The 57,671-nt window shown below is 38.4% G+C and carries 54 protein-coding genes, 3 tRNA genes and 1 pseudogene (1 of these 58 cut by a window edge); 27 read left to right on the top strand and 31 right to left on the bottom strand.

Annotated elements, in window-relative coordinates:
* The 7 genes and pseudogenes from tatC to BMW42_RS07985 form a co-directional block, all read right to left on the bottom strand.
* On the bottom strand, nt 1–187 hold the 5' portion of the coding sequence (gene tatC / locus BMW42_RS08015; protein ID WP_051586588.1) for a twin-arginine translocase subunit TatC. The gene continues 560 nt to the left of window position 1, outside the view; only the first 187 of its 747 coding nucleotides appear in the window; the start codon lies at nt 185–187; its stop codon lies beyond the left edge, outside the window.
* Nucleotides 180–578 (bottom strand): Sec-independent protein translocase protein TatB, encoded by a 399-nt coding sequence (tatB, locus tag BMW42_RS08010; RefSeq protein WP_051586589.1) that lies wholly within the window; start codon nt 576–578, stop codon nt 180–182. Before tatB ends, tatC begins: the two co-directional genes overlap by 8 nt.
* Nucleotides 579–632: 54 nt before the next feature.
* Nucleotides 633–782 (bottom strand): annotated as a pseudogene (gene tatA / locus BMW42_RS08005) (twin-arginine translocase TatA/TatE family subunit); the annotation flags it as partial.
* A 245-nt stretch (nt 783–1,027) separates the two neighbouring features.
* Nucleotides 1,028–1,540, bottom strand: a complete 513-nt coding sequence (locus tag BMW42_RS08000; protein ID WP_092767014.1) for a hypothetical protein — start codon at nt 1,538–1,540, stop codon at nt 1,028–1,030.
* A gap of 125 nt (nt 1,541–1,665) precedes the next feature.
* The gene (locus tag BMW42_RS07995) at nt 1,666–2,574 is read right to left on the bottom strand and encodes an AEC family transporter (RefSeq protein ID WP_092767013.1); all 909 of its coding nucleotides are present in this window, start codon (nt 2,572–2,574) and stop codon (nt 1,666–1,668) included.
* Between the two features lie 140 nt (nt 2,575–2,714).
* Nucleotides 2,715–3,434, bottom strand: a complete 720-nt coding sequence (locus BMW42_RS07990) for an HAD family hydrolase (RefSeq protein ID WP_092767031.1) — start codon at nt 3,432–3,434, stop codon at nt 2,715–2,717.
* A 110-nt stretch (nt 3,435–3,544) separates the two neighbouring features.
* A complete protein-coding gene (locus BMW42_RS07985) occupies nt 3,545–4,831 on the bottom strand; it encodes an MFS transporter (protein ID WP_092767012.1) in 1,287 nt (428 codons plus the stop codon).
* Between the two features lie 136 nt (nt 4,832–4,967).
* Between BMW42_RS07985 and BMW42_RS07980 the strand changes: the two genes are divergently transcribed.
* From BMW42_RS07980 to putP, 5 genes are all read left to right on the top strand, one after another.
* Nucleotides 4,968–5,585, top strand: coding sequence for a lysophospholipid acyltransferase family protein (locus tag BMW42_RS07980; RefSeq protein WP_092767011.1), 618 nt, complete (start codon nt 4,968–4,970; stop codon nt 5,583–5,585).
* A gap of 74 nt (nt 5,586–5,659) precedes the next feature.
* Nucleotides 5,660–6,589 carry a patatin-like phospholipase family protein gene (locus BMW42_RS07975; RefSeq protein ID WP_092767010.1) on the top strand — a complete coding sequence of 310 codons (930 nt, stop codon included), beginning with the start codon at nt 5,660–5,662 and terminating at the stop codon, nt 6,587–6,589.
* 86 nt (nt 6,590–6,675) lie between these two features.
* Nucleotides 6,676–7,149 carry an NfeD family protein gene (locus BMW42_RS07970; protein ID WP_092767009.1) on the top strand — a complete coding sequence of 158 codons (474 nt, stop codon included), beginning with the start codon at nt 6,676–6,678 and terminating at the stop codon, nt 7,147–7,149.
* A gap of 24 nt (nt 7,150–7,173) precedes the next feature.
* A complete protein-coding gene (locus BMW42_RS07965; protein WP_035268029.1) occupies nt 7,174–8,028 on the top strand; it encodes an SPFH domain-containing protein in 855 nt (284 codons plus the stop codon).
* 168 nt (nt 8,029–8,196) lie between these two features.
* Nucleotides 8,197–9,687, top strand: a complete 1,491-nt coding sequence (gene putP, locus BMW42_RS07960; RefSeq protein WP_092767008.1) for a sodium/proline symporter PutP — start codon at nt 8,197–8,199, stop codon at nt 9,685–9,687.
* A 33-nt stretch (nt 9,688–9,720) separates the two neighbouring features.
* On the opposite strand, the gene BMW42_RS07955 is transcribed toward putP, so the two are convergent.
* The 3 genes from BMW42_RS07955 to prpF all read right to left on the bottom strand — a co-directional run bounded on the left by BMW42_RS07955 (nt 9,721) and on the right by prpF (nt 13,153).
* Nucleotides 9,721–10,632, bottom strand: coding sequence for a polyprenyl synthetase family protein (locus BMW42_RS07955; RefSeq protein WP_092767007.1), 912 nt, complete (start codon nt 10,630–10,632; stop codon nt 9,721–9,723).
* A gap of 136 nt (nt 10,633–10,768) precedes the next feature.
* Nucleotides 10,769–11,731, bottom strand: a complete 963-nt coding sequence (locus BMW42_RS07950) for a GGDEF domain-containing protein (RefSeq protein ID WP_092767006.1) — start codon at nt 11,729–11,731, stop codon at nt 10,769–10,771.
* A 234-nt stretch (nt 11,732–11,965) separates the two neighbouring features.
* Nucleotides 11,966–13,153: a 2-methylaconitate cis-trans isomerase PrpF gene (prpF, locus tag BMW42_RS07945; RefSeq protein ID WP_092767005.1), complete on the bottom strand. Its 1,188-nt coding sequence runs from the start codon at nt 13,151–13,153 to the stop codon at nt 11,966–11,968.
* A gap of 322 nt (nt 13,154–13,475) precedes the next feature.
* Between prpF and BMW42_RS07940 the strand changes: the two genes are divergently transcribed.
* From BMW42_RS07940 to BMW42_RS07920, 5 genes are all read left to right on the top strand, one after another.
* Nucleotides 13,476–14,825 (top strand): amino acid permease, encoded by a 1,350-nt coding sequence (locus BMW42_RS07940; protein ID WP_092767004.1) that lies wholly within the window; start codon nt 13,476–13,478, stop codon nt 14,823–14,825.
* A gap of 68 nt (nt 14,826–14,893) precedes the next feature.
* A tRNA-Arg gene (locus BMW42_RS07935) sits at nt 14,894–14,969 on the top strand.
* A gap of 219 nt (nt 14,970–15,188) precedes the next feature.
* Nucleotides 15,189–16,439 carry an OmpP1/FadL family transporter gene (locus tag BMW42_RS07930; protein WP_092767003.1) on the top strand — a complete coding sequence of 417 codons (1,251 nt, stop codon included), beginning with the start codon at nt 15,189–15,191 and terminating at the stop codon, nt 16,437–16,439.
* A 337-nt stretch (nt 16,440–16,776) separates the two neighbouring features.
* A complete protein-coding gene (locus tag BMW42_RS07925; protein WP_092767002.1) occupies nt 16,777–18,141 on the top strand; it encodes an OmpP1/FadL family transporter in 1,365 nt (454 codons plus the stop codon).
* Nucleotides 18,142–18,436: 295 nt separating this feature from the next.
* Nucleotides 18,437–19,624, top strand: a complete 1,188-nt coding sequence (locus tag BMW42_RS07920; protein WP_092767001.1) for an OmpP1/FadL family transporter — start codon at nt 18,437–18,439, stop codon at nt 19,622–19,624.
* Between the two features lie 51 nt (nt 19,625–19,675).
* On the opposite strand, the gene thrH is transcribed toward BMW42_RS07920, so the two are convergent.
* A complete protein-coding gene (gene thrH / locus BMW42_RS07915) occupies nt 19,676–20,293 on the bottom strand; it encodes a bifunctional phosphoserine phosphatase/homoserine phosphotransferase ThrH (protein WP_035269809.1) in 618 nt (205 codons plus the stop codon).
* A 204-nt stretch (nt 20,294–20,497) separates the two neighbouring features.
* On the opposite strand from thrH, the gene BMW42_RS07910 reads away from it, so the two are divergent.
* Together BMW42_RS07910 and BMW42_RS07905 are read left to right on the top strand one after the other, a co-directional pair.
* Nucleotides 20,498–21,232 (top strand): phosphoadenylyl-sulfate reductase, encoded by a 735-nt coding sequence (locus tag BMW42_RS07910; RefSeq protein WP_035269807.1) that lies wholly within the window; start codon nt 20,498–20,500, stop codon nt 21,230–21,232.
* Between the two features lie 166 nt (nt 21,233–21,398).
* Nucleotides 21,399–22,853: a WS/DGAT/MGAT family O-acyltransferase gene (locus tag BMW42_RS07905; protein ID WP_092767000.1), complete on the top strand. Its 1,455-nt coding sequence runs from the start codon at nt 21,399–21,401 to the stop codon at nt 22,851–22,853.
* 52 nt (nt 22,854–22,905) lie between these two features.
* Here BMW42_RS07905 and BMW42_RS14735 read toward each other — a convergent pair whose 3' ends face one another.
* The 6 genes from BMW42_RS14735 to BMW42_RS07880 all read right to left on the bottom strand — a co-directional run bounded on the left by BMW42_RS14735 (nt 22,906) and on the right by BMW42_RS07880 (nt 27,685).
* The gene (locus tag BMW42_RS14735) at nt 22,906–23,073 is read right to left on the bottom strand and encodes a PA1571 family protein (RefSeq protein WP_171260695.1); all 168 of its coding nucleotides are present in this window, start codon (nt 23,071–23,073) and stop codon (nt 22,906–22,908) included.
* 136 nt (nt 23,074–23,209) lie between these two features.
* Nucleotides 23,210–24,664 carry a ribonuclease G gene (gene rng / locus BMW42_RS07900; RefSeq protein WP_035269804.1) on the bottom strand — a complete coding sequence of 485 codons (1,455 nt, stop codon included), beginning with the start codon at nt 24,662–24,664 and terminating at the stop codon, nt 23,210–23,212.
* A 51-nt stretch (nt 24,665–24,715) separates the two neighbouring features.
* Entirely contained in the window at nt 24,716–25,282 is a 567-nt protein-coding gene (locus tag BMW42_RS07895; RefSeq protein WP_092766999.1) for a Maf family nucleotide pyrophosphatase, read from the bottom strand.
* Nucleotides 25,270–25,764 (bottom strand): rod shape-determining protein MreD, encoded by a 495-nt coding sequence (gene mreD, locus BMW42_RS07890; protein ID WP_092766998.1) that lies wholly within the window; start codon nt 25,762–25,764, stop codon nt 25,270–25,272. Before mreD ends, BMW42_RS07895 begins: the two co-directional genes overlap by 13 nt.
* Nucleotides 25,751–26,608: a rod shape-determining protein MreC gene (gene mreC, locus BMW42_RS07885; RefSeq protein ID WP_035269796.1), complete on the bottom strand. Its 858-nt coding sequence runs from the start codon at nt 26,606–26,608 to the stop codon at nt 25,751–25,753. Before mreC ends, mreD begins: the two co-directional genes overlap by 14 nt.
* A 30-nt stretch (nt 26,609–26,638) precedes the next feature.
* A complete protein-coding gene (locus BMW42_RS07880) occupies nt 26,639–27,685 on the bottom strand; it encodes a rod shape-determining protein (RefSeq protein ID WP_035269793.1) in 1,047 nt (348 codons plus the stop codon).
* Nucleotides 27,686–27,818: 133 nt separating this feature from the next.
* On the opposite strand from BMW42_RS07880, the gene gatC reads away from it, so the two are divergent.
* The 4 genes from gatC (at nt 27,819) to BMW42_RS07860 (ending at nt 31,725) form a co-directional block, all read left to right on the top strand.
* Nucleotides 27,819–28,133 carry an Asp-tRNA(Asn)/Glu-tRNA(Gln) amidotransferase subunit GatC gene (gatC, locus tag BMW42_RS07875; RefSeq protein WP_035269791.1) on the top strand — a complete coding sequence of 105 codons (315 nt, stop codon included), beginning with the start codon at nt 27,819–27,821 and terminating at the stop codon, nt 28,131–28,133.
* A 45-nt stretch (nt 28,134–28,178) separates the two neighbouring features.
* Nucleotides 28,179–29,657 (top strand): Asp-tRNA(Asn)/Glu-tRNA(Gln) amidotransferase subunit GatA, encoded by a 1,479-nt coding sequence (gene gatA, locus BMW42_RS07870; RefSeq protein ID WP_092766997.1) that lies wholly within the window; start codon nt 28,179–28,181, stop codon nt 29,655–29,657.
* Nucleotides 29,657–31,132: an Asp-tRNA(Asn)/Glu-tRNA(Gln) amidotransferase subunit GatB gene (gene gatB, locus BMW42_RS07865; RefSeq protein ID WP_035269785.1), complete on the top strand. Its 1,476-nt coding sequence runs from the start codon at nt 29,657–29,659 to the stop codon at nt 31,130–31,132. The genes gatA and gatB overlap by 1 nt, the downstream gene beginning before the upstream one ends.
* Nucleotides 31,133–31,290: 158 nt before the next feature.
* Nucleotides 31,291–31,725, top strand: coding sequence for a hypothetical protein (locus BMW42_RS07860; RefSeq protein WP_035269782.1), 435 nt, complete (start codon nt 31,291–31,293; stop codon nt 31,723–31,725).
* 194 nt (nt 31,726–31,919) lie between these two features.
* On the opposite strand, the gene BMW42_RS07855 is transcribed toward BMW42_RS07860, so the two are convergent.
* Nucleotides 31,920–33,146: an SEC-C metal-binding domain-containing protein gene (locus BMW42_RS07855; protein WP_092766996.1), complete on the bottom strand. Its 1,227-nt coding sequence runs from the start codon at nt 33,144–33,146 to the stop codon at nt 31,920–31,922.
* A 412-nt stretch (nt 33,147–33,558) separates the two neighbouring features.
* Between BMW42_RS07855 and BMW42_RS07850 the strand changes: the two genes are divergently transcribed.
* Nucleotides 33,559–34,458, top strand: coding sequence for an NADP-dependent oxidoreductase (locus BMW42_RS07850; RefSeq protein WP_171260694.1), 900 nt, complete (start codon nt 33,559–33,561; stop codon nt 34,456–34,458).
* Between the two features lie 137 nt (nt 34,459–34,595).
* On the opposite strand, the gene BMW42_RS07845 is transcribed toward BMW42_RS07850, so the two are convergent.
* Nucleotides 34,596–35,096, bottom strand: coding sequence for a hypothetical protein (locus BMW42_RS07845; RefSeq protein ID WP_416224320.1), 501 nt, complete (start codon nt 35,094–35,096; stop codon nt 34,596–34,598).
* Between the two features lie 292 nt (nt 35,097–35,388).
* Here BMW42_RS07845 and salA point away from each other — a divergent pair, with 292 nt between their 5' ends.
* The 3 genes from salA (at nt 35,389) to BMW42_RS07830 (ending at nt 39,133) form a co-directional block, all read left to right on the top strand.
* On the top strand, nt 35,389–36,696 hold the full coding sequence (salA, locus tag BMW42_RS07840) for a salicylate 1-monooxygenase (RefSeq protein ID WP_092766993.1): 1,308 nt from the start codon (nt 35,389–35,391) through the stop codon (nt 36,694–36,696).
* 58 nt (nt 36,697–36,754) lie between these two features.
* Entirely contained in the window at nt 36,755–38,119 is a 1,365-nt protein-coding gene (locus tag BMW42_RS07835; protein ID WP_051586596.1) for an MFS transporter, read from the top strand.
* Nucleotides 38,120–38,242: 123 nt separating this feature from the next.
* Nucleotides 38,243–39,133 (top strand): LysR family transcriptional regulator, encoded by an 891-nt coding sequence (locus BMW42_RS07830; protein ID WP_228143106.1) that lies wholly within the window; start codon nt 38,243–38,245, stop codon nt 39,131–39,133.
* A gap of 71 nt (nt 39,134–39,204) precedes the next feature.
* On the opposite strand, the gene sbmA is transcribed toward BMW42_RS07830, so the two are convergent.
* The 4 genes from sbmA to BMW42_RS07810 all read right to left on the bottom strand — a co-directional run bounded on the left by sbmA (nt 39,205) and on the right by BMW42_RS07810 (nt 42,581).
* On the bottom strand, nt 39,205–40,404 hold the full coding sequence (gene sbmA / locus BMW42_RS07825) for a peptide antibiotic transporter SbmA (RefSeq protein WP_092766991.1): 1,200 nt from the start codon (nt 40,402–40,404) through the stop codon (nt 39,205–39,207).
* 165 nt (nt 40,405–40,569) lie between these two features.
* Nucleotides 40,570–40,908 (bottom strand): FKBP-type peptidyl-prolyl cis-trans isomerase, encoded by a 339-nt coding sequence (locus BMW42_RS07820; RefSeq protein ID WP_092766990.1) that lies wholly within the window; start codon nt 40,906–40,908, stop codon nt 40,570–40,572.
* A 38-nt stretch (nt 40,909–40,946) separates the two neighbouring features.
* A complete protein-coding gene (locus BMW42_RS07815; protein ID WP_092766989.1) occupies nt 40,947–41,477 on the bottom strand; it encodes a YaeQ family protein in 531 nt (176 codons plus the stop codon).
* Nucleotides 41,478–41,579: 102 nt separating this feature from the next.
* Complete coding sequence (locus BMW42_RS07810; protein WP_092766988.1) at nt 41,580–42,581, bottom strand: CobW family GTP-binding protein; 1,002 nt, start codon at nt 42,579–42,581, stop codon at nt 41,580–41,582.
* A 581-nt stretch (nt 42,582–43,162) separates the two neighbouring features.
* Here BMW42_RS07810 and BMW42_RS07805 point away from each other — a divergent pair.
* Together BMW42_RS07805 and BMW42_RS07800 are read left to right on the top strand one after the other, a co-directional pair.
* Nucleotides 43,163–43,393, top strand: a complete 231-nt coding sequence (locus BMW42_RS07805) for a hypothetical protein (protein WP_035268355.1) — start codon at nt 43,163–43,165, stop codon at nt 43,391–43,393.
* A gap of 226 nt (nt 43,394–43,619) precedes the next feature.
* Complete coding sequence (locus BMW42_RS07800; RefSeq protein WP_228143104.1) at nt 43,620–43,970, top strand: hypothetical protein; 351 nt, start codon at nt 43,620–43,622, stop codon at nt 43,968–43,970.
* Nucleotides 43,971–44,001: 31 nt separating this feature from the next.
* On the opposite strand, the gene BMW42_RS07795 is transcribed toward BMW42_RS07800, so the two are convergent.
* The 5 genes from BMW42_RS07795 to BMW42_RS07775 form a co-directional block, all read right to left on the bottom strand.
* Nucleotides 44,002–44,517 carry an acyl-CoA thioesterase gene (locus BMW42_RS07795; RefSeq protein ID WP_035268353.1) on the bottom strand — a complete coding sequence of 172 codons (516 nt, stop codon included), beginning with the start codon at nt 44,515–44,517 and terminating at the stop codon, nt 44,002–44,004.
* Between the two features lie 170 nt (nt 44,518–44,687).
* The gene (locus BMW42_RS07790; protein ID WP_035268348.1) at nt 44,688–44,867 is read right to left on the bottom strand and encodes a hypothetical protein; all 180 of its coding nucleotides are present in this window, start codon (nt 44,865–44,867) and stop codon (nt 44,688–44,690) included.
* 153 nt (nt 44,868–45,020) lie between these two features.
* Entirely contained in the window at nt 45,021–46,016 is a 996-nt protein-coding gene (locus tag BMW42_RS07785; protein WP_092766986.1) for a patatin-like phospholipase family protein, read from the bottom strand.
* A 131-nt stretch (nt 46,017–46,147) separates the two neighbouring features.
* Nucleotides 46,148–47,395 carry a sodium/glutamate symporter gene (gene gltS, locus BMW42_RS07780; protein WP_092766985.1) on the bottom strand — a complete coding sequence of 416 codons (1,248 nt, stop codon included), beginning with the start codon at nt 47,393–47,395 and terminating at the stop codon, nt 46,148–46,150.
* Nucleotides 47,396–47,907: 512 nt separating this feature from the next.
* On the bottom strand, nt 47,908–49,161 hold the full coding sequence (locus tag BMW42_RS07775) for a DcaP family trimeric outer membrane transporter (protein ID WP_092766984.1): 1,254 nt from the start codon (nt 49,159–49,161) through the stop codon (nt 47,908–47,910).
* A 376-nt stretch (nt 49,162–49,537) separates the two neighbouring features.
* Here BMW42_RS07775 and BMW42_RS07770 point away from each other — a divergent pair, with 376 nt between their 5' ends.
* From BMW42_RS07770 to BMW42_RS07750, 5 genes are all read left to right on the top strand, one after another.
* A complete protein-coding gene (locus BMW42_RS07770; RefSeq protein ID WP_092766983.1) occupies nt 49,538–50,245 on the top strand; it encodes a nitroreductase in 708 nt (235 codons plus the stop codon).
* Nucleotides 50,246–50,391: 146 nt separating this feature from the next.
* A complete protein-coding gene (yccS, locus tag BMW42_RS07765; RefSeq protein ID WP_092766982.1) occupies nt 50,392–52,566 on the top strand; it encodes a YccS family putative transporter in 2,175 nt (724 codons plus the stop codon).
* Nucleotides 52,567–52,667: 101 nt separating this feature from the next.
* The gene (locus tag BMW42_RS07760; RefSeq protein WP_092766981.1) at nt 52,668–53,228 is read left to right on the top strand and encodes a YcxB family protein; all 561 of its coding nucleotides are present in this window, start codon (nt 52,668–52,670) and stop codon (nt 53,226–53,228) included.
* A gap of 155 nt (nt 53,229–53,383) precedes the next feature.
* On the top strand, nt 53,384–55,990 hold the full coding sequence (locus BMW42_RS07755) for a PepSY domain-containing protein (RefSeq protein ID WP_092766980.1): 2,607 nt from the start codon (nt 53,384–53,386) through the stop codon (nt 55,988–55,990).
* Nucleotides 55,991–56,162: 172 nt separating this feature from the next.
* Nucleotides 56,163–56,873 carry a YdcF family protein gene (locus BMW42_RS07750; protein ID WP_228143103.1) on the top strand — a complete coding sequence of 237 codons (711 nt, stop codon included), beginning with the start codon at nt 56,163–56,165 and terminating at the stop codon, nt 56,871–56,873.
* 5 nt (nt 56,874–56,878) lie between these two features.
* Here the strand turns inward: BMW42_RS07750 and BMW42_RS07745 are convergent, their stop codons facing one another.
* From BMW42_RS07745 to BMW42_RS07735, 3 genes are all read right to left on the bottom strand, one after another.
* Nucleotides 56,879–57,349, bottom strand: coding sequence for a DUF2750 domain-containing protein (locus tag BMW42_RS07745; RefSeq protein ID WP_035268330.1), 471 nt, complete (start codon nt 57,347–57,349; stop codon nt 56,879–56,881).
* A 76-nt stretch (nt 57,350–57,425) separates the two neighbouring features.
* Nucleotides 57,426–57,501, bottom strand: a tRNA-Val gene (locus BMW42_RS07740).
* Nucleotides 57,502–57,593: 92 nt separating this feature from the next.
* Nucleotides 57,594–57,670 (bottom strand) — tRNA-Asp (locus BMW42_RS07735).
* Nucleotide 57,671: the final 1 nt, after the last annotated feature.

The following is a 57,671-nucleotide window of genomic DNA, read 5'->3' as shown; positions in this document are numbered from 1 at the left end:
GCGCATTTGCAGGTAATTTAGCTTGTAGAGGCAGTGCGATCGCGTTATAAATTTTGTTCGCGAATGGCACTAATCCAACAAAAATAACTAAAAAGCCGATAACGACATGAATTAAATTTCGCCTAAATTCTTCAAAATAATCAGAAAAATGACTCAGTGTTTTTTTGAGGTCGGAAGTTTCAGACATATCTCACTCCCATTACATGTATATCAACACACGACCAATGCGCTAAATGAGTCATTAGAAAATCTGTTTTATAAGGTGCTGGAACATAAAACTTTTGTATTGGGAAATATTGTTTTTGTTTCTGATCAATTTGATCATCTAGATGCGCGAAATATTCCTGCATTTGAGTTTCAAGCTGTTTAACATTCTGAATTTCGTCTTTTAATTCTTCACGAAGTTGATGAAGCTCAAGTTCTAGATCTACTTTCTGTTTAATATCGGATTTTATTTCACTTATTTTTTTCAAGCTTCGAAGCGCAAAACGAATCGCATCGGGTAAACGATCAGGACCCAAGACCACAATTACAATCAGTCCAAGAAAGAGTAGTTCTCCAAACCCAACATCAAACATAGGTTAAAACACCACAATATTGCTTTGAATATTGTTTAAAAAAGATTATTGATGAGTGTCTTTTTTATCTTCGCGAACAGCATCTTTAAAATCTTTTACAGCGCCGCCGACATCTTTGCCAAAATTCTTTAATTTAGCTGTACCGAAAATGACCAAAATAATTATGGCAAATAGTGCGATATGACCAATTGAAAGACCCATCATTATAGTTATCCTTATTTTTTAATATTGCTTAATAATAACAGACCAACAATGCATAGAACTCTTGAAATGTCTAACAATCTCAGCATACATATTTGAGTCTGTTAAGATTTTTTATTCTGCTTTCAAAATATAAGCTACTGATAAAAGTAAAAAAACCGATTTAAGCCTTTGCTTAAATCGGTTTTCAGTCACTTGGTTCGCTAAACTACGTTTTCAATTCTTCGTTTAACTTGAATAATAAAGTATTAGCGACCATAGATTTCTAAAAATTTATCTAAAGTTGCTTGATAATGAATATCGATATCTTCAGCTAAAATAGCATACGCATTATCTAACTGAACCATTGGCCAGCCTTCTTTCCAAAACGGAAAAATATTGTGTAGATCACGCGTTACGATTGCTTCTTCGCGTGTAATCGCCTGTGCAACCTGCGATAAAACTTGTGCTGTTTCAGCACCATCAATCTCAAGATAATCAATACCACGCGCTTTAAGAATACGAATTCTGTCTTTTTTATATTTAATTTTTTTTGCTTGTGCTTCATTTAAACCTAAAGCAAGTGTCACTGCTTCAACAAACTTTTCTTCAAAAGATTGATGTAATGCAACCAAGGCTTTTTTATGTGCTTCCTGACGCCCCTCTTTACCACCACTACGAATCAGTTTATTCGCCTCAACATTAAGTTCGTCAGATTTCATAGACTGTAAAATATCTAAAATTTCGATATCACTTAAAGATTCAGCATTGTGGTGTGTCATGGGAGTACTTCAATTCAACTTAATCTTGCATTTTCTCATAATTCAACACAAATACATAATCTAATTCAAATTGAATCGATAAGCTTTCAAATGATTCTAAATATTTAGAATTATACTTCTTAGTTTTAGTGCAATATTAAAGTCAAAACGATGGGTAGTGTGATTGCCGCACCGATAATTTGCAGACTGATTACGCCAGCCATTAATTGACTGTCGCCACCCAATACTTTCGTCAGAATATATGCAGCTGAAGCCGTTGGTAATGCAAAATATAAAATAAAGATTTGCGTCTCTAAAGCATTGAAGCCCAGTATTTTACATACCAACCAAGCCAAAATCGGCATTAAACATAAACGCGATAGCGTGTTGATCATTAGAGGAAATGATTCTTTTTTAAGAGCCACAAATTGCAATGCAGCACCGACACACATTAGTCCCATAGGTAAGCTACATATCGCAAGTTGGTAAATTAATGACTCTGCACCTTTCCATAATGGTAGCCCGGATACATTGTAGAGCACCCCAACCAGACAACCCAAAATTAAAGGATTTTTGAGTAACGATATAATCACTGCTCGAAAATTCATATTTTCATGATCGGTCAGTGCCAAGACCGAGATGATATTCACAACAGGAATACTGATCGCCAACAGTAATGCAAAAATTGTCATGCCTTCTGCTGGAAAAAGCGAAGCAACCACTGCTAAACCAATATAGGTATTAAAACGTACATTACTTTGAACATAGACTCCAAATCTTCGTGTTGGGGTCTGAAAAATTCTTTTTAGAATATATAAAACTGCACAAGCAATTGGAAAGACCACGAGTAAAATGACTAAAATTTTACTCACCATCTCCATATGAATATCAGCTTGAGCCAAATTGCCAAAGAGCATGGCAGGGAAAAAAACAAAATAGTTAAGTTTTTCTGCACCCGCCCAAAACTCGTCAGTTAAATATGATTTCTGTTTAAGAAAATATCCAATTAATATGAGCCCTATCAGCGGCACTAAGGATAAAACAATGCTGTACATAAATGATGAGCCTAATCGAGTGCAGATCGCTCAGTCCTAATATGCTCAATCAACCACAGGGGTTTATTGCATGCATTTTGAACTGATCATTTTATATTACACTGCATCAAGGTGATCGTCTCAAAAATTCATCATTTACATCATGCATTGACTTGTTTTATATACGCTAAAATTTCAGGCAAAGTTTGAATTGTTTTATTTAACGGCGGTTGATGTTCAGCTAAGGATTGGTGAAACCCCGCCAAATATAATCCATCTAGTCCAGCCTGAGTAGCACCCCAATAATCATTCACTGGATGATCACCAACATAAAGACAATGGTCAGGTGCAATTCCTAATTGTTGACAAGTCATATGAAATATTTCAGCTTGAGGCTTTGACACACCTGCCTTCTCAGAACTCATGATCACATCAAAATAATGCGCGATTCCTAGACCTTCGATAATTTTGTGTCGAGTGAAATGTCCTCCATTCGAAATGATTGCCAACTTAAATCCTTTGTTTTTAAGGCGATCAAGCGTCTGAATAGCATTTGGCATCATGACTGCGTTTAGTCCAAATTGATTAAACCAATAGTCACTTAATTCATCTAATTCTGGTGCTTTTTTCCATTTCAACTGATTGAGTAATGCATGAGCGACGGAACCACCAATGGTAGGTGCAGTCATTCGTTCTCGGATGGGATAGCCACCATGATCAATATATCGAATCGTTTCGAGAATCTCAGCTTGCGCAGACGAGGCAGATTGATCAATTTGCTGTTTATAAGTATTAAATAATGCCCGACTAAAAGTTTGAACACTTAAATCTCGGTGTGTCAGTGTATTGTCCAAATCAAAAATAACAGCTTGAATTTTCATAGTGCTTAGAGGAGTGTATTCATTTGCCCATGCTATCAACTCTTCGTAATCTCGATTATTCATTTTTATTTCATCCTAAGCATGAAAATGAATAAAAGATAGATTACAGACTAATTCCATTGATGTTTGTTTTGAGCTGTATACCGACTCCATACTAAAATCGGTATGAACAAAAATAATCCTAATATACAGATCAAAATGAGATATGAGGTATAACCGAGCCAATCGCCTAATATGCCACTCACGGTATACAGTGCTCCCGCAATGGAAGCCATCAATGCGACTTGGAAAGTAAAATCTGTTCCTGCAAATTCTTTCCGACTGTATTGCATCACCAAGGTTAGAATAATCACCAATAACATCGCAGCGAACATATCTTCTAAAGCATTGATGATATAGATCCACACGACGTTCAATTCAGAAGGTCGCGCCTCATAATGCGATAACCATGCAAATCCAATGAGACTCAATAATTTAAGCAGTGAAAAAGTAATTAAAGCACTTTGACGCGAATAAAACCTAAGTAGCCAACCTGCAATACCTGCTCCGATCAAAGCAGCAAATGCTCCAAGCATGGTCACATTGACACCAATTTGCGTCTTAGATAGTCCTAAATCGACCAACAATGGTTTAAGAATAGGTCCAGACAATCCATCCGTCACTTTTATGCTACACAATACAAAAAACCAAAGTCTGAGTTCTCGATTTTGAAAAAAATATTTTAAGTAATGACTTAAAGCTTTCACGAAACTTTGAGTTTTAGATGATGAATCATCATCTTGATGATTATTGATACTTTGTGAAGCATGTTGAGGCTCACGATACAATAATACGGGTAGCGTATTAAATGCCACCAAAACAGCCAAGCATAAAAAAGTGGTTTGCCAAGTCAATCCATCTAATACCCACAATATCGCACCCCCTCCCACAATAAAGCCCAATCTTGAACCAATCACTTGGAACATATTGCCTAGATGCTGTTGTTCACCTTTTAGAATATTCACAGCTAAGCCATCGGTTGCTATATCTTGAGTCGCTCCGATACTATTCATCATCAACAATGCCACGAAAAATCCAAAGAGATATTGAGGTTGGTTCAGTGATTGAATGGGGATAAACGATAAGATTATCAGCGTAATCATTGTGAGTAACTGAGTGGGTATAATCCAACTGCGGTAATGCCCTTGATTGAACAAATGATGGCGATCAACCAATGGAGCCCATAAAACTTTGAGTGCCCACGGAGCCATCAGCAATCCAAATCCACCAATATGCGTTAAGGAAACACCTTCAGCACGCAGAATCACGGGCAAAGCATGTGTCATAAATCCTACTGGCAATCCTTGCGCCCAATAGAGTGAAAATAAAAGCACATACATTTTGGTATTTGGTGACATGAAAGAGGTGTCCTACAACTGATGTCTTCTTAATCAATTCGTATTGAGATGTCCTTGTCACTTGGTTCTTATTCTGCCAATGTATCTCATACACAAGATCTTTATAATAAATTTAAAAAGCATTATACAACGCACAATGAACAATAGATTTCCAAAATTGCCATCACAAGTTCCTCAACGCGGTTCAAAGTTGAGTCGAGCAGCGTTCAAACAGCTTTATCTTAGACAAGGCTGGTCTTTTGAAGGAGAATTTCCAAATTTCCCCAAAGCTGTCGCAATTGTGTCTCCGCATACATCAAATTATGATGGACTGTATGCCTTTCTCGCGATGCTTGGCATTGGCATTGAAGTCACAATCTTTGGAAAAGATAGTCTTTTCAAATCTCCACTCAAACATTTACTCAAATGGATCGGGGTGATTCCGGTAAAACGCGATACCCCCCAAGGCTTGACTCAACAAATTGTTCAAGCTATTCATGAACGAGATAAAATTTGGGTGGCAATGGCACCTGAAGGTACACGAAAAAGTGCTAAAAAGATTCGCAGCGGTTTTTATCACATTGCCTTAGGTGCAAATATGCCAGTGGTAATGTTTGCATTTGACTATGATCATAAAGTCATACGATGTTTAGGAAGCCTTGAAATGACGGGAGACTATGAATCTGATCTGCACAAAATATTAGAATATTATCGTGGAAAAATTTCTCCTAAAAATATAAGTCGTTTAGCATTACCCTTTAAAGAACTTTTGTAAAAATGCTAGAAAAATAGACAGCAATCTGTTGAGATATGCCTAAAATTTTGACACTTTTTAGCAGATTAATGTCTATGTCATTGCTCCTCAATCTTCCCAAAATCAGCTTCATTGGCCTGAGTTTATTGGCGCTATCAGGCTGTAACTCTACTGTAAAAAATCCCACACAATCCACTCAAATTCAAGCACGCGAGCCAGTGATCGCCATTGCTCTAGGCGGTGGTGGTGCAAAAGGTTTTGCGCATATTGGTGTATTAAAGGTTTTAGAATCTCATGGTATAAAACCCAAAATTGTTACGGGTACAAGTGCTGGAAGTTTTGTCGGTAGTATTTATGCTTCAGGCAAATCTCCCTATCAACTACAGCAAATTGCACTTCAGCTGAAAGAGTCCGATATTCGTGATTTAACTTTAAATCGACAGGGTGTGGTCCTCGGTCAAAAGCTCCAAGATTATGTCAATCGACAGGTTGGGAACAAACCGATTGAACAATTCTCCATTCGATTTGCTGCAGTTGCCACACGTTTAGATAATGGTAAACGCGCTGATTTCATCAAAGGTAATACAGGTCAAGCCGTAAGAGCGTCATGTAGTATCCCTAACGTCTTTGTTCCAACAACGATTGGCAAAACCAAATATGTTGATGGTGGACTCGTGAGTCCAATTCCAGTTCAAACTGCCAAAAATATGGGTGCAGATATTGTGATAGCAGTTGATATTTCTGCACGCCCTGCAGGCAATAAGCCGATGAGCATGTGGGGACTGTTGGATCAAACGATTAATATTATGGGTCAACAAAGTATCAATACTGAACTCAATGCAGCTACAGTCGTGATTCAGCCAAAAGTTGGCCATTTAGGAACTTTGGATTTGAAAGCCAGCAATGAGGCAATACTTGAAGGTGAGAAAGCAGCGCAACTGAAAATTAAATCAATAGATACCGCAATTGCCAATTTCAAAAAATCTCCTGCTGCTTTCAAACCTGCACCAACAGCTCGCTTTTAAGCATTTTTTATAGGCTTCTCTGCCCTAGTCTGTTATCTTGATATAGATGTTTTCGTCTATAACAAGATAACGATTAGAGTAGATGTATGGACTTATTGATTGAACCTTGGCATTGGTTTGTATTAGGTATTTTGCTCATCCTGTCTGAGCTCATTTTACCGGCCTTTGCTGCACTGTGGTTTGGTATAGCTGCAGTCATTATTAGCATACTGGTGTGGCTATTTCCTTCTATGGGGCTTCCAGCTCAAATTATTTTATGGGTTGTCCTATCGATTTCATGTACGGTGATTTGGTTTAAATTTATTAAACCACTTTCCGTTGATAAGACTAAAGCGGGGCTCTCACGTGAAGCGACAATCGGACAAGTTGGGATGGTGATTCAAATTGGTCATGAACCTGAATTAGTCAAAGTTCGGTTTCAGCTTCCAGTTCTCGGCTCTGACGAATGGAATTGCAGAACACTGAACCCTGTTCAGGTCGGTGATCGTGTCAGAGTTACAGATATTTTAGGTAATGAGCTGGTCGTTCAAGCGCACAATAACCTCAACTCACCGTTATAAACAATAATTCTTAAAGGAGTAGAAATGTCTGGTTCAATTATTGCCATCGCATTTTTGGCATTCGTCGGGATCACTATTTTTAAAGGGGTTCGTATTGTTCCTCAAGGCTATAAATGGATCGTACAACGTCTGGGTAAATACCATACAACCTTAAGTCCAGGTCTAAACTTTGTGATTCCTTATGTTGATGAAGTCGCATATAAAGTCACGACAAAAGATATCGTTCTCGATATTCCATCTCAGGAAGTAATTACAAGAGATAACGCAGTTCTTTTAATGAACGCTGTTGCCTATATCAACATTACTACACCAGAAAAAGCAGTCTACGGTATCGAAAACTATACTTGGGCGATCCAAAACCTTGTCCAAACTTCTTTACGTTCAATCGTCGGTGAAATGGACTTGGATGATGCTTTATCTTCACGTGATCATATTAAAGCGAAGCTGAAAGCAGCAATTTCTGATGATATTTCAGATTGGGGAATTACGCTTAAAACGGTTGAAATCCAAGATATTCAACCATCAGGTACGATGCAATCCGCAATGGAAGCCCAAGCCGCAGCTGAACGTCAGCGTCGTGCGACAGTGACACGTGCTGATGGTGAAAAACAAGCTGCGATTCTTGAAGCTGAAGGTCGTCTTGAAGCATCACGTCGCGATGCTGAGGCTCAAGTTGTACTCGCTGAAGCTTCAGAAAAAGCCATTAATATGGTTACCAATGCCGTAGGCGACAAAGAGATCCCTGTCGCTTATCTACTTGGTGAACAATATGTAAAAGCAATGCAGGATATGGCTAAATCTAATAATGCTAAAACTGTGGTATTGCCTGCTGACATCATGAATACGATTCGTGGGGTAATGGGTCGTAATAATCCTTAAATCGCTCAAACACTCTTCAAAATTTAAAAAGGCAGCTTCGGCTGCCTTTGTTATTGATATGACTCAAGATTCAATTCTTCAGCATTTATTTTAAATTTATGGTTAAATTTCGCATCCTGAAAGATTGCATGAAAACAATCTATCGTCTAACTGCATCATGGAAATTGTATGAGCACCTTTGATCCCACCTTAATCACTTTCTTGTTCTATATTGTCGCCATGGTCGTGATTGGTTTAATCGCGTATCGAGCGACCACGAACTTTTCAGATTATATTTTGGGTGGACGACGCTTGGGAAGTTTTGTAACAGCCCTTTCAGCTGGTGCTTCTGACATGAGTGGCTGGTTACTTATGGGTTTGCCAGGTGCTATTTATCTTTCTGGTCTATCAGAAATGTGGATTGCAATTGGTTTAATTATTGGTGCATGGCTCAACTGGCTGTTAGTGGCAGGACGTCTCAGAGTTCATACTGAAGTTCAACACAATGCCCTTACACTCCCAGATTACTTTTCCAATCGTTTTAATGATCAGAAAAAAATTCTACGAATCGTTTCTGCATTTGTCATTTTAATCTTCTTTGCCATTTATTGTGCTTCAGGCATGGTGGCAGGCGCTCGATTATTTGAAAGTATGTTTGATCTTTCTTACAGCACTGCCCTTTGGATTAGTGCAATTGCAACGATCAGTTACGTTTTTATTGGTGGGTTCTTGGCTGTTTCTTGGACAGACACCATCCAAGCGGGATTAATGATTTTTGCCTTATTGCTTACCCCCATCGTGGCTTTACTGACTTTTTCAGATTTATCTCAAGTGAATTTAGCACTTGAAGCAGCGCGACCAGAAGCAAGCAGTTTAATGGGTAATTTAAGTACCGTCGCAATTATTTCATTACTGGCCTGGGGTTTAGGCTATTTCGGACAACCTCATATTCTCGTACGTTTTATGGCTGCTGATTCAGTTAAATCGATTCCTAATGCTCGTCGTATTGGTATGACTTGGATGATTCTGTGCCTTGGTGGTGCAGTGGCTGCTGGATATGTCGGTATTGCTTATTTTCAGCAAAATCCACAGTTCGCTAATATTGTGAATGCTAACCCTGAAACTGTATTTATGGAGTTAACGAAAGTTCTATTTAACCCATGGATCGCAGGCATTGTATTAGCTGCAATTTTGGCTGCGGTAATGAGTACATTGAGTTGTCAACTTCTTGTATGTTCAAGCACTTTAACCGAAGATTTTTATAAATCTTTCATCCGTAAAACTGCTTCTCAAAAAGAACTGGTTTGGGTGGGTCGCTTGATGGTGCTACTGATAGCTTTACTTGCGATTGTTTTAGCGTCAAACCCTGAATCTAAAGTACTTGGTCTAGTTGCCTACGCTTGGGCAGGCTTTGGGGCAGCATTTGGCCCGCTCATTATTCTGTCTTTATTCTGGAAACGCATGACATTAAATGGCGCTTTGGCGGGGATGATCATTGGTGCAGTGACCGTTATTGTATGGAAAAATATTTGGGCTGATACTGGAATCTATGAAATCATTCCTGGCTTTATTTGCTCTCTCATCGCAATCATTGTTGTGAGTTTATTAGGTAAGCAACCGAACTCAGATGTTACTGACCGATTTGACGAAGCAGACCGATTATATAAAGCGACAAAATAACAAATGAAAAAGAGGACTTTCTGTCCTCTTTTTTTAACTCTTTCGAGCAAGTAAAAAAGCTGAAATTTGTTTAAGTTCAGATGCTGAATCACCAAAATAATCTAAAGCACTAATGGCTTGCTGATGAAGCTTATTTGCATATTCTTTTGCAGCATCTAAACCCAATAAAGCTGGGTATGTTGATTTTTCTACAAGTTCATCTTTTCCAGCGGTCTTTCCAAGCGTTTCAGTATCCGAAACTATATCTAAAATATCATCTTGTACTTGAAATGCTAAACCTAATGCTTGACCAAATTCACGCAATTTCGGTATTCCTGCATCTACACCGTCCATCACTGTCACTGCTGACATCATGATTGCCGCCTGAATCAGTGCACCAGTTTTATTACGATGAATATTTTCCAATGCTTCCTGATCAATTTTCTTGCCTTCTGCTTGCAAATCTAGGACTTGACCACAAACCATCTTAGAAGATGATGTCGCCAATATCTGCATTTGCTTCAACACAATAGAAGGATCTACAGTGACTTGTGTATCAAAAAGGCGACTTCCTAAAACCTCAAATGCCATCGACTGCAAGATATCTCCCGCAAGTAGTGCTGTATCTTCACCATATGCAACATGGCACGTTGGTTGACCACGACGCAACAAATCATTATCCATACATGGTAAGTCGTCATGAGCAAGTGAATAGCAATGAATTAACTCAACTGCAACTGCTGCACGTCGCACAGCAGCAAAATTTTTATGATCTTCACTTAATTCTGCTGTTGCATACGCTAAAGCTGGACGAACCCGTTTTCCACCTAACATGACTGCATGATTTACAGCACTTTTCAAAGGCTCTGGAATGAAAAAAGCATCTAGGGCAATTTTCAGATCCTGTTGGATTTGCTGTTGAGCACGTTGTAATACTTCACTATTCACAGAGATATGTACTGTCACTGCCGTCTTTGAACCTCAAGTTATACCGTTTCATGTCGGTATATATAAAATTGTCCTTATTCTACAACCAATTGTGATTGCTACAAAACACAATGCTGATTTGTTTTATTTAGTGATAGGTTTAAATGAAGAGTGACTATTCATCTAACACATGAATCGAGTTTCGACCCAATACATGTGCAATGTCAACCGCACGATCTAAGGTTTCTAATATTTGCTTTTCTGAGTACATTTTTTGGCAATGAGGATGAAAAATCCCAATCGCACACGTGAGTACCTCATCCTCTTGAGGATCGAAATAAATTTTTTCACGGACCAATGTTTGTTTTAGGCGTTCAGCAATGGTGAGAATTTTCCAAGGAGTCGATTCTTGAATCACCAAGATAAAACTTGCAGAATTCAAACGATAGACTTCTGCTAAATCTTGATTCAACTCCTCTTTAATCAGAGATCCAATACGACTCAAAATTTCATCGCCAATGGTATAACTATTGAGCTGATTAAACTTTTTAAAATTTTCGACTTCAAACTTGATAAAAGAATAATTGTTCCGATCTTGAATAAGGAAGCGATCTTTTAAAAACTGTTCAAATGCCAGCTTATTGTTCATCCCAGTCACAGGATCCAAATATAGCTCTTCAAACAACCTTTTATTATTTTGGATCAAGACACGTTCACGTCTTTTCAATTTTGTTATATCTGCACATACGATCAACACGCAATCCAAAGAGGTTGATTTATCTCTTAAAGCACTAAAATAAATTTGAAAAAAATGCCCTTTTGAATAGAACTCATTTTCAATTTTGTATAAACGTGAATCATTTCGAAACAATTGCAGCGCATCTTGAAATAATTGGTAAACCGTCGTTGATACGAAACCTAATTTCTTTCCGAGTAAATAGAGTGCATCACTCTCATAGATATCAGCAAATAATTGATTTGCACTAATAAATACACCATCATGCTGAACTAGCGCCACAGGCACAGGGATTTTGGCAATCACAGATACCAAATCTAATTTATTTGTAGCATGAATTTGGTTTAGAAACTCTTGATCAATCTTGGGCGTATCCTGCTCAAAATTATTATCCTTCTTCATTGGTCTTTCTCATTTTAATTATTCGTGGAGCGAAGGCTATTCAGCAACTTAATTTTATGAATTCGGTGAATATAATCACGTTGACTTATTTCCTTAATATAACATGTCAAAATTGTCATAGTCTTATTTATTTATGAGTGAATCGTACTGTTAGTAATGCTTTCAGACTAATTTAGTATACTTATCACATATTTTAAGCGCGTAAAAAAACCACTCGAAAGTGGTTTTTTCATCTTAAAACGTATCGCCAGGAATTCGCACCCATCCTTCCATGAGTACTCGAGCACTGCGACTCATAATGGCCTTTTTTACCGTCCATTGGTCATTAATTTTCTCCGCTTCAGCGCCTACTCTGAGTGTTCCAGAAGGATGCCCAAATCTGACTGATTTTTTTTCACCACCACCTGAGGCTAAATTGACTAATGTTCCAGGAATTGCAGCGGCGGTTCCAATCGCTACAGCTGCGGTTCCCATCATGGCATGGTGTAGTTTACCCATAGATAAAGCACGAACCGTCAAGTCGATCTCATCAGCGTGTACTGCTTTTCCGCTAGATGAGATGTAATTTTTAGGCGCAGATACAAATGCAATTTTAGGTGTATGCTGACGTTGAACCGCTTCATCAATATGCTGAATAATACCCATCTTTACAGCACCATAAGCACGAATTTTTTCAAACTTGACCAAGGCCTCGACATCATTATTGATATGATCCTGAAGTTCAGTTCCTTCATACCCTAAGTCTGAAGCACACATAAAAATAGTTGGAATACCCGCATTAATCAGCGTCACCTGAAAGCGACCAATATCTGGGACTTCCAGCTCATCAACCACATTTCCTGTGGGAAACATGGCAGCCCCATCCTCTCCATCATCTGCGGGATCTAAAAATTCTATTTGCACCTCTGCAGCTGGAAATGTTACCCCATCAAGCTCGAAATCACCTGTTTCCTGAACCTGACCATTTGTGATTGGGACATGCGCAATAATCGTTTTCTGAATATTGACCTGCCAAATCTTTACCGTACAAATTCCATTCTCTGGGATCTTTTCTGCACTCACGAGACCATTTGAAATCGCAAATGAGCCTACAGCAGCCGTAAGATTGCCACAATTACCACTCCAATCGACGAATGGTCGATCAATTGCAACCTGTCCAAAAAGATAATCTACATCATGATCAGATTGAGCGCTTTTAGAGAGAATGACTGTCTTACTGGTACTAGATGAAGCACCACCCATTCCATCAATTTGTTTGCCATAAGGATCAGGGCTTCCTATCACACGTAATAAGATTTGATCTCTTGCTTTACCTGGAACTTGAGCTTCTTTGGGTAAATCATTTAAGTTAAAGAAAACACCTTTACTCGTTCCTCCACGCATATAAGTGGCTGGAATTTTAATTTGTGGTGTTGAACTCATAGCTCATTCCTTCTCTTTTAATATTTGTTATCAATCGTGATTTTTAGTTCAACACAGTATAAATGATTTTTTATGTGGACATGAGCACTTAACACTATGGTATGAATTTCCATCAATTACGATAGATTAAATTTAATTCACTCTAACAAAAATAAACTCTAATAAAATTAAATGATTGATTAAAAAATAATTAAATCATTTTTCTATAATAATTTTATTTTATTTAAATCATAAAAAACATTCATGAACGCTGACGTACTAGGCTAATGCAATTTGATCTATTACAATCTTGTAACTTATTTCAATCGTCGGGCTGAATACTTTGAATAACAAGTCTTCACAACTTCAGCGTGGCTTAAAGAATCGTCATATCCAATTAATCGCTATGGGTGGTGCAATTGGTACAGGCTTATTTTTAGGTTCCGCACACGTGATCCAATCTGCCGGCCCATCTATTATTTTGGGTTATGCAATTGGTGGTTTAATCGCTTTTTTAATTATGCGCCAATTAGGCGAAATGATTGTTCATGAACCTGTTGCAGGATCATTTAGTCATTTTGCAAATAAATATTGGGGTAAGTTTCCTGGATTCCTAGCAGGTTGGAACTATTGGATTCTTTATATTTTGGTCGCGATGACCGAATTAACAGCTGTTGCAAAATATATTAACTATTGGTGGCCTCACATTCCTGCTTGGTCATCAGTTCTTTTCTTCTTTATTATCATTACCTTAGTTAACCTCTGTAATGTTAAATTTTATGGAGAATCAGAGTTTTGGCTGTCTATTATTAAAGTAGCAGCTGTCGTGTCGATGATTATCTTCGGTTTATTCTTGTTGTTTACAGCAGGATCTGACTCTACTGCATCATTCAGTAATCTTTGGACTCACGGTGGTTTCTTCCCTCATGGATTCGAAGGTTTATTCTTCATGTTGGCATTCCTGATGTTCGCCTTTGGTGGTATTGAACTGATTGGTATGGCGGCAGCTGAGGCTGAAAATCCAGAGAAAACGATTCCTAAAGCAATTAATCAAGTTGTTTTCCGTATTCTGATTTTCTATGTTGGGTCGCTTACAATTCTTCTTTCTTTAGTTCCATGGAATCAACTGCAACTTGGTGGTCTAGATAAAAGCCCATTCGTAATGATCTTCAGTCAACTGGGTATTGATTGGGCTGCTCACCTGCTCAACTTTATTATTTTGACTGCTGCGCTATCGGTATATAACAGTGGAATGTATGCGAATAGCCGTATGCTTTTTGGTTTAGCAAAACAAGGTAATGCCCCTAAAATTTTTGAAAAAACCAATAAACAAGGTGTACCTGTTCCAGCGGTATTGTTGTCAGCGGTGTTAATTTTCGGATGTGTTTTATTAAACTATTTTGCACCTGAAGATGCTTTAAGTAATTTAATTTATATTGTTGTTGGTGCTCTAGTACTTAACTGGGCGATGATTGCGTTGACTCACTTGAAATTTAAACAAGCGATGAAACTGTCAAATACCACTTCAAAATTTCCTGCTCTATGGTCACCAGCCAGTAACTATTTGGTTCTTGGGTTTATTATTGTCGTGCTTTACATCATGTGGACTCAGGGCTTAAGCGGTGCTGTGATCATGATTCCGATCTGGATTATCCTGATGTTGGTATTATTTAAATTACTTTACCGAAAATAGTAAGACGCATTAAAAAAGTTATTGCTAAGCAATAACTTTTTTCAAAAATTTTTTGATCAGATTAGTATGCGTCCTTAGCTTAACTGGATAGAGCAGTTGCCTCCTAAGTGACCGGCGTGGGTTCGAGTCCCGCAGGGCGCACCATTTTCTTAGATTAATACACTTATCAACAAATTGACCCAAAATAAAAAAAATAATGTCATTTCAGTCAAATTTTTGTTGCATCTCATTACCTTTATGATATGTTGTTTGTAGAGCAAAAAATAAACATTTAAGCATAAATCGTTTATTTATCAGCTCTTAAGGAAATAACTAAAAAAATTCTATTAAATTAAAAATTCACATTATCTAAGGATAGATAACATGAAATTAAAAACCATCAGTGCATCTGTATTATTTGCTTTATTACCGATTTCTGGGGCTTATGCAGCCGCTATGGATCGCTCAGGTCAATCGATAGGAGCATTTTTACAACCAAATAACTACTTTGAAGCAGGTATCTCCATTATTGACCCTGATGTATCTGGAAAAAATCAATTGGGTCCAATTAGTGATATGGCTGAGGATTATTACTTCCCAAGTGCTGCATTAAAACTGCAATTAAATGAAAAATTCTCTTTCGGCTTACTCTATGATCAACCCTTTGGAGCATCAGCCTATTACACAGATGGATTACTTCCAGGATTACTGCCAGATAGTACACTTCCTCTCTCTTCAACAGAGGTTAAAGTAAATTCAAATAACATATCAGCTATTGTTGGGTTTCAACCTAATGAAAATTTGAATATTTATGGCGGTGGTGTATATCAGGATGTGAGAGGTAATTTAACTTTATCTAGTTTAGCGAATTATCAGGCTCATTTTAAAAGAGATGAAGGTTATGGTTGGTTAGCTGGTGTTGCATATCAAATCCCTGAAATAGCTTTAAAAGCATCCTTAACATATAGATCTGAAATTGACCATAGTTTGGAAACTACGGAAGATGCCAATGGTTTGATAAACGCTTATTCAAGTTATTTTGGTTATCCTAGTTTTATTGTTGAGAGCATAGTTGGACCTCAAGTAGCTCAAGTACTAACTAATCTTAAAAATTTAGATTCGAGTGGGGCATTAAATACACCTTCTCAGAATACTAAAATCAGCACTCCACAATCAGTTAATTTAGACTTTCAAACAGGCATCATGGCAAACACCGTTGCTTTTGCAAATGTTCGATGGGTTGAATGGGGAGGTCTAAAAATTGATATTGATAAATTTAGATTGTTAACACAAGCTGTTACTAGTCAAGGACAAAATATTATTGAATATGATAAAGATCAATGGTCTGCAACGGTTGGCGTTGGTCGTAAGATTAATGAAAAATGGGGCGGTGCATTATCCGCAGGTTGGGATTCTGGAGCTGGGAATCCAGTAACCGCACTTGGACCAACAGAAGGCTACTGGAATCTAGGTTTGAGTGCTCAGTTTAGCCCTACTCCTGCAACCTTTATCGGTGGCGGTGTAAAATATTTTTGGTTAGGAGATGCTGATGGCCGATCTGTTGGTCGTGAAGTGGGTAAGTTTGAAGATAACAATGCTTGGGCATATGGTCTAAAAATAGGTTATCGTTTCTAAATGCCATTTATTTTTCAAAAGAGCACTTTTGTGCTCTTTTTTTATTTAATCATGAATGCCATTGACTGACTGTATAGTTCATTTAAGTATTAACGATAAGATAGTGTCATTCAAAATTAAATCACACATAAATTCAATAATTTATATAAAAATAAAATTCCTATTATTTTTATCAGAATTAAAATTCAATTATAAATTTATTTCCTTAGAGTATTTACTCTGATTCTTAATGTGTTATTTTGTGAACATAAGATTTAGGATCAGTTTAAGATAACTAATCCTCAATTCAATTGGAAAATACAAAATAATTCATTGAAGAAGATCAGGGAAAATTCAAGTGAAATTAACAAAATTATCAGCTGCTGTATTATTCGGTTTAGCATCATCAGGCACTTTTGCTGCTGCATTAGATCGTTCTGGACAATCTATTTCATCATTCCTTCAACCAGGAAATTACTTTGAAGCAGGTATCTCAATTTTAGATCCATCTGTCTCTGGTAAAGATTTATCGGGTAATCATACTGGAGATATGGCTGGTGATTACTACTTCCCTACCGCAGCTTTAAAAATACAAGCGACTGATAATATTTCAGTGGGTCTTTTATATGATCAACCTTTTGGTGCAGATGCTGAATACACAGGAACAAATAATTTTGTCGCTAGCCCAGCCGATGGTGTATTACCTGGAACTGCTTTGACAAATGGATTACCAGTAGTGACTGCTAATCCAACAGGAAGCTTTAACGGTATACCTGTAATCACAGATCCGTCTACTGGATTACCAGTTGCAATCGGTTTAGGAACTCAAATAACTGGAAACACATCTGTCGAAGTTGATACTCAAAACTTATCACTGATTTTAGGCTACCAACCTACAGAAAATTTTAACTTTTATGGTGGTGCAGTCTATCAAACAGTTAAAGGTAACGTAAAACTTCGTGGTTCAGCATATAGCTTATTTAATGGTTATGATGCTGATATTCCTGAAGACAATGCCTTTGGATGGTTAGCTGGCGCAGCATATCAAATTCCTGAGATTGCGCTTAAAGCATCGATTACTTATCGTTCCGAAATTGATCATAAAGTCAATGTTAATGAAAGTATTCCTCTCATTGCGCCTCTAGGTTCTTTACTAGTGGCTTCTGGAGCATTACCAGGTTCAGCTTTAGCAGGTCTTAATTCATCTGGTGAAACTAAAATCACTACACCACAATCTGTAAATTTAGATTTACAATCTGGCATTATGGCTAACACGGTTGCTTTCGCTAATATCCGTTGGGTAGACTGGTCAAGTTTCTCTATACGCCCTCATAAATTTGGTCAATTATCAGAGCTTGCTGGTGGACTATTACCATCTTTGGGCAAACCTAATGGATTTAACCTAGTTGATTATTCTAAAGATCAATGGTCTGTAACAACAGGTGTAGGTCGTAAATTTAACGAGCAATGGGCTGGTAATGTTTCAGTTGGATGGGATTCAGGTGCAGGCAATCCTGTAACGACACTTGGACCAACAGAAGGTTATTGGAATGTAGGTTTAGGTCTTCAATATAGCCCTACTCCAGCTACGTTTATTGCAGGTGGTGTTAAATACTTCTGGTTAGGTGATGCTGATGCTCAGACAGGTGCACATAGCGCAGCAGGAAAGTTTGAAGACAATGACGCTTTAGCTTATGGTCTTAAAATCGGCTATAAATTCTAATCATTCATCAATAAAAAAAGACCACAATCATGTGGTCTTTTTTTATTTTTATACAAGTATAAATTAATTGTCTGTTATATCATCATTTAAAATAAGAAAACGACTCAAACTACAATTCCTTTTTTGCTCAATAATACTTTTTAAAAACATGGACATAATTATTTAATCTCATAACTTGATGATGAAGCAATATAAATTTGATTATATTTCAATCATTTCCGAGTATTTACTCTTTTTTTATTTATGTTATTTTTCATGCAATTTTTTCGCCATATGGCATTCATGGATGAACATCATGAAATTTAAAGTACTTTCATACTCAGTCTTATTGTCTACGCTCCCATTAACTTCAATTTACGCCGCAGGATTAGATCGTTCAGGTCAGTCGATTTCAGCATTTCTCCAATCAGGTAATTATGCAGAAGCTGGCATTTCTGTTTTAGATCCCACCGTTAAAGGTTCTTCCACAGTGATTAATAAAATCACTGGTCAGGATTTAACAGGCGAAAAAATTACCGATATGGGCAGTGATTATTATTTTGTAAACACTGCTCTTAAACTACAGATTACTGACCAAGTTTCTTTAGGATTAATTTACGATCAGCCTTTTGGTGCAGATGCATTATACGATGCTAAAAATCAATCATTTGGCAATAGTTTAAGTGGGACATCAGTTGAAGTTAAGACACAAAATTTAACTGCACTCATTGGTTATCAACCCACTGAAAATTGGAATTTTTATGCTGGTCCAGTATGGCAAACAGTTGAAGCTGATATCAATTTAAAAGGTAGTGCATACCAAGTCTTAAATGGCTATAACATCCATGTAGACCAAAAAGAAGCTTACGGCTGGATTGCAGGTACTGCATACCAAATTCCAAAAATTGCATTAAAAGCATCTATCACTTATCGCTCTGAGATTAAACACAAAGCTCAGTCGAATGAAACCTCGCTCCTTCCACTTTACGCCGATGCATTAAAAAAGCCTGAGTTTAATAGATTAGATAAGATCGCTGCAGTAACTGAAGCAGTTACTCCACAATCTGTAAATATTGATTTACAGTCTGGAATTGCAACAAACACTTTGGCGTTTGCTAACCTGCGTTGGGTTCATTGGGATCAATTTACGGTTACTCCTAAATTACTTGGATTAGTTGGACAGGACCTCATTTCGTATTCCGATGATCAGTACTCTGCAACCTTAGGTGTTGCACATAAATTTAATGATCAATGGGCAGCAACCACAACTGTAGGCTATGACTCTGGAGCTGGAAACCCTGTAACCACTTTAGGTCCAACTGAAGGTTATTGGAGTGTAGGCTTAGGTGGTCAATTCAACCCATCACAGCAAAGCTTTATTCAAGCTGGTGTTAAATATTTCTGGTTAGGCGATGCAACTGCACAAACGGGTGGCATAAATGTTGGAGAATTCAGCAACAATTATGCATTAGGTTATGGCATGAAAATCGGGTATCGATTCTAACATTTGTTATAAGAAAAGGACGCTAAAGCGTCCTTTTTTCAAAGTAATAACTTAGGCTGGAATATCACGTACAGAAGCGTTGCGAATCGCTTCTTTCAATGCAGCATAACCATTAATCGCAGGAAATTGTGGGAATTCTGCAATTACATTATCCGGCGCATCAAATAAGAAACCTTGATCTGCTTCACCGAGCATCGTAGTATCGTTATACGAGTCGCCTGCAGCAATTACACGGAAATTTAAACCGTGTAAAGCTTGCACTGCTTTACGTTTTTGATCAGGTTGACGTAGTTTATAATTTGTAATCATACCATTTTCGTCAGTTTCTAATTTGTGACAGAAAATCGTAGGCCAACCCAATTGTTTCATCAATGGATGAGCAAATTCATAGAATGTGTCAGATAAAATGATCAGTTGGAAATGTGTACGAACCCATTCAACAAACTCTTTAGCGCCTTCAAACGGTCCCATATCTGCAATAACAGCTTGAATGTCATTTAAACCTAAACCATGTTGTTTAAGAATATTTAAACGCTGAGTCATGAGCACATCGTAGTCTGGAATATCTCGAGTTGTTGCTTCAAGCTCTTTAATTCCTGTTTTTTTTGCAAAATTAATCCAAATTTCAGGAACCAAAACGCCTTCAAGATCTAGACAAACGATTTCCATGATACTGCCCTCAGCATTAATAAAATTTGCAATATCATAGCCGAAGATTGTTGAATATCGATGTAATTTTTTAAATCTATTTTATTCATAAGTATTTATTTTTATTTCATAAGATAAATCTCTGAATTCAACTAAAATATACATCAAATATTTTAATATAGGACTTGTTGTTTCCAAGCCCAAGCCTATATCGCCAGGATTCTCATGACTACCATTCCAAGCATAGATTTAATTGATGCACTTGCATCAGAGTATGAAGATAAATCCCCATCGGAAATTATAGCCTTAGCTTTAAATCAAACAGGTGAAATTGCCATTTCATTTTCAGGTGCTGAAGATGTTGTATTGATTGATATGGCTGCAAATTTAGGTAAACCTTTTCGCGTGTTTAGTCTTGATACAGGTCGCTTGCATTCAGAAACTTATCAATTTATTGAGACTGTTCGTAAGCACTATAATATCAATATTGAAATATGTTTCCCTGAAGCTGAAGCTGTTCAGAATCTGGTCAACGAAAAAGGACTGTTTAGCTTTTATCAAGATGATCATAAAGAGTGTTGTGGTATCCGTAAGGTTCAACCTCTTCGTAAAAAGTTAGCAACACTTGATGGTTGGATCACAGGTCAACGTAAAGATCAAAGTCCGGGTACACGTACTGAAATTCCAGTGATTCAAGCTGATCTAGGTTTTTCAGGTGAAGGTAAACAACTCATTAAATACAACCCTTTGGCGAATTGGACGAGTGCTGACGTTTGGAATTATATTCGCATGATGGAAATTCCATATAATCCATTGCATGAAAAAGGTTTTATTTCAATTGGATGTGAACCATGCACGCGTCCAGTACTTCCAAATCAGCACGAGCGTGAAGGTCGTTGGTGGTGGGAAGAGGCAACGCATAAAGAATGTGGTTTACATTCAGGTAATTTAAAAAAGTAAAAACTGTCTCACAAAGTTTTAAGCCACTGATTTAAAGTGGCTTTTTTGTACTGACCATTCATTAAAAAAATTTATGCCCCCTCCAACAAATACGTCTATACTGATCTCTTGGATTGATAATTCTAAAAAACAATTTTAGAAATTTGCAGTGAGGCAAACCTAGACTATGCGCCCATTACACCCGCTTGATTTTATTTTCTTATCTTTGGAAAAAAGACAACAGCCCATGCATGTTGGCGGATTATTTTTATTTGAAATTCCAGAAGATGCGCCACCAACCTTTATTCAAGATTTAGTGGCAGATATTCGCAACTCAAAATCTATTCCAATTCCACCGTTTAATAATAAATTAAACGGACTGTTTTGGGACACAGACACTGAATTCGATCTTGATCATCACTTCAGACATATTGCTCTACCACATCCTGGTCGTATTCGTGAGCTACTCACCTACATTTCCCAAGAGCACAGTTCATTAATTGATCGAGCTAAGCCATTATGGATGTGTCATATCATTGAGGGTATTGAAGGCAATCGTTTCGCCATGTATTTCAAAATACATCATGGGATGGTCGATGGTATTGCAGGCATGCGTTTAATTGAAAAATCACTCTCTCATGATCCAAATGCAAGAAGTATCGTTCCGCCATGGTGTGTCGAAGGTCCGCGTGCTAAGCGACTTAAAACACCTAAAGTAAGCCGTGCAAAACAAATCTTGTCTAATTTGAAAGGTCAAGTGCAGTCTACACCGGGTGTATTCAAAGTGCTGTCTGAAACTGTCTTTAAAGATATGGGACGTAATCCGGACTATGTATCTAGTTTTCAAGCCCCAAGTAGTATTCTGAATCAAAAAGTCAGCTCATCACGTCGTTTCGCTGCTCAGTCCTATGAGTTTAAGCGTCTCAATCATATTTCAAAATCACTGGGTGTGACCATTAACGATATTGTGCTTGCGATTTGTTCCGGTGCTTTACGTGAATATTTAATCAGTCAAAGTGCTTTACCAGAAAAACCATTAATCGCTATGGTTCCTGTCTCCGTTCGTACGGATGATTCAGACATGTCAAATCGTATTACGATGATTCTGGCGAACTTAGCGACACATAAAGCCGATCCATTAGAACGACTCGATCTTATTCGTCGTAGCGTAATGAATGCGAAACAAAAATTCAAACGCATGACTTCAGATCAGATTCTCAACTATAGTGCCTTCGTATATGGTCCTGCAGGTTTAAATATCATCTCTGGTTTAGCACCTAAACGTCAGGCCTTTAACCTCGTTATTTCTAATGTTCCAGGGCCTAAAGAGCCGCTGTATTGGAATGGTGCACGTTTGGACGCACTCTACCCTGCTTCTATCGTACTTGATGGTCAAGCATTGAATATTACAATGACCAGTTATATGGATAAATTAGAAGTCGGTTTAACCGCATGTCGAAATGCTTTGCCTAAGATGCAAAATTTATTGACCCATTTAGAAGATGAGATTCAACGATTTGAAAAAATTGTGGGTCTACCTGAAGATGAAAAACCGCAGATTATGAAAAAGGCTACTAAGCGTAGTGCAGCAAAGAAACAAGTAGTAGCGGATATAGAGATTCCAAATGAAAAACCAGCTTAAGGCTGTATATTTCGATATTTACAAAAAAATTAAGGGGCTTTAAAAAGGCCCCTTAATTTTTAATATTACGACACTGCTTGATTAATTGCTGACAGAGAGAAACGACCATCGCTTGTGTAACTCGAATTTCTTGACCTTGATCGTTGAGCATCAAGCAAGCGCTTTTGTTTGAATCCACAATTTGACGATGGCTACCCGCTAATTGTTCCGTTAAATTCATACCCACTTTGACCTCACTTTGCTAAGACAACATCGCTGTCTTTGGCTATTCGATTTGATTTCTTAAGTATTGAGAAATCGAGATCGAATGTAAAATCTCAGTTGTAACAAGTGTTTAACGATATTCTGTTACAATTTCAATTCAAAATGATATCGTATTGCTCTTGCGTGTATAAATTTTCGACTTGGAACTTAATGACACGTTTCACAAAATGCTCTAAATCAGAGACGGCCGCAGCTTCTACGGTTAATAATCGATCCACAACCGATGGATGCGCAACGACAGTAAAGTCAGTCTGAGACTCAAAATCTCGAGCATATCTTAATATCTCTCGAAAGATTTCGTAACAAACAGTCTCGGCACTTTTCACATAACCACGTCCCTGACACGTTGGACAAGACTCACATAACAAATGTTCAAGTGATTCACGCGTCCGTTTACGCGTCATTTCTACTAAGCCAAGCTCAGACACTTGGGTGATTTTAGTTTTTGCATGGTCACGTTCTAAGACTTTTTCAAATTGCTTAAGCACTTCATCACGGTGTGAGGCCTCTTGCATATCAATAAAGTCAATAATGATAATTCCACCTAAGTTGCGCAGTCTGAGTTGACGCACAATGACTTGTGTCGCTTCCATGTTGGTCTTAAAGACGGTGTCCTCAAGAGAGCGTCCACCTACATATGAGCCTGTATTGACGTCAATAGTGGTCATGGCCTCCGTCTGATCAATCATGAGATAACCACCAGACTTTAAAGCAACACGTGTTTGCAGTGCTTTTTGAATATCTGTTTCAACATTGTATAAGTCGAATATCGGACACTCACCAGGATAATGTTTCAGACGATCAACCATATTTGGTACAAACTCAGCCACGAACTCTTGTAGCTTGCCAAACACTTCTCTTGAATCGACTTGAATTTTTACCGTATCTTCATTTGCCAGATCACGGATGATACGTTGAGGAAGTGGTAGCTCTTCAAAGATAAGTGATGGCACCACGACACTTTTTTGTTTACGTTGAATAAATTCCCAAAGTTTTGCCAAATACGCCATATCTTGCGCAATAGCGGCTTCTTCGATCCCCTCTGCTGCAGTTCGTACAATGACAGAACCGGGTAACTTATGTTCAGCTTGAATACGCTCAATGATCGAACGTAAACGATCACGCTCTTCTTCTGATTCGATTCGCTGAGACACGCCAGTATGATGTCCATAAGGCATCATCACCAAATAGCGAGAAGGAATGGAAAGATCAGTACTTAAACGCGCACCTTTCGTGCCTAACATATCTTTCATGACCTGCACTGTCAGAATCTGACCTGGTTGCAGAAGATCAAAGACATTTGGCGTCGGTTGATTACGAGGCCAAATCATGTCATTGATATGTAAAAAAGCAGTACGAGATAAGCCAATGTCTACAAATGCCGCTTGCATACCAGGCAATACACGTACAACTTTGGCTTTATAAATATTCCCGACTAAACCACGTTTAGCGTTGCGTTCAACAAATAGTTCGTTGACCGTCCCATTTTCAACTAACGCCACCCGACACTCCATTGGGGTGACGTTAATCAACAACTCGTCAGACATAAAAAACACTCAAAACATTATAAAAATTTTTTAAAAGGTTAATTTAGTGCCTTAACCACTTTTCAATATTTGATTCAGTAACTGTGATGTTTCATGTAAAGGCAAACCCACCACATTGGTGTAGCTACCTTCAATACGAGGAACGAACTTTGCGGCGATTCCTTGTATTGCGTAAGCCCCTGCTTTTCCTACAGGTTCCCCAGTTGACCAATATTCTTCCATATCATGATGACTGAGTGATTGAAAATCAACCTTTGTCCTCACTACCGTACTTATTGTTTTATGTTGTGAAGCCACACAAAGGCCACTGAGAACTTCATGCTGACGCCCTGACAAGGATTGCCAAATTTCAAACGCATGTTGCTTCGAGTCAGGTTTGCCAATAATTTGTCCATCTAAACTGAGGCTTGTATCTGCAGCAATGACCACCGCATCTGGAAATCGCGCTAAAACAACCTGAGCTTTTTGTTCTGCTAAACGTCGAACATAATCATGCGCTTGCTCACCATCATGTACAGACTCATCGATTTCTGGACTAAAAATATCAAATTTAAGTCCAAGCTGTGCAAGCAATTCTTTACGCCGAGGCGAGCTCGACGCCAGGATTAAATTCGCCATTTTCGGAGCAAATAATACAAGATGGGCCAAGTTAAAATACTGCTCATTAGTGGCTGCCAATGACGAGTTATCGAAAATTGCATATCGGAAATAATTTGTGCAAAAAGGACATAAATCAAATGTGCCAATATAGCAACACTAGCGATTGCCCAAGTATTTCCAAACGTCATTAAACGGCGTTCACGCACAAACCAACGGATGGTAAATGTTAGTAAAACGAAGCTTAACGCATGTAATCCAAGGGGTGCATCAAGCAGTAAATCGGTAAATAATCCAACTGCAAAAGCAAACCAAACGCCACACCATGTCGGTTGAAGCAAGATCCAATACACCGTAATCATCAACATGATCAGCGGTCGCCATCCTGCCAATGTATAAGACAGAGGATACACCACCAACACTGAACCAATAATGATTGAAAGCACGATGATCCATAGAGGATCACGTGTTTTAACTGATGATATTTTTTTAGCGCTGAGCATGAGGTTGCTCCATGGCTAATGAGTCTGAGAACAGTACCACCACATGGTGTCCACCTGCCAACTGAGCTGCAGGTTTCACGTCTATCTGCGCAAACTCACCGGTATTTTCACGCTTAACTTTGGATACTGTTCCGACCAAATAACCCGCAGGAAAATGTTGTCCTAAACCTGAACTATACACCTTGTCCCCGACTTTGACGTTAGCGCTGGTCGGTACATATTCCATTTTCAGACGACCTAAATCACCAGTGCCTGACACAATGGCACGCATGCCAGAGTTTTCAAGACGTACAGATAGAGAGTGTTCTTTATCAGACAGCAACATGACACGACTACTGTGCGGATAAACATTGATGATCTGACCCATGATACCGTTATCATCCAACACCGTTTGCCCGACACGCAGTTGGCTCGCAGCACCGCGGTTAATGATAATGATATGACGTAATGGATCAGCATCTGTGCCGATCACCTCAGAGATTTCCATACGACCGTCAATGATCAAAGGCGTATCCAATAATCCACGTAAGCGCGTATTTTCAGCGGAGAGTTCTGAGAGTTTTTGAAGGCGAACCTGAGCCTGAAGCAGCTCTGCCTGCATCGCAGTATTCTCACGACGCAGTTGCGCTTCAGACTTGGTTTGTTGACTGAGCCATTCTTTCGATAAAACGGGATAGCTTGCAATGGCATAAATGGGATTGTATGCCGCGTACAAGACATCTCTTGCTGGTTGAATCAAGTGTGGAGCGCGCCAATTAAACATTAACACGAACAAACACACGATGACTGCAATGATGAAAGAGCGAAAAGATGGCGGTTGTCTTGAAAACAGATTCGGTTGCACCGCCTCGTCCTTAAATTAAATTACAGAAAATTAACCAACAAACAGCATGTCATGGTTCGGGTTGTCGAAGAGTTCTAAGACTTTACCACCACCACGTGTTACGCAAGAAAGCGGATCTTCAGCAACTACTACTGGCAAACCTGTTTCTTGTGACAATAACTTGTCTAAGTTACGTAATAACGCACCACCACCAGTCAACACAATACCGCGCTCCGCGATATCTGATGACAACTCAGGAGGTGTTTGTTCAAGCGCAGATTTCACTGCAGAGACAATGCTTTGCAATGGATCAGTGATTGCTTGAGTAATTTCATCAGAAGTCACCGTAATTGCGCGCGGAACACCTTCCGCCAAGTTACGACCACGAACTTCGATTTCTAGCACTTTGCCATCTTCATCCGGAAGCGCCATACCCACTTCTTTCTTAATGGTTTCAGCCGTTGTTTCACCAATGACGCAACCGTGTGCTTTACGAACATAATGAATAATTTGTTCGTCAAATACATCACCACCAATTCGTAATGAGTCTGCATAGACACAACCTTGCAATGAAATGATTGCAATTTCAGTTGTACCACCACCCACGTCTACGACCATCGAACCACACGCTTGCTCAACTGGCATGCCTGCACCAATCGCTGCTGCCATTGGCTCTTCGATTAAACGTACATCACGTGCACCTGCATTGAATACAGCCTCACGAATCGCACGACGCTCAACCAAAGTTGATTTACATGGCACACACACCACAACACGCGGCGCTGGTGGGAAAAGACGCTTTTCATGCACTTTACCAATAAATTGGTTTAACATGGTCTCAGTGACTTCGAAATCCGCAATCACACCATCTTTCATTGGACGAATTGCAGAAATATTCGCAGGGGTACGACCAAGCATTTGCTTAGCATCCAAGCCAACAGCGGCAACTATTTTTTGTGAACCACTGTGACGAATTGCCACAACAGTCGGTTCATTTAATATAATGCCCCGTCCTGGCGCATAAATTAGTGTATTAGCGGTGCCTAAATCTATGGCTAGATCTGGCGAAAACAAGCCAATTAGTCGTTTTAGAATCACGGGTCGTTCTCAGTTCAACGTTATATAGACGTAAGATGGCAACTTTAACTAAATGTGATGCTTTGGACAAGTCAATCGCTTATTATAACGCATGATATTTTGAATATTTTTATTACTGATTAGGTGAGACAGCATGTCAGCATCAGATGCTCAGCAATCTGCAGATTTAAATGCACAAACCGTTTCAAGCATTGCACACTTAGCACGCTTGTCTTTGGATGACACTCAATCTGCTGAATATGCTCAAAGTTTGAATAAAATTTTAGGAATGATGGAAACCTTGAAAGGCATTGATACCGAAGGTGTTGAGCCATTAAAGAGCCCATTTGACCATCCGCAGCCATTACGTGAAGACGCTGTGTCTGAACAAAACCATCGTGATGACTATCAAGCCGTTGCACCAGCTGTGCAAGACGGTTTGTATCTTGTTCCACGTGTAATTGAATAATTGTTCAGTTTTGCCCTATTTAAATTTTAGTTAAGAATTTTTCTCATGACAGATTTACATCGCTTATCGGTTCGTGAACTTATCGATGGTTTAGCAAACGCTAAATTCTCTTCACGTGAATTGACGCAACATTATTTAAACCGTATTGAAAAAATTGATGCGCAAGTCAAATCTTATGTCACTGTGACTGCTGAACAAGCATTGGCTCAAGCTGATGCAGCTGATGCAGCGATCAAAGCAGGTACAGCAACCACTTTGACTGGTTTACCTATTGCACATAAAGATATTTTCTGTACGCAAGGCATTAAAACCACGGCTGGTTCTAAAATGCTAGACAACTTTATCTCTCCGTACGACGCAACCGTTGTAGCGAAAGCTAAAGCTGCGGGCCTAGTGACTTTAGGTAAAGTGAACATGGACGAATTTGCCATGGGTTCTACATCAGAATCATCTTACTTCGGTGCAACGGCGAACCCTTGGGCTTTAGATCGTGTCCCAGGCGGGTCATCAGGTGGTTCTGCTGCGGCTGTAGCAGCTGACCTTGCACCGTTTGCGACTGGTACAGATACAGGTGGTTCAATCCGTCAACCTGCATCGTTCTGTGGCCTTACAGGCTTAAAACCAACCTATGGTCGTGTATCACGTTTCGGTATGATTGCCTATGCATCATCACTTGACCAAGGTGGCCCAATGGCGCGTTCAGCAGAAGACTGTGCGTACCTTATGAACGTGATGGCAGGACATGATGCAAAAGATTCAACATCTGTACAAAAAGATGCTGATGACTACGTTGCAAACTTGAACGGCACGTCTGTAAAAGGATTACGTATTGGTATTCCAAAACAGTACTTTAATGTTGAAGGTTTAGCTGCTGACGTTAAAGCACGTGTTGAAGAATCTCTAAAAAAATTGGAAGAGATGGGCGCAACGCTTGTTGAAATTGACCTCAACATGACTGAGGCATATGTTCCAACCTATTACCTGATTGCCCCTGCTGAAGCATCGTCTAACTTGTCACGTTTTGACGGCGTACGTTATGGCTACCGCTGTGAAGATCCAAAAGACATCATGGACTTGTACAAACGTTCTCGTTCTGAAGGTTTTGGTGCTGAAGTTCAACGCCGTATCTTGATTGGTACTTATGCGCTTTCCGCAGGTTATTACGATGCCTACTATGTGAAAGCTCAAAAAGTACGTCGTTTAATCCAACAAGATTTCTTAAAAGCATTCGAGTCTGTTGACGTGATTGCTGCGCCTTCTGCGCCGACAACGGCGTATAAGATTGGTGCAAACCTTTCTCCAGTTGAAATGTACTTGGGCGATATCTATACCATCGCGGTCAACCTTGCAGGTCTTCCTGCGATTAACGCGCCTGTTGGTTTTGATCAAAATAATTTACCTGTTGGCTTACAGTTGATTGGTAACTACTGGTCAGAATCTCAATTGTTGTCTGTGGTGCACCAATACCAACAAGCAACTGATTGGCACACCAAACGCGCTGCAATTGCTGAGGAGAATGCATAATGGCGAAGAACAATGCAAAACCTAAATCAAATTTGATTGATGGTTGGGAAGTCGTTATTGGTATTGAGATTCACACTCAACTTGCGACTAAATCTAAAATCTTCTCAGGTTCTTCAACTGAATTTGGTCAAGACCCAAACACTCAAGCGAGCCTTGTTGATTTGGCAATGCCGGGCGTACTGCCTGTATTGAATAAAGAAGTGGTTGATCTTGCGATTCGCTTTGGTTTGGGTATCGATGCGTATATCGACCAAGCGTCTGTATTTGCACGTAAAAACTACTTCTACCCTGACTCGCCAAAAGGCTACCAAATCAGCCAAATGGACAACCCGATTGTGGGCTTGGGTCATATCGACATCCAACTTGAAGATGGTACAGTTAAACGCATTGGCGTGACACGTGCGCACCTTGAGGAAGATGCGGGTAAATCGATCCATGACCAATTTGAAGGCATGTCAGGCATCGACTTAAACCGTGCAGGTACACCGCTTTTAGAGATCGTATCTGAACCAGATATGCGTTCAGTTGAAGAAGCAGTTGCCTACATTAAAGCGATTCACACACTCGTGCGTTGGTTAGGTATTTCTGATGGTAACATGGCAGAAGGTTCTTTCCGTGCCGACTGTAACGTGTCTTTACGCCGTCCGGGTCAACCTTTCGGTACACGTTGTGAGCTTAAAAACCTCAACTCATTCCGTTTCATTGAACAAGCGATCAATGTTGAAATTGAACGTCAAATGGAAATCTTGGAATGGGATGGCACCATCGACCAAGAAACTCGTTTGTTCGACCCTGTGAAGATGGAAACGCGTTCAATGCGTTCGAAAGAAGAAGCGAACGATTACCGCTACTTCCCTGACCCAGACTTGTTGCCTGTGATCATTGCAGATGAGCAAATCGAAGCGATTAAAGCGACGATGCCTGAGCTTCCTGCTGCACGTCGTGCGCGTTTTGTGGCGGACTTTGGTGTGACTGAATACGATGCGCACGTTCTTACGCTTACGCGTGAAATGTCAGAGTTTTATGAAGAAGTTGTTAAGGCTGCGGGCGGTGCTGCACAAGGTAAGATTGCTGCAAACTGGGTGATGGGTGAATTCTCAGGTGCTTTAAACAAAGCGGGCTTAGAGTTGGCGGACTCTCCTGTATCAGCAGAAAAACTTGGTGGCATGATTGCACGTATTGTGGACAACACGATTAACGGTAAGATCGCGAAACAAGTGTTCGGCTTTATGTGGGAAGAAGGCAAAACTGCGGACGAGATTATTGCTGAAAAAGGCCTGAAACAGGAAACTGATACAGGCGCAATTGAAGCAATTATTAAGGAAGTACTTGCTGCCAATGAGAAAATGGTTGAAGAGTATAAATCTGGTAAAGAGAAAGCCTTTAACGGTCTTGTTGGTCAAGTGATGAAGGCTGCGAAAGGTAAAGCTAACCCTGCGCAAGTCAATGAATTAATGAAGAAATTGATTGGTTGATCTGATCTTTCTTTAAAAGAAAACCCGCTTTAGAGCGGGTTTTCTATTTGAAATTTTGATTGTATTAGACTAAATTATTAAATATTTATTAACTATATATTTATTTTTAATTAATTATGACAAATAAGAAACTTAAATCTGAAGAAATCGAATTCTCCATGTCTATCCAATCAGAGGAAATTGAAAGTTTAAAAGATGAAAATGATACAAACAAGTCTGAGACTTCAGAACCCATTGAAAATGAAGAAGAATCTAGAACAAAAAAGTTAGAGATGGAGAAAATTGCTAAAGAATACTATAGCCATCTCAATGGTACTTTATCATTCATTATGTTAGGAATTTATTTCAGTATAATCGAGTTAGATTATTTTCAAGTTTATGCAATTTTAACATCGATATTATTTACGATATATCTCACTTTTAATTTTAAAGAATATTCCACTGTAGCTAATGAATACTTAGCTCAATTCTCTGGTTTCGAGAAGATTAGAAATGCTCTACGTTTATTTATCTTTTTTATAGCATTTTTTCTTTTATTAACTGCCGCTTTTGGATTCACAGTACTCAAATCATTATCCAATTGGTTGTTTTAATTCCTGATCATTAGTTATAACACTCCTTATTTTTTACATAGGCAAGATGTCAATTCTAAAGTCTAATTCGTCAAGTAATGAAAGTAGCAAAAGGGGAAGCAAACGCTGCACAAGCCCATGAATTGATGAAGAAGTTGATTGGTTGATTTAATCTTTCTTTAAAAGAAAACCCGCTTTAGAGCGGGTTTTTTTATTTAATTCATTCCATGACATTTTTTAAATTTTTTGCCGCTTTGCCAAGGACAAAGGGCATTTCTTTGAATACCGTTGAAACGTTCCAAAATTAATTTCCTTTCCTCTTGTACTTTAAAATTATTCTCCAATTGTGTTAACTTTTTCCCAAGTACATCATCAAGAAATAAGTTTGGATTCCAACCTTGAAGAATTTTAGAAATAAAAAAATTTTCTACTAATGAAGCGGCAATCCCTAAAGGAGTATTAAGAACCCCAATGATTGTTGGCACGATCCATTTGATTAAATTTATTTTTAAATTTAAACCATGCTCTTTTAATAATTCATAATAAATATCCTGTTCGGATAAATCAGGATTAGCAAACCAATTTCTAAAAAGTTTAGAGTTAAAACTTTCTCTAATATCTAGAATTTGGTCTATTTCAACAGTTCCTTTCTTAAACATTTGATAGAAATTAGGAATCCTCTTGTTTTCACTAACCTTTTCAAATAATTCTATCTTTTCATTAGCTTTGTTAATATTTCCACTAATTGAAATAAACTTTGATCCTAAATAATCTTTTGCATAATCATCCATAATACTATTTGATAAATTATGTCTATTTTGCATCTGCAAACTATCTACAATTTCATACAGTCTCATAATTTCGAAAGTAGTCTTATAATCTAGATTATTAAAGTCTATATGCTCTTCATTTTTTATAATGTCTATATTCTTTAAAAATATAGAATCATCACGCTCATCTTTATTAATAAGCGCATTATCAAAATATTGAACTATTTTCGATCGATGACTTTCATTTACAGAGTATTTTTTATAATTTCTATCCAAATCATGCAATCCTCCTAAATACATAAGTGGTTCAATTTCATACCTAGTCTTATTGAGTAATAAATTTTTACTTCTATGAACAATAACATTAGGATTTTGAAATCTTGGAATGATTTTAATTATTTTCCGTTCCAATAATTTTGTTGAATTTACAACACCTATAAAACTAACAATCTTTAAAAAGTCTTCATCATTTATAAAAATTTCATCGTATAACATTAAACTTAAAAAAAGCTTTTCGGTACTATTTTCTATTAAGGTTCTATATTCATCGCGTTTCACAAAACCAGAATATCTGTATTCATTCTGCTGTATATCTCTTCCATTTTTATCAATAGCTGTCAAAGTTCCTAAAAGTGATGGAAAATTAGAAAGCATCACATGATTATGATTCATTAATATCAATCTCAATTTTATTATTCTTTTAAAATATCTTGAAGTAATTCAAAAGTCTAAATTATCTAAAGATTATTTCATGTTAATGCCATCAAAAAAGTATCCTCTGTTGCCAAACTCGAAGAGTAGGACGTATCTAATCTCCTCACCCCCTTGCTAAGCAGTGCTTCTCATCCCAGAGGGAGTGTCATGTGATTATTTTGATACGCGGTGTTCCCTCTCTTGAGCAATATTTAATGCATTGCTTTTAAATCGAAGCGCAAGTGATGAGAATCCTCAAAATATATTTTGAGTTCGCAAGGGAGAGGTAAAACAAAAAAATAAAGAAAACACTGTTCTATTTTTCGATCTTCATTTGCCTACTTTGACTCTTCTATACTGATTTCATCATCAAGAAGAAATGAAACAAATCATGAAATCAACAGTACTCAACGCCCAAAGCTACGGACAAACCGAAGTCCTCGAATTTACAGACTACATCCTCCCACCATTAAACCATGACATGGCACGCATCCAAGTCAAAGCCGCAGGAATTAACCCCATTGATGCACGTCGCATGACAGGTGAATTCAAACACGCACAACTCCCACAAACCTTTGGAACTGAATTTGCTGGAGTAATCGTAGAAGTACCTGAAAACAGTGCATGGAAAGTCGGTGACGAAGTGTTGGGTTCTGGTGGAGCATTTACCCATGCAACCGTGATAGACGTTCCCCTCGCCAATTTAGTCGCAAAACCGAAAAATATAGAATGGTCGATTGCAGGCTCGATTGCAGGAGCAGCTCAAACTGCCATGACCATTTTAGATGAAATTGGTCCAATGCAAAGCTTATTGGTACACGGTGGGTCAGGCGGTGTGGGTTCAATCACCATTCAATTGGCAGTGAGTCGCGGCATTACAGTTGTGGCAACAGCATCAGCAAAAAACCAAGACTATATCCGCAGTTTAGGTGCGATTCCTGTCGTGTACGGCGAAGGTTTAATTGAGCGTCTGAAACAAGTCCACCCAGATCAATTTGATGCTTCAATTGATATGGCAGGCAACGAAGATGCCACTCAAGCCTCATTAGCAACAGTGAAAAATGGCGGATTTATGGGTACGATTGCAGGACGCAAACTATCATCCGCTAAAATTCAAGCAGTATGGGTTAAACGTAATGTTTCCAATTTAAAACTCGTGGTCGAAAGCGTTGCAGATAATACATTCAATTGGACAGTCAGTCGTGAATATCTTTTTACAGAAGCACAGCAAGCCTATCGAGACATTTTAGAGGGTCATACGCAAGGTAAAAGCGTACTGTTATTCAAATAATTACTATGCGTACAATGTGAAAAGGCAGGATATCATCCTGCCTTTTTTCTAGTTTGAATTATGATATTGAGTAAATCCACCCTACATTCATCAATCGCTAAATTATGTATATTCTTACGATTGATTGAAATTCGAGATTAGCGAGTGATCCCAAGCTTGTTCCAAATATCTGGGGTGAGGAATGTTGTCACCAATTTATTTAAATCAATATAACGCACCACCCCTTTCAGCTGATTATTCACTTCAGGGTTTTTAATGATTTCTTCCCCTGCACTACGACCCAATGCTTGGAAACTTTCACCAACAGCTTGAATACCCTCAGCTTGAATCACCGCTTTGGTCTGTGTTGAACATTGCTCTACGATCACACGTTGCAAGACTTGCGCTAACTTTTGATCCAATGCCGTACGTTGATCAGCACTGACATTACTAAACCCTTTTAAATCAGGATGAGTAGATAATGCTGAATATGTCCACTGTAGTACTGTCGTTTTATCAGCAGCGGTCGTCGACTTGACCAAACAATCACTCAATTGATCTACAGCTGGTCCCGCATTCGAAAATGTCGATACGCCCATGATCAAAGCCGATGCACACAGTGTACGTAAAGCAGTTTTATTCATTTTTAATGTCATCACTTAAACTCAATTTTCATCGTTGTCATTATGTTTTTGTTGTATCACATCCTGAACGCATTTCCCTACAGATACACTGTAAAACAAGTAAGCACATGAAAATTTAGGTAGTAAATTTGCTAAATCATGCACATCAATGATCATAAATTGACAATAAAGCTTCAAAACCAGTGGGAATAGACGTCAAATTCAAACTATCAATTTTTTAAATAGTTTCCACCAAAATATATAAATTGGATAAGTAGTTAAAAATCAGTAATGATCTTATTCAGGGCAAAAAACTCGGAATTGAATCATGGAAAGAAGAATTAAGATTGCGCTCATTGGTGGTGGTATTGCTGGATTAGCTTTAATGACCAACCTGGTAAAGAATAAAAAATTTGATGTGCATTTATATGAGTCAGCAGCACAGTTTTCAGAAATTGGCGCAGGCATTTCATTTGGTGCCAATGCTGTTAAAGCAATTGAGCTTCTAGGCTTGGGTGAAGAATATCACGCCATTGCGGATACAGTTGCTGCGCCTTATCAAGATATCTGGTTCCAATGGCGTAATGGCTATACCGATGAATACCTATCGGCTTCAATCGCACCTCAAGTCGGTCAATCTTCAGTGCATCGTGCTGATTTTTTAGATGCACTTATTCCATTTGTTCCTTCACAAAATGCACATTTCAATAAACGTGTGCAATCTGTTGAAGCTTCAAGCGCTGCTGTTCGTTTAACTTTCCAAGATGGTGAAGTGGTTGAAGCAGATTACGTGATTGGTTGTGATGGTATCCATTCTGTTGTGCGTGATCATGTATTGGCATCGCATCAACTTCCAAAAGTCGATCCTCAATTTTCAGGAACATGGGCTTATCGCGGCATTATCAAATATTTAGATTTTAAACAGGTCATTGCAGAACTTGGACACGATCCTGAACTTGCAGATGTCCCACAAATGTTATTAGGTAAAGACAAACACATCTTAACTTTCCCTATTCGTAAAGGTGAAGAAATCAATATTGTTGCCTTTAAGTCAGATCGCAAGAATACAACTCTGCCAGAAGGGACTCCTTGGACACGACCAATAACCAAAACTGAAATGCTGGCTGATTTTGCGGATTGGAGTGAGAGCTGTCGCGCATTACTGAACTTAATTGAAAAACCTACCATCTGGGCGCTTCATGAGATTGAGCCACTTAAGACCTATCAGAACAGTGAACACAATGTCATTCTGATTGGTGATGCAGCACATGCCATGTTGCCACACCAAGGAGCTGGTGCTGGTCAAGGTCTTGAAGATGCTTTAATTCTCTCTGCATTATTCAAACATCTAGAACAACACCCTGCGCAAATTTGCACTGAAGATCTTGCACAACTCTCTCATGTCTATGAGCAACTGCGTAAAGAGCGTGCCATTCGTGTACAAAATACGTCGCGCGAATCTGGTGAGATTTACGAATTATATTCGCCGCTATATCCAGATTTTGACAGTGTAGGTCAACATTTGGCACACCGTTTTGATTGGTTATGGCAACACGATTTAGAGAAAGACGTTGAACTTGCACAACAACGCTTAGGCCAAGCAATAGAGAAACATCTCGTGGCTGAAGCCATATAAATAAGCAAAAACATTAACAGGACTGTTATCAACCGATTCATTGACCAGGGAGGTCTCCGTGAATACGTTAAATGCAAATGAAATTATTGATCATGCCAAACTCAAAGCCATTCACTGGCGAGTCATCTTACTCAGCGCATTGATTATTATTTTTGATGGCTATGACTTAGTCATCTACGGTGTGGCATTGCCTAAACTCATGCAAGAATGGGCAATCGATCCAATGACCGCGGGCTTCTTAGGAAGTCTTGCCCTCTTTGGCATGATGTTTGGAGCCATCATTTTTGGCAGTATGAGTGACAAACTTGAAAAATATGGCTTTAGCCGTAAAAAACTGATTGCAGTTTGTATTGTCATTTTTAGTGGTTTTACCGTGATGTGTGGCCTAGCCAGCAATCCTCAAGAGTTCGGGATCTATCGCTTTATTGCTGGCTTAGGTCTTGGTGGCGTGATGCCGAACGTTATTACACTAATGACAGAGTATGCGCCTAAGCGTTTACGATCCACCTTAGTGTCATTGATGTTTAGTGGTTACGCTGTAGGCGGAATGTGCTCTGCCATTTTAGGTATGTGGCTAGTACCGCAATTTGGCTGGAAAATCATGTTTATGATTGCAGGTATTCCACTCATTCTATTGCCAATCATTTGGAAATTATTGCCTGAATCCATCGATTACTTGGTTCGTCAAAATAAGCATAAAGAAGCTGCTCACATCTTAGAACAAATTGACACAAATCTAAGAATTCCTGCTGATATGCGCATTAGTCTGCATCAAGAAAACCAAGAATCGTCTAAATCACCAGTGAAAGACTTATTTACTGAAAGTCGTGGTGTAACCACTGTTCTATTCTGGGCAAGTGTCTTTATGGCATTGGTATTGGTATACGCGCTTGGTAACTGGTTACCTAAACTGATGATGGAAGCTGGCTACAACCTCTCTACCAGTTTAGTGTTCCTATTTGCGCTCAATATTGGCGGTATGCTGGGTGCAATTTTTGGTGGTTTTTTTGCTGATAAATTCAGTTTACCTAAAGTTCTGTGTACCTTGTTTGTGAGCGGCGCAATTTCCCTATTCTTGTTAAGCTATAACTTACCAACCATGGTGCTTTACTTCTGTGTAGCAGTCGCAGGTGCAGCATCGATTGGCGGACAAATTTTATTGTTGGCTTATATGTCACAATATTATTCATCTAACATACGTGCAACAGGTCTAGGTATGGCACTTGGCGTAGGTCGTTTAGGCGCGATCTTGGGTCCGATCTTATGTGGATGGTTACTCAGCCTTAATTTGCCAGTGCAATATAATTTCATTGCCTTATCTATCCCTTGTATGATTGCAGTGATCAGTGTGACTGCGATCCATCTACGCAATAAAAAAATTGCAGGCGCAGCAAACGGCGTTAAAAACGTGGCTTATGAGTAGATGATTCATCAACAACATCTAAGTCATTAAAAATAAAAGAGAGAGTTAACTCTCTCTTTTTTTGTTACAGTGGTTATTCGATATAGCGACTGTCTCTAAATATTTACAAGGAATGTAAAGTTGATCGATTTAAGTCTGATTAAAGTTTTTATTATTATTTATCAAACTCAAAATATCAGTCACGCCGCAGAGCGTTTGAATCTCAGTCAACCTTCCGTCACCTATAATTTAAATCGACTGCGGAAAATGCTGAATGATCAGCTTTTTGTACGTGACAAGTTTGGTGTTAAACCCACTAAGCTTGCACAAAGTCTTTATCCAAGTTTTTACGAAGCGATTGTTAAAATTGATATGGCGATTGATTCTGCCAAGCATTTTGACCCGTTAACCTCTTCAAAAGTATTTCGTTTAGGCATTTCTGATTTAGGAGAAATTTGTTTACTTCCCTCGCTGATTGAATATTTAGAACAACATGCTCCCAATATCAAACTTGAAATTGAGGAAATTCACTCAGAAAAAGTAGAGGAATGGCTGGTTGAAGGCTTTTTGGATGTGGCTGTTTTTAATAGCAGTCACACCATTATGCCCAAAATTGAATCTCGAAATTTGTTTGAGGAACGTTATGTCTGTATCGCTAAAAAAGAGCATCCGCGCATACAGCAAAAGCTCAGCATGGAAGCGTATTTATCGGAAAAACATGTTGCGATCAAATCGAGTACTGGTCATATTGAAATTGATCAGCGTTTAAAAGAACTTGGTCATTCTCGTCAGATCATGCTTGAAGTCCCACATTTCAGTGTTTTGCAGAACGTGGTAAAACACTCAGAACTTCTGGTTACTTTGCCTTCGAGAGCCGCGAAGGTTTATCAGCAGCATACGGATATCCAAATTTTTGAACTCCCTTTTGAAGTTCGCCCATTCAATGTCAGTGTTAACTGGTATAACCATAAGGATGACTTAGACGCACGTAAGTGGTTTTGTAAGATTCTAAAAAATATTTTCAGCACGCTCTAAGTTCTCACTCAGACATAAAAAAGGCTCGTATATACGAGCCTTTTTTTAATAATTTAAATCCATGATGGGCACTACTTTTCCAAAATAGATTCAAATGCTTTTAGACGTTTACGGATAGAAAGTAGTTCAATAATCGTTTTCCACGAACTCACCAAATATTGGAATGACTCACGAACACGATTGAATACACCCATAATTTGTTGGATCAATCCCAGTGTCAACAGGCCTGCTGCAATCGCGGGGAACAACACAAATAACATATAGAGATTGTCCAGTTGTCCATACCAACGTGCAAACAAATTGAAATAGGCATAATGGAAATACAATTTAAAATAGTTAGCACGAATATTCTTAAAAAGTTGTTTTAAGGTTGCAGGTTGCGCACGATTTTCATGGTCTTCGCCGTATACCAACTCTTTACGATATGCCGCTTCCACTTTTTGATTATTAAATTCTAATCCTGGCAGTTTCATACCCACCACCATTAATAAGACAGTTCCAAATACCGCCCATCCAATCGCTGCCCATACTAAAGAATATTGCAACTCACCAATAAACGGTAAAACAGGCACTTTCGCCGACAATACAAATAATAAAGGAAGAAAGGCAATTAACATCAGTACTGCACGGACTAACTCAACCCCTAAATCCTCAACGATCGTTGCAAAACGCATGGTGTCTTCCTGTACACGTTGCGAAGCACCTTCGATATGACGCAATTTCTCCCAATGCTGAACATAGTATTCGTTCATTGCTGTACGCCATCTAAAAATATAGTGACTGGTAAAGAAAGCGCTGATGACGCCTGATGTCACTGAAATACTGGCCAAGCTGATAAAGGTCCATGATTCCGCATAGAGTTTATCCACCTCACCACCACCAGAATTTAAAATCTGTTGAATAGAATCCCAAAATGGTACATACCATGCATTCACAGCAACGCTGACTTGTACTGTTAACCAAATATTAAAAAGGATAAATGCAGATCCCCATACTGACCAACGCTGCCACGGATTGTCTGATTTTATTTTCCAAAACAGTGCAAATAAGGCGGTCGCCACCAAGAACCATAGATAGAACCACAAAAATTGTGGTGACCAAAAACGACTGATATTAATCGCAAGTTCAGCTTCTGCATAACCTTGAGGAAAACCTAAATATTCGCCCCATTGTTTTCCATCCGCAAAAAACCATAAAGCGAGATTAATAAAAAACCACAAGACGACAGAGAGAAAAAACCTCTTTGGGTTCGGAAAAAATGACTTAAACATTCAGCGCTTATATCCCTAATTTTGTTTGAATGAATTTTCTGAATAGTAATCCTAATTCTGCTGAGTCGGTGCGTTTTTTAGAAATTTTTTGTTATATCTATTGCACGCTCAGGATTGTTGTAACATAAAAAAGCCCCGCAATGCAGGGCTTTTCATCGACTTTAATTAATCGCGAGTTTTTACATCGTACAATTCAATTTCAAAGATTAGATTAGAATTGGCTGGGATAATATTCCCCATTTTACGCTCACCATAAGCCAAATGTGCAGGCACAATCAGTTTACGCTTACCCCCAACTTTCATTCCAATAATACCTTGATCCCAGCCTTTAATGACACGACCTGTACCAATCACAGTCTCAAAGTAATTACCACGGTCTAATGATGAATCAAACTTCTTACCATCTTCCAACCAACCAGTATAATGAGTGGTAATTAAAGCACCTTTTACAGCCTCTTTACCTTCACCTACCACTAAGTCAATAATTTCTAATTCAGCCGTCATGTGCTTACTCCAAATTTAATCTTTAAAATCTTAGTGGCTTACTGTAATTGAGTCCACTCAATCTCAGCTTGACCTTGATCTGACATCAATGTCCACTCGCCATCCATCACATTCAATTGCAGTTGCATTGTACGTTCGCACAATGCTTGGATTTGTGCCGTTGTTTTTTCACTGAGTTGCCAGATTTGCACATTTTTCAATGTTTTCAATTTACTGTTGCGCTTATACCATTCATCCACTGATGATCCATAAGTGACCACCGCAACTTCCTTACAACGCGCACTCGCTTTTTTTACTTTATCTTCGTCTGGACTACCCACTTCAATCCATTTTTCTAACTGACCTGTTAAATCTTTCTGCCAAAGTGCTGGCTCATCAGTTTCAAATAAATCTTTAGTAAATTCTAAATGCTCATCTGCAAAACGAGCATATGCCAATACTCGAACCATCAAACGTTCAATCGTTTCCGACGGATGTAGAGCCATCGTTAACTGATAGTCGCCATATTGATGAACATCCATATTGGCTATGTTTAAATCTGCTTTATAAATCGTCGCTTTTAACGCCATAAGGGGTATCCTCAAATTTGTTGCTAAGCATACCCGATTCAGCGTACATTGAGAAAATGCTTTTCAATCCGTCTGTATTCTGAGTTGAATGATCTAACGATTTTATTGATCATCGATTCGCGCCTTAAGAATTGATTGCTCTAAATGCTCCCAATCTTGATTCTGCTGGGTTATCACTTCAATCCTATTATCAATATTCTCTTCGCCTGATTTGTAATTGAATTGATCAGGATTAAAATTGAATGTCATCCAACCTTGGTTGGTATTGAAGATGCCTTTAATACGTACCCAGTGTTTTAGCTCACAAAGGATGTCTAATAATTCATAAAAATCAAACTGCCAACGTTTTGGAAGCTTCCATCCTGCCACAATATACCCTTGAGCCTGTTCGACGTAATGATATGGAAGTTGCTTTACAGCTGGCATTTCCTCATCAGCTTTGAACTGTCGCTGAACCTTGAATAAGGGTTGCATTGAACGCTGAATTCCCACATAAGGATAATCTATTTGTTCTAAGCGAATATTGCCTTGATCAGCTTCAAGCCAATGTGGAATATAAGCTAAATATTGTTGTTTTAAATCAGCCAATTCTTTTCGATCCATGTCATTCATGTCCGAAGCATGAGACACAACCACAACTTGAGCCGCTTTTAACTGATCTTGATATAAACTCTGCCTCATCCAATCAGAGTCATGTAAACGAGATCCATCAATCACGGTCACTACAGAACGCATGGCAACTAGATGTTGCCAATGTGGTTCAGTCAGTTGTTCAACCAACTGTGCAGGATGACCCAACCCTGTCGGCTCTATAAATAACCGATCTGGGTGAGATTCTTGTAATAACCGAGACAATGCAATTTGCATTGGCAATTGACTTGTACAACACAGACATCCACCCAATAGCTCTTTGATTTCATAGCCATCATTATTTGGCAATAACTGTTGATCAACGCCAATTTGACCAAACTCATTCATCAATACAGCCCATCGCTCATTTTTAGGTTTAAATTTGAGAAGTTGTTGTAAAAGCGTGGTTTTCCCTGCACCTAAAAAACCTGTAATGATATGTGTAGGCACTGACTGAGTTGCAAGTACTTTCAAAATGGATCTCTGAATTTGAAGAGGTGTACGGATTCTTGTCGGAATTTATCTAAAAAACAAGTCTAGGATAATTTTCCTCATAATTTATATGAATGCATGAATTCAAAAAACTAAATGATTGGAATTAAATAGGATAAGTGAACTGTTGAATCAAAATTGAAAATATGTAAATCTATTTCACAGATCATTACTCTGAATTTAATTCAAAACTTCAATTTTGATTTTCTAATCGAACCTTTTCAAATGTAAAACTAAGTAAAAAAATTGCTGTTTTTTTCTTCACCATGACATATTTTTTGACAACTTTATGAGGCATATTGACTCTCATTGAGACAAAAAAAATACATTACACCTTGGTTTGTTAGTCGTGCGTTAACTATCGTGTTTCACTTTGTTGCATTGATTGCCCAATTGAGCTTCTGGACTTAGGATGAATTTCGTTGACTCGCTAACCGTATTAGAGGCGATTCAGCTTTTAACATTTTACGCGATGATCTAGATTTAATTTCATATTCGCTTCTCTCCTCGGAAAGCTTATGAGATTAAATTCTAATTTATTTTATTGAATAAGGATGCCACTCATGAATTTAGTTAAAACTTTATTAGCAACTACACTTGCCTTCACAGCTTTCTCAACATTTGCTGCAACAGAAGCAAAAGATGAAAAAAAACAGGAAGTGTTGATTTCTTCTCAAGAACAACCAGTGAATGCTGAAACTACTGCTGCTGGTCAACCAACAGCTGCTCAACCGGGTACAGAGGTTGCAGCTGAAGAAGGTACTGAAGCTCCTGTAGCTCAACCTGCTCAGTAATTAATCAAAAATAAATTGACTGAATTTTAGACCGAGTCTTCCGCCGATGGCTTGATCTGATTAAAAGTAGAGCTTTGCTACAGCTCTACTTTTTTATGCCTGTTTTTTTTGAATAATTCTCTATAAATTACGATAAACACATATACATAATTATTATAAAACGATATAAATGACAAATAAATCACATATTTTAACCAAAAAGCCAATTTAATTCTAAGCACGTGACATGAAAATGAAGAAATTTCTTGGGATAGCTATACTCAGCCTATGGCTGGTTGCATGTTCCAAACCTTTACCAGAGGATAAACTGGATTATGTAGGACATTGGATTAGCGCGGACAGTCGTGTTCAATTGAATATTACTGCTAATGGTCGTATAGAATATAGTAACAATCAGCTCAGTAAAAAAACCGCCGTTTCAGCTCCAATTAAACAGTTTTCAGATACTGGATTTGAAACAGGTTTAGGTCCTATCAACACGAAATTTATTGTCACTCGTCACCCCTACAAGGATGCACAAGGGAATTGGTACATGATTGTCGATGGACATACCCTCGCCAAGCTACAAAATCCATAAAAAAAGACTTCACCATGTGAAGTCTTTTTTCTTAAACCGATTTCTTATATATGCTGCAAGAAGGATGATGATTTTCATTCAAACGAGCAATTTTACGATGCTCAGCAGCTTCAAAACGACAGCGTTTCCAGTCATTATCTAGGTTTAGCGGTGGAATTTGTTTTGGTTTCCCATGTTCATCCACAGCGACCATTGTGAAATAACAACTATTGGTATGTCGTACCGTACGTTTTTGAATATTTTGTGCTTCAACGCGGATCCCAATTTCCATTGAGGTACGCCCCACATGATTCACACTGGCTAAAAAAGTCACCAACTCACCCACGTGGATTGGTTCTTTAAAGTTCACTTTATCAACAGATAAAGTTACCACATAAGAACCTGAATATCGACTTGCACACGCATAAGCAACTTGGTCAAGCAGCTTTAAAATTGTTCCACCATGTACATTACCTGAGAAATTCGCCATATCCGGCGTCATTAATACAGACATCGTTAATTCAGACTGATCATCTGCAAGCGGTAACGCTTGGTTAAATTCGGACATAAATATTAGAACTCAATCATGACAGGAGATTTAATACACTATTATAACTTTTTTCTTGATTATAAAATGTTTAAATCAGAAACAAACTCCAATAATTTCAAGACTTGATAGCTTAAAAGTATCAGAGGAAATCATTCACTCTCTGAAGCTATGATAAATTTGCTTAAAATTTATTCATCTTTGACTAAACGAAGCATCTCAGCCGAAATATTATCGTATTTTAACTTTAACGATGCTTGATTCTTGACTTGGATTTCATAGGTTTCATCATAGTTAATTCGTATTATTTCAAATGTAATATCTGAATTTGACGCTAAATAAACAATTTGACCAACTTGAAAAACTGACACACTACACCTTAATTTATATTTCATCTTTTTAAGGGTTAGATAAAGTACTAACCCTCGTTTTTATCACCCCAATATACCAATCATTCAATTTATAACAATGATTTTACTTATTTTATATATATATTTTATGAGACAATTAAGATCTGATTTAATTTAGCAATTTAAACAAACAGCTCTTTTACTATCATCATGGGCAGGATACTGATGAGCATCATATTGTCCTATCGTCCGATGACGTACCTGATCTAATAAACTAACCTTATTCAATGCTGCAGTCATACCTGCTTGAATCGTATTTTCACGACCCTTAACATCAAAGATATGTGCTTTTTCTCTTAGATCTGGCTGTATCACAATATCTGCATTTTTTAGCTCGTTATACGCGATCTTATTTTGCATAATATTTATATTTTGATTAAACATCCCCCACACATTCGAGGTTTCCGTGTGCTCTGGCTGGGCCAAAATATCAACAGCAATGACAATATCTGCCCCTAATTCTCTCGCCACATTGACTGGTACAGGGCTCACTAAACCGCCATCAACATAATCCTTATCAGCAATTTTTACGGGAATAAACATGCTTGGAATAGAGATAGAAGCTCTCACTGCTTGGCCAGTATTACCATAGTTAAATACTGTTAAATTTCCATTTTTTAACTCTGTTGCCACCACATACATTGGAATAGGAAGCTGTTCTAAGGGCATAAAGTCCACTTGTTTATTGACATAGTTCTCAACCTTAGCGCCATCAAAAAAGCCTTGAATACCAATGTTAAAATCACGTACATCATTGACTTGCATATTTAATGCAACTTCACGTAGCGATTTTGCTGATTTTCCACTGGCATATATTGACCCGACTATACTCCCTGCACTGCTACCAACAATAAAATCAGGCTTGATTCCACGTTGCTCTAAAACTTCAATGACGCCAATATGCGCATAGCCTCGCGCTCCCCCACTCCCAAGCACCAATGCAACACTTGGAGCATCAGTTTTCTTATGCTTATTTTTAATGATATGAGATGAAGCATCCACCAAAGGTGTAGACACAGATTTTGAAAGCTGAGCTTTGGCTACAACCTGTTGACAGGCTTGTAAGCCAATCAAAGGTAAGAGGGAAATCAGGAGTACAAACTTCTTCATTGCATCAGAAATTAAAAATCAAAACTGAATGAAAGCATATCATTGACAAGTCGTCTGTATGAATTTTTTATGACAAAAAGCCCCAGATGCGGGGCTTTTTGTACATGACATTTTATTAAGAAGATTTTATGTTAAGCAAAGAATTTTAAAATCACCTGAATTACAGTTGCATTAATTAAGTCAACAAAAAATGCGCCACATAAAGGTACAATGAGGAATGCTTTATGTGAAGGACCATACATATTTGTAATCGCCTGCATGTTTGCAACAGCTGTTGGTGTTGCTCCCATACCGAAACCACAGTGACCTGCTGCAAGAACTGCTGCATCGTAGTTTTTACCCATCACACGGAAAGTGATAAATGCTGCGTACAAAGCCATAGTTAAGGTTTGAGCTGTTAAGATTACAACCAATGGGCCTGCAAGATCAGCCAATTGCCACAACTTAAGTGAAAGAAGTGCCATTGCTAGGTATAACGATAAAGAGGCATTACCAAATACATCAATTGCACGATCGAAGATTTCCACTTTCATGAGACCTTCGAGGATGTTACGCAGGATAACACCACCACCTAATGCCCAAACGAAAGTTGGAAGCTCAAACCAAGTGCCTTTACTATAACCTGTCATAAATTCAGCAAATGCCAAACACGCAGCAAATAACCCTAATGTGGTAATCGCATTGTCCGCAGTGATTAAACGAACTTGATTACGGTTTTCAAAAGGCACAAACTCGCCTTGATCATTCGGATTTGCAATTTCATTCGCATCACGTGTGTCTTTTTCAACCGAATTCGTCACTGGTGATGAAAGCTGGTGCTTATTAATCAATAATTTCGCTAATGGACCACCAATCAAACCACCAATAATCAAACCAAATGTCGCACTTGCCATACCCAGTGCTAAAGCACCTTGAATACCATGCTCGACTTCTAAAATCTCACCCCATGCACCAGCAGTACCATGACCACCCGTTAAGGTAATAGAACCTGCAATTAAACCAATAAGTGGATCAATACCAAGTAACGTTGCAAGGCTCATACCGACAAAGTTTTGTACGATAATAAATGATGCGACACAGATCAGGAAGATCACCAGTCCCATACCACCTTCTTTGAGTTTGGCGAAGTTTGCACTCAAACCAATCGAGGCAAAAAACACCAACATGAAACTGGTTTGCAATTCACTACTCGTGGTAATGCTGTAACCCCACAAATTGTGAACAATTAACGAAACTATGGCAGCAACCAAACCACCAGCTACAGGCTCTGGGATATTATATTTTTTTAAGAAGTCGATTTTGTTGACAAGAAAACGGCCAAGCAATAAAACTATTACTGCAGCAATTAACGTGTAAAAAGCGTTAAAAGTAAATTCCATCATTAATTCTCAGCAAATACAGATGACTGTTAATTCATATTATGCTTGTTTTTTAATCAATAAGATTTATTTCGAATCTCACATCCAAAAATAAACATATCCTTATTCAATATTGATTATCTAAAAGAATAGATAAAATTTTTAATTGAGTAACAATATATTAATTCCTCGATTTCATTGGATTCAATCTTGTTAATAAAAAACATACACTTTTCAAAATAAATCAGTAGCACAAAACGCACTCTATTCTTAGACATGCGTTTTGCTAGATACAATTGATTTATGGCTCAAACAAACACTTAAATATGTTTTAGTGAACTTAAAATGATTAAGAAATTCCTGATGATCAGGACTGCTCACTGTTTAAGCCGAACATTATGCACTTTTTTTTATATTTCGCATTACTTTTGTTTATTCAATCAGCAAAATTCAGACATTCTTTAGTCTGAACTGATGAATGACAAGTGAATAAAAAAAACCGAGACTATGCTCGGTTTTTTTATAGATCATGCTTAGAAGCTGTATTTCGCCATTAGGCCTACACGGTCATCATTATAGCTTTGACCTGCGAAAGTCTCACGCTTACCATTGATATATTCAACACCTAAATCAACAGGTTTCACAGGTGTATAGATAAAGTTAATCCATGCTTGTTGAACAGTTTCATTTGCACTTGGGTTCGCTTTAGCATATCCCGTGCTGTCATCAGCATAGTGTGCGCCATAAGCCAGTGTTGAGCGTAACTGAGGTGAAAACTTATATGTAGCACCAAGTTGCGTTGCAATAAACTCATTTTGTTCAATATTGTTATTTGCATCGACAACATAAGCACTATTTGAGCCATATAAATAGTTACTGTTCCCTTTTACATAAGACACGTCAGCAGATACTTTGAGTGGTTCGCTAATTTGGTAATTTGTACCGATCGCTACACCAAAACCAGTCTTATCATCACCAGCGGTATCAGATTTATAATTTTCGATTAAGGCACGAGCTGAAGCATTACCTTTACCCTCTGCATAAGCTTGCGTAACTTTTGCAGTTAAAGTTGGAAGACGATATTTAATACCATCTCCAGTAGAATTACCCTCTTCAGCTGAAATAAATAATTGAGTTGTAGGCGCTAATTTATGTGACCAACGCACTTGCGGTAAACGGTTTGTTCCGCCACCAATGTTGGTACCAAAATCGATCATTTCTGGGGCATGATTTGACAAGAAGTTTGAAGTAGTTTGACCGAATAACCAATTATTCAGTGTTAAGTATGCATGACGAATACGTAGTGCTTCATTTGAGCCTGCAAAGTCCACTTCTACTTTACCACCAACATCAGCCCCTTCTACTTTAGATTTAAAATCTAAACCAAGACGTGTTGTTTTAGCCGTTGCACGTAATTTATCTTCAACTAACGGATTATTACTCGTTCCAACGCTGTTTACAGCATTAAAGTCATTATCAGCACCTTCAATGATATAGTTTGCATCCCCACGTACAAAACCATATAGATTCACTTCAGCACCTGCTTTAGTTTTCAAGTTTGTAGGCGCTGCTGCTACAGGTTGAGCTTTAACTTCAGCCAATTGTACTTGCTGCTGTTGTTGTACTTGATGTTGCTGTTGAATTAAAGCTTTTAACGCTTCAACTTCTTGGCGTAATTTTTGAATTTCATCTTTTTCAGTCGCTGCTTGTGCAGTAGAAACTGCAAAAGTTGCAACTGCGATTGCTAAACTTTTCTTTAAAAATGTTTGATGTTTTGATTGACTCATTAAAAATCTCCAATTATTTCATCTTGCATCCGTGCATATATGCTTGGTCAACCTGCTGAATCCCAATCACAACGTTTGATTAATTTAAAATAATCAACGATGCACTAAACTGCTTTTTTTTAAATTTGATGAATTGATTAAAATAAATACGTAACATAATGTGTATTCGTTGTAACTTAATCTAGCAACTTATGTTTCATAATTAAATGTTTTTTATTGTCAAAACCAATTTTCTCAATCACAATTTCTGATGATGAATTGAAAAAAGTTTATATCTGTATAATTTATAAAATCTTTATTTAAAAGCATATTCAAAATTATACCTTAGTCGTAGAGACATCATGGATCATCCAAAATTATTCAAATAGGAGTTGCAATGTCCACAGAACATACTCAAGCCGTTGATGAAGTGATCACTGGCCGCCAATCTATACGTGCCTTTTTAGATCACCCCGTAGACACAAAACTTATCCAAGAAATCTTAGAAGTCGCATCAAGAGCACCTTCTGGCACAAATACTCAACCCTGGAAAGTCTATGTGGTGACAGGCGCACGTCGTCAACGTTTAATTGATCAAGTTTGTCATGCACAAATGCAACTTTATCAAAACCCTGAACTTGCTCAACAATACAACGAGACTTTTGCTTATTATCCAGAAACATGGATTTCCCCGTATATCGATCGTCGTCGTGAAAATGGTTGGGGACTTTATGGATTGCTGGGCATTCAAAAAGGTGAAAAGGATAAGATGGCTGCACAACATCTTAGAAACTATCAATTATTTGATGCACCTGTTGGCATTTTCTTTACCGTGGATAAAGCCATGGGCATTGGCTCTAAAATGGATATTTCCATGATGATTCAAAATGTTATGCTAGCAGCAAAAGCACGTGGTTTAGACACATGCCCTCAAGCGGCCTGGAATCATTTTCATCAAATCGTCACTGATGTTCTTGAAGCTCCTGCCAACGAAGAGCTAGTTTGTGGGATGGCTTTAGGCTATGCCGACACCGATGCGCTTGTAAATACGTTTAGAACACCTCGTGTTCCAGTTGAAGAGTTTGCTGTTTTCTTGGAAGACTGATTTTTTAAGGATTAAAACACTCATCCAGTTTGAGCGGTTTAATAAAGACAAACATTCAATTTCAAGCATATAATCCCAATTTAAATTAGATGAATATTCAACTAATATTCATCTATCCCTATCCTCTATTTATAAAGGGTTCTGGTTTGAACAAATGGCTGATTCAGCTTAAAAAAGCAACCTATAATACTTCATTCATGTATAACCTGCGGATGATTGTGGCTTTCGCAGGTACCGCGTTTATTCCCTATCTGTTAGATCAGCAATTGATGACGATTCCATTAACATTAGGGGTTGTTGCTGCTGGGCTGAGCGACATCGATGATCGCTTCTCAGTACGTATCATGAATCTGATTTATACCTATATTGGGTTCTTTATTGCGGCAGCTTCTGTTCAATTGTTATTCCCATATCCTGTGCTTTTTGCTTCAGGCCTGATCATCTCTTGTATTGGTCTCATTTTACTCGGCTCATTAGGCAGACGTTATGCCACCATCTCATATGGTTGCTTAGTAATTTCTGTCTATGCCATGCTAAGTGTTGATATTTTTGACGAATGGTACATGCAACCCAGTCTTTTGGTGATTGGTGCCATTTGGTATGGGATCTTGTCTACGCTTAGTTTCTTGCTTTTTCCAGCTCGACAAGTTCAAGATCAACTCTCGAAAAGCTATTCTTCACTCGGTGATTTCCTTTTTGCTAAATCTAATCTCTTTGATGTGGATATGACAGCAAATAGCTACCAAAAAAGTATGATCAGCTTGTCGCTGGAAAATGGGAAATTAGTAGGTATTTTCAATGATATGAAAACCACACTCCTTACCCGATTAAAAGGAGATCGTGGTCAAAGTGATACCCGTCGCAGCTTACAATATTATTTTATTGCACAAGACATTCACGAGCGAGCTGACTCGGCACATATTGATTATCAACAATTAACCAAAGCCTTTGAACATAGTGATATTTTATTTCGCTTCCAACGCATTTTGACACTGCAAGCAAAAGCCTGTAAAGATTTAAGCGAAAGCATCCTAAATCGTACAACTTACCAGCATAATCCACGTTTTGAACATGCATTTAGTAATCTCAGAAAGTCATTAGAAAAAATCCGTGATGAACAAAAACATGATCTTATCTGGGTCAATGCTCTTTTTGCCTTACTCCAGAACTTAAAAGCCATCGATGCTCAATTACGAAACCTTGAAACTGAACGGCATATTAAATTTGATCGCACTAAACATTTAGAAAACCAACTTAAAGATGACGATCTAAAAGGTTGGGAAGATATTGTTTCTCGTATCAAACAAAATTTAACACCTGAATCCGTTCTCTTTCGACATGCGATTCGTGTTTCCATCGTACTTTTCATCGGATATGTTTTTGTTCAAGTCACCAATATCGAATACGGTTATTGGGTACTGTTAACAGCCCTATTTGTTAGTCAACCAAACTTCAACGCCACAAAACGTCGACTCAGACTCAGGATCATGGGAACACTCGGTGGCATTATTCTTGGTTTTGCAATTCTGTATTTCGTTCCTTCTGTCGAAGGTCAACTCTTATTATTAATTGTGAGTGGCGTCCTATTTTTTGAATTACGCAGTAAGCAATATGCGCAAGCCACTGCCTTTATTACGATCTTAGCCTTAATTAATTTCAATTTGGACGGTTTAGGTTTCCAAGCGGCATTTCCTCGAATGTTAGATACTTTAATTGGCTGTGCATTGGCATGGTTTGGGGTGAGCTTTATTTTTCCTGACTGGAAATTCAGACGACTCCCCCATTCAATCAGACGTTCACTTGAAGCTCAATGCCAGTATCTTACTGAAGTCGTCCAACAGTACCATCATGGACGTAATAACAGTTTGAACTACCGTGTAGTCCGCCGCACTGCACATAATCGTGATGCTGATGTTGCATCGCTCATATCAACATTAGCAACAGAACCTGATTTTGATCCAACACAAAAAGCTTTAGCATTTGAGTTCCTCTGTCTCAATCATACATTTATCAGCTATATTGCTGCGCTAGGTGCACATCGTGAAAAAATTCAAGATCAGTCAACATTAGAACTACTTCAACAAGCGTTAAATGATATCCAAGGTGCTTTTTTGCGAGATGAATTCCCTGAGCTAAATCTGACAAATTTGGAGTCCGCGATTCGTGAACGTTTGAATAAAGATGATCAGGATTCACATAAATCATTGATTGTTTTACAGCAACTTTCTTTAATGCTTGGTGTATTAAGACGATTGAGCACCTTAAAACAAAGTTTAAGTCATGAACATGATACTCAATCCAGCGCATTGGCATCACTGTAAATATTGAATTTTCAAGGCAGTAAATTAGTACAATATACTCCCTGATTGTATTAATTTAATGCTAAACTCTGCTCAGATATACACATTTTGTTAACGAAACTATGACTGCAAAAAACTTATACGCCTACACTTTACAACCCGTTCCTTACGAGGTTACTGAAGCTGAACAACGCCATGCGCAACTCGCAATCTGGCGCAGCACAAATAAAATTGGAACTAAAGCTTGGGCTATTATGGGTGCAATTACTACGCTTGCAATTTTGGGTCTAATTTTTATTAAAAATTACTCTACTGTATTTTGCTGGGTGGCTTTAGTCTGTGTGCTGACATACTTTTTAGTGCGAAAGTTTGGACTAGAATGGTACGCTAAACGTAAAATGAATGAGTTTCCAGTACAAGAAATTACTGGAATTAAATTAGGTGTTCAGCCTCATGGTATCGTGATGCGTCAAAAAATGGGACTACAAGAAGGTGTAGGTTCAATTGGTTGGAAAGATATCTATGAGTGGTATAACACGCCAGATTTCATTTTGGTGAACTTTAAAGTTAAAGGTCAGCAAGGCGCTTATATCTTGCCAAAACGAATGAACAGCAAAAATTTCTCTTTCGAGACCATCCGTAAACATCTAAAAGAAAGCGTTGGTGAGCCAAAATCACTGTAAATACGGCTTTATATTAAAACCTCCAACTTTGGAGGTTTTTTTATCACAATTTTTTATATGAGAATGAGAATAAATATTATCTTCAAATACATTCCACTTTTTTTGAGTTAGGTTATAATCGCACCATTCAAAAATTCCAATTCACTCAGACCCTTATGTTCAAGAAAATATTTTTCCAGTTACACTGGTTTTTCGGAATAACAGCAGGCCTTATTTTGGCACTTATGGGTGTCACTGGGGCGATATATTCTTATGAGCAGCAAATTATCAAGCTGATCAATCAGGAAAGTTATACAGTTGTTGCTGAACAACGCCCAAAATTAACACCAGCTGAAATTTATCAACATTTCCAGCAGGAGCATCCTGATCTTAAAATCAATAGCATTACAATTGCTGCTCAACCTACTGACTCATCGAGTATCAATGTTGCGAAAGAAGGCGAACGTCGTGGTTTGACCATGATGATCAATCCCTACAGTGCTGAATTACTACCTGAAATTAAAGGTCGAAAATTCTTCGCATTCGTACAACAACTACATCGTAACTTGACAGTCGGACCAGTTGGAAAACAAATTACCGGTGCATGTACACTGATTCTTATTTTCTTTGTCCTCAGTGGCTTATATCTACGTTGGCCGAAAAAACACAGTTTCAAACAATGGTTTTCAGTTAAACCCAAATTAAAAGGTCGAAACTTTATTTGGGATTTACACGCAGTCGTTGGAACATGGGTGGCCATTTTCTATCTCATGTTGGCTTGCACAGGTTTATATTGGTCATATGACTGGTGGCGCAACAGCATGTTTAAAGTGCTTGGTGTTGAGCGCCCGCAACCCCAAATGCAAGCGGGAGGTCCTGGTTCAAATGCTGGACCAAATGCTCAACGTGAAGGACGTGAAGGACGTGAAGGACGTGAAGGACGTGAAGGACGTGAAGAGCGTAAATCACTCCAAACAGAACAGATTCACTTTGCGCTCAACCAATCTTGGTCTACTTTTAATCAACAGTTTAAAAATCAATTTTCTTCCGCAACCTTCACCATTCCTAAACGTGCAAACGGTGAATTAGAACTGAGTTTCGTTGATCCTGTTCCGCAACATGAACGTGCTCGTAACAAAGCGACTGTCGACTTAAATACGAATCAATTGAAAGATGTTGAATTGTACGAAGACAAAAAGCTCAATGAAAAAATCATGAGCAGCATGTTACCTGTACACCGTGGCAGCTTCTTTGGTCCTATTTACCAGTTCTTCGCGATGTTAGCTGCACTCGCTATGCCGTTATTCTTTGTGACGGGTTGGATGCTCTACCTCAAACGCCGCAAGCAAAAACAATTGACCCGTGAAGCGAAGCAAAATTTAGCAGTGGTTAATGTTGATCCAAATGCCAAACCTTGGCTCATCGCTTATGCAAGTCAAACTGGTGTATCCGAGCAATTGGCTTGGCGTACAGCTTCAATTCTGCAAGCAGCACGCCAACCCGTCACTGTTAAATCAGTGCAAAGCCTGACCACTAATGAGCTACAAACAGCATCTCAAATTCTAGTGGTCGCGAGTACTTACGGTACAGGTGAAGCTCCAGACTTAGCTGCAAGCTTTGAAAAGAAATTGATGTCTCATCCACTTAATCTAAGTCATGCTCAATTCGCAGTTATGGCACTTGGTTCACGTGAATATCCTGACACTTATTGTAGTTTTGGTCATCGTATTTATGACTGGTTCAATGCATCTGGTGCAACTCCCCTCTTTAATGTGATTGAAGTGGACAATGCCAATAACCAAGATATTCAAAATTGGACAGATGCACTCGCACAAGCTGCTCAATTGGAATTAGCAACACTATCTATTGATAAAGTCTTTGATCAATGGAAACTTCAAAAACGTACACTGCTTAATCCAAACAGTTTGGGTCAACCAGCTTATAATTTAGAGCTTGAGTCTGATCACGACGCGATCTGGCAAGCTGGAGATATTGCGGAAATTCAACCCGGCAATAGCATTGAACGTATTCAAGCATTTTTACAACAGCACAACTTAGATGAGGCTTTAGTTCTCGCAACTACAGGTCAAACCTTAGTTGAAAGCCTGTGGAATAAAAATTTAAATAGCGAGATTCAGCCATTTGCTACAGCTGAGGAACTCGTTGAGCAGCTTGAAAATTTACCTACTCGTGAATATTCGATCGCAAGTATTCCAACTCAAGGCATGATGCGCTTGGTGGTACGTCAACAACGTGATGAACAGCAGCAACTCGGCTTAGGCTCAGGCTGGTTAACACATCATGTTGCGGTTGGTGCTCAGGTACAACTTCGTATTCGAACCAATGAATCATTCCATTTAATTGATGATAATCGACCGATTATCTGTATCGGTAACGGGACAGGAATCGCAGGGCTAATGAGCTTAATTTCAGCTCGCGTACGTTTGGACTACACTGACAACTGGCTCATCTTCGGTGAACGCCAACGCGAACATGATTTCTTTTATAAAGAAACAATCGAAGCTTGGCAAAATACAGCGATGTTAAAGCGTATTGATCTTGCGTTCTCTCGAGACCAACCAGAAAAAGTCTATGTACACCATATTCTGCGTCAAAATGCGGATGAAGTCGTTAAATGGATTCATCAAGGTGCTGTCATCTATGTGTGCGGCAGTATCAATGGTATGGCAAGCGATGTTGATCTAGCTTTAATTGAAATCTTAGGTGAAACTACTGTAGATGAATTAAGACAAGCTGGTCGCTACCGTAGAGACGTTTACTAACAAGGTTATTATGATCAAAACCGAGCACGATTTTTATTTAATCTGCTCGGTTTTTTTATGCGATATACTTTTTCTCATTTCCCACTAGTGATGACATCGAATGTATATAAGGATTTTAAAACTTTTCGCTTGGTTAATAGCATTGATACTATTAATCGATGGAATCATTTTAATGAGTCAAAATAAAATTCATTTGGGTACTGTACTTCCAGCATTTATTGGCATAATGATTATTGTATGTCTGTTTTTTAATAAGAAAATCCAACTCTACCGTTTGAATCATTCTAACTTTAACTTGTTTTGGAAAATGGGATGGACAATTTTTTCCATCTGGTTAATCAGCTTGGCTATTTTTTTTATTTTTTTAGCTAAATCAAATCATTCCCCTATCATGAATACACCACCTGATGCGATTATTATTTTGGGTAGTGGTTTAATTAACAACCACCCCTCCCCAACGCTTCAGGCTCGATTAGACCAAGGTGCAACGATCGCCGCTCAATATCCCAATAGTTTTGTTATTGTGACTGGCGGTTTGGGATTTGATCAGAAAATTACTGAAGCTGCAGTGATGAAAGCATATTTGATCGACAAATATCTTATTCACCCACAGCGTATAGTTGAAGAAAGTCAAAGCACCAGCACCGAACTCAATTTAAAAAACAGTGTTCCGCTGCTAAACAAAATAGACTTAAACCAAGATAGTCATATTGTAGTTGTGACTAGTGATTTTCATACACCACGTGCTGCAGCCATTGCCCGATTTCAAGGTTATACCCAAATCACATCAGTCAGTGCTGAAACTCCTTTAACCACACGATATAACGCATGGCTTAGAGAATATTTTGCTTATATTAGTGGTTGGATTTTAAGAGAATACTAAATTTTCTATTTATCATGTATTCGGATTTTTCGAGGCGAAGGAACCCCTTCTCTATTTAATTTTTCAGGTTGATCGATCGATAACTGGTATAGATAAGCTTTTAGGTCAATTAGAAATTGTCGCCCCGATACCAAAACATTTTGACCTTCTGGCATCAAGTTCAGTGACAAATGAGTATTGTGTTGTCGAATATAAGGAACAACTTGTTCAATAAATGGTATCAGTTGGATTTCCTCCACATGATATTTTTCCCACTTATCACGAACCAATAATTGTGCCATACCTTTACTTTGCCAAACAGCAAGCGTGCGCTGACCAGATGGAGTGGAGCACAATGCCCAGCCATCATTATATAAACTATAAACTTTAGCCTGAGCGACAATTGTTTCCATAAATTGTTGGTATTGTTCTTTTGGAGAGACAACTGTAGAGGCAATAGAGGTACTTGAAGGCTTACGCTGGTATGGATTTCTCATAATTCTATTATAAACATGAATTCATCATATTTTATATAAATTATAGAAACTTAAAAGACTTTTTATAGAAAGAATATGGTGGGCGCTGACGGGATCGAACCGCCGACATTCTGCTTGTAAGGCAGACGCTCTACCAACTGAGCTAAGCGCCCTTGAGGAATAAAAATAGCATCGCTATTTTTAAGATGCAAGAAAGAAATCTTGCTGATTGAAACCATCATATCTAGACAAGGGATCTAGAAAATGGCGCAGCGGACGGGACTCGAACCCGCGACCCTCGGCGTGACAGGCCGATATTCTAACCAACTGAACTACCGCTGCA

The sequence above is a fragment of the Acinetobacter sp. DSM 11652 genome (genome assembly GCF_900109815.1).
In the GTDB taxonomy this organism is placed as follows: domain Bacteria; phylum Pseudomonadota; class Gammaproteobacteria; order Pseudomonadales; family Moraxellaceae; genus Acinetobacter.
Note: the sequence above shows the minus strand (reverse complement) of the source record. Positions and strands in the feature narration are given on the sequence as shown.

Excerpts from the sequence above, each read along its gene's own strand:
- BMW42_RS07990 (WP_092767031.1), bottom strand. The coding sequence starts at position 3,434 with ATGAAAATTCAAGCTGTTATTTTTGATTTGGACAATACACTGACACAC.
- BMW42_RS07755 (WP_092766980.1), top strand. The coding sequence starts at position 53,384 with ATGTTCAAGAAAATATTTTTCCAGTTACACTGGTTTTTCGGAATAACA.
- BMW42_RS07820 (WP_092766990.1), bottom strand. The coding sequence starts at position 40,908 with ATGACGGCTGAATTAGAAATTATTGACTTAGTGGTAGGTGAAGGTAAA.
- gatB (WP_035269785.1), top strand. The coding sequence starts at position 29,657 with ATGGCGAAGAACAATGCAAAACCTAAATCAAATTTGATTGATGGTTGG.
- BMW42_RS07930 (WP_092767003.1), top strand. The coding sequence starts at position 15,189 with ATGAAATTAAAAACCATCAGTGCATCTGTATTATTTGCTTTATTACCG.
- BMW42_RS07970 (WP_092767009.1), top strand. The coding sequence starts at position 6,676 with ATGGACTTATTGATTGAACCTTGGCATTGGTTTGTATTAGGTATTTTG.
- BMW42_RS07855 (WP_092766996.1), bottom strand. The coding sequence starts at position 33,146 with ATGAATCATAATCATGTGATGCTTTCTAATTTTCCATCACTTTTAGGA.
- BMW42_RS07860 (WP_035269782.1), top strand. The coding sequence starts at position 31,291 with ATGTCTATCCAATCAGAGGAAATTGAAAGTTTAAAAGATGAAAATGAT.
- BMW42_RS07805 (WP_035268355.1), top strand. The coding sequence starts at position 43,163 with ATGAATTTAGTTAAAACTTTATTAGCAACTACACTTGCCTTCACAGCT.
- BMW42_RS07815 (WP_092766989.1), bottom strand. The coding sequence starts at position 41,477 with ATGGCGTTAAAAGCGACGATTTATAAAGCAGATTTAAACATAGCCAAT.
- BMW42_RS07975 (WP_092767010.1), top strand. The coding sequence starts at position 5,660 with ATGTCATTGCTCCTCAATCTTCCCAAAATCAGCTTCATTGGCCTGAGT.
- BMW42_RS07795 (WP_035268353.1), bottom strand. The coding sequence starts at position 44,517 with ATGTCCGAATTTAACCAAGCGTTACCGCTTGCAGATGATCAGTCTGAA.
- gltS (WP_092766985.1), bottom strand. The coding sequence starts at position 47,395 with ATGGAATTTACTTTTAACGCTTTTTACACGTTAATTGCTGCAGTAATA.
- BMW42_RS07950 (WP_092767006.1), bottom strand. The coding sequence starts at position 11,731 with ATGAAGAAGGATAATAATTTTGAGCAGGATACGCCCAAGATTGATCAA.
- gatA (WP_092766997.1), top strand. The coding sequence starts at position 28,179 with ATGACAGATTTACATCGCTTATCGGTTCGTGAACTTATCGATGGTTTA.
- BMW42_RS07910 (WP_035269807.1), top strand. The coding sequence starts at position 20,498 with ATGACTACCATTCCAAGCATAGATTTAATTGATGCACTTGCATCAGAG.
- prpF (WP_092767005.1), bottom strand. The coding sequence starts at position 13,153 with ATGAGTTCAACACCACAAATTAAAATTCCAGCCACTTATATGCGTGGA.
- BMW42_RS07905 (WP_092767000.1), top strand. The coding sequence starts at position 21,399 with ATGCGCCCATTACACCCGCTTGATTTTATTTTCTTATCTTTGGAAAAA.
- BMW42_RS07785 (WP_092766986.1), bottom strand. The coding sequence starts at position 46,016 with ATGAAGAAGTTTGTACTCCTGATTTCCCTCTTACCTTTGATTGGCTTA.
- putP (WP_092767008.1), top strand. The coding sequence starts at position 8,197 with ATGAGCACCTTTGATCCCACCTTAATCACTTTCTTGTTCTATATTGTC.
- BMW42_RS07750 (WP_228143103.1), top strand. The coding sequence starts at position 56,163 with ATGAGTCAAAATAAAATTCATTTGGGTACTGTACTTCCAGCATTTATT.
- BMW42_RS07965 (WP_035268029.1), top strand. The coding sequence starts at position 7,174 with ATGTCTGGTTCAATTATTGCCATCGCATTTTTGGCATTCGTCGGGATC.
- BMW42_RS07770 (WP_092766983.1), top strand. The coding sequence starts at position 49,538 with ATGTCCACAGAACATACTCAAGCCGTTGATGAAGTGATCACTGGCCGC.
- tatB (WP_051586589.1), bottom strand. The coding sequence starts at position 578 with ATGTTTGATGTTGGGTTTGGAGAACTACTCTTTCTTGGACTGATTGTA.
- BMW42_RS07995 (WP_092767013.1), bottom strand. The coding sequence starts at position 2,574 with ATGTACAGCATTGTTTTATCCTTAGTGCCGCTGATAGGGCTCATATTA.
- BMW42_RS07850 (WP_171260694.1), top strand. The coding sequence starts at position 33,559 with ATGAAATCAACAGTACTCAACGCCCAAAGCTACGGACAAACCGAAGTC.
- mreD (WP_092766998.1), bottom strand. The coding sequence starts at position 25,764 with ATGCTCAGCGCTAAAAAAATATCATCAGTTAAAACACGTGATCCTCTA.
- BMW42_RS07980 (WP_092767011.1), top strand. The coding sequence starts at position 4,968 with ATGAACAATAGATTTCCAAAATTGCCATCACAAGTTCCTCAACGCGGT.
- BMW42_RS08000 (WP_092767014.1), bottom strand. The coding sequence starts at position 1,540 with ATGACACACCACAATGCTGAATCTTTAAGTGATATCGAAATTTTAGAT.
- BMW42_RS07985 (WP_092767012.1), bottom strand. The coding sequence starts at position 4,831 with ATGTCACCAAATACCAAAATGTATGTGCTTTTATTTTCACTCTATTGG.
- BMW42_RS07775 (WP_092766984.1), bottom strand. The coding sequence starts at position 49,161 with ATGAGTCAATCAAAACATCAAACATTTTTAAAGAAAAGTTTAGCAATC.
- salA (WP_092766993.1), top strand. The coding sequence starts at position 35,389 with ATGGAAAGAAGAATTAAGATTGCGCTCATTGGTGGTGGTATTGCTGGA.
- sbmA (WP_092766991.1), bottom strand. The coding sequence starts at position 40,404 with ATGTTTAAGTCATTTTTTCCGAACCCAAAGAGGTTTTTTCTCTCTGTC.
- rng (WP_035269804.1), bottom strand. The coding sequence starts at position 24,664 with ATGTCTGACGAGTTGTTGATTAACGTCACCCCAATGGAGTGTCGGGTG.
- BMW42_RS07895 (WP_092766999.1), bottom strand. The coding sequence starts at position 25,282 with ATGGCGAATTTAATCCTGGCGTCGAGCTCGCCTCGGCGTAAAGAATTG.
- BMW42_RS14735 (WP_171260695.1), bottom strand. The coding sequence starts at position 23,073 with ATGAATTTAACGGAACAATTAGCGGGTAGCCATCGTCAAATTGTGGAT.
- BMW42_RS07920 (WP_092767001.1), top strand. The coding sequence starts at position 18,437 with ATGAAATTTAAAGTACTTTCATACTCAGTCTTATTGTCTACGCTCCCA.
- BMW42_RS07760 (WP_092766981.1), top strand. The coding sequence starts at position 52,668 with ATGACTGCAAAAAACTTATACGCCTACACTTTACAACCCGTTCCTTAC.
- thrH (WP_035269809.1), bottom strand. The coding sequence starts at position 20,293 with ATGGAAATCGTTTGTCTAGATCTTGAAGGCGTTTTGGTTCCTGAAATT.
- BMW42_RS07800 (WP_228143104.1), top strand. The coding sequence starts at position 43,620 with ATGAAAATGAAGAAATTTCTTGGGATAGCTATACTCAGCCTATGGCTG.
- BMW42_RS07745 (WP_035268330.1), bottom strand. The coding sequence starts at position 57,349 with ATGAGAAATCCATACCAGCGTAAGCCTTCAAGTACCTCTATTGCCTCT.
- gatC (WP_035269791.1), top strand. The coding sequence starts at position 27,819 with ATGTCAGCATCAGATGCTCAGCAATCTGCAGATTTAAATGCACAAACC.